This window comes from Kitasatospora saccharophila (genome assembly GCF_039529925.1).
Lineage (GTDB): Bacteria > Actinomycetota > Actinomycetes > Streptomycetales > Streptomycetaceae > Kitasatospora > Kitasatospora saccharophila.
This window is the reverse complement of sequence record NZ_BAAANS010000040.1, coordinates 1-56082: the sequence shown is the minus strand read 5'-3', so window position 1 is coordinate 56082 and position 56082 is coordinate 1. Positions and strand designations below refer to the sequence as shown.

Annotated in this window: 51 protein-coding genes and 3 pseudogenes (1 of these 54 only partly in view); 31 read left to right on the top strand and 23 right to left on the bottom strand. The window is 74.9% G+C overall.

Annotated elements, in window-relative coordinates; all coding sequences use genetic code 11:
• On the top strand, positions 1 to 738 hold the 3' portion of the coding sequence (locus ABD345_RS26460) for a chitosanase (protein ID WP_344555316.1). Its footprint begins 123 nt before the window's first position; 738 of the gene's 861 nt are visible here — the last part of the coding sequence; the start codon falls outside the window, past its left edge; the stop codon is at positions 736 to 738.
• A gap of 184 nt (positions 739 to 922) precedes the next feature.
• Positions 923 to 1318, top strand: coding sequence for a hypothetical protein (locus tag ABD345_RS26455; RefSeq protein ID WP_344555314.1), 396 nt, complete (start codon positions 923 to 925; stop codon positions 1316 to 1318).
• 34 nt (positions 1319 to 1352) lie between these two features.
• On the opposite strand, the gene ABD345_RS26450 is transcribed toward ABD345_RS26455, so the two are convergent.
• Positions 1353 to 2219, bottom strand: coding sequence for a 3-hydroxybutyryl-CoA dehydrogenase (locus ABD345_RS26450; protein WP_344555312.1), 867 nt, complete (start codon positions 2217 to 2219; stop codon positions 1353 to 1355).
• 241 nt (positions 2220 to 2460) lie between these two features.
• On the opposite strand from ABD345_RS26450, the gene ABD345_RS26445 reads away from it, so the two are divergent.
• The gene (locus ABD345_RS26445; protein ID WP_344555310.1) at positions 2461 to 3279 is read left to right on the top strand and encodes an SDR family NAD(P)-dependent oxidoreductase; all 819 of its coding nucleotides are present in this window, start codon (positions 2461 to 2463) and stop codon (positions 3277 to 3279) included.
• Positions 3280 to 3286: 7 nt separating this feature from the next.
• Here the strand turns inward: ABD345_RS26445 and ABD345_RS26440 are convergent, their stop codons facing one another.
• From ABD345_RS26440 to ABD345_RS26430, 3 genes are all read right to left on the bottom strand, one after another.
• Entirely contained in the window at positions 3287 to 4291 is a 1005-nt protein-coding gene (locus ABD345_RS26440) for a ketopantoate reductase family protein (protein ID WP_344555308.1), read from the bottom strand.
• Positions 4292 to 4322: 31 nt separating this feature from the next.
• Complete coding sequence (locus ABD345_RS26435) at positions 4323 to 5180, bottom strand: polysaccharide deacetylase family protein (protein ID WP_344555306.1); 858 nt, start codon at positions 5178 to 5180, stop codon at positions 4323 to 4325.
• 176 nt (positions 5181 to 5356) lie between these two features.
• Positions 5357 to 6250, bottom strand: a complete 894-nt coding sequence (locus tag ABD345_RS26430; RefSeq protein ID WP_344555304.1) for a DMT family transporter — start codon at positions 6248 to 6250, stop codon at positions 5357 to 5359.
• Positions 6251 to 6601: 351 nt separating this feature from the next.
• Here ABD345_RS26430 and pdxR point away from each other — a divergent pair, with 351 nt between their 5' ends.
• Positions 6602 to 7972 carry a MocR-like pyridoxine biosynthesis transcription factor PdxR gene (gene pdxR, locus ABD345_RS26425; RefSeq protein WP_344555303.1) on the top strand — a complete coding sequence of 457 codons (1371 nt, stop codon included), beginning with the start codon at positions 6602 to 6604 and terminating at the stop codon, positions 7970 to 7972.
• Between the two features lie 7 nt (positions 7973 to 7979).
• Here pdxR and ABD345_RS26420 read toward each other — a convergent pair whose 3' ends face one another.
• From ABD345_RS26420 to ABD345_RS26410, 3 genes are all read right to left on the bottom strand, one after another.
• Entirely contained in the window at positions 7980 to 8909 is a 930-nt protein-coding gene (locus tag ABD345_RS26420; RefSeq protein WP_344555301.1) for a rhomboid family intramembrane serine protease, read from the bottom strand.
• 124 nt (positions 8910 to 9033) lie between these two features.
• Positions 9034 to 9216 (bottom strand): hypothetical protein, encoded by a 183-nt coding sequence (locus ABD345_RS26415; protein WP_344555299.1) that lies wholly within the window; start codon positions 9214 to 9216, stop codon positions 9034 to 9036.
• Complete coding sequence (locus ABD345_RS26410) at positions 9213 to 10379, bottom strand: methyltransferase (RefSeq protein WP_344555297.1); 1167 nt, start codon at positions 10377 to 10379, stop codon at positions 9213 to 9215. Before ABD345_RS26410 ends, ABD345_RS26415 begins: the two co-directional genes overlap by 4 nt.
• Positions 10380 to 10431: 52 nt before the next feature.
• Between ABD345_RS26410 and ABD345_RS26405 the strand changes: the two are divergent.
• Positions 10432 to 11232 (top strand): annotated as a pseudogene (locus ABD345_RS26405) (ADP-ribosylglycohydrolase family protein); the annotation flags it as partial.
• Positions 11233 to 11453: 221 nt separating this feature from the next.
• Here ABD345_RS26405 and ABD345_RS26400 read toward each other — a convergent pair.
• Together ABD345_RS26400 and ABD345_RS26395 are read right to left on the bottom strand one after the other, a co-directional pair.
• Positions 11454 to 12668: a beta-ketoacyl-[acyl-carrier-protein] synthase family protein gene (locus tag ABD345_RS26400; RefSeq protein WP_344555295.1), complete on the bottom strand. Its 1215-nt coding sequence runs from the start codon at positions 12666 to 12668 to the stop codon at positions 11454 to 11456.
• A 170-nt stretch (positions 12669 to 12838) separates the two neighbouring features.
• Positions 12839 to 13435: a TetR/AcrR family transcriptional regulator gene (locus ABD345_RS26395; RefSeq protein WP_344555293.1), complete on the bottom strand. Its 597-nt coding sequence runs from the start codon at positions 13433 to 13435 to the stop codon at positions 12839 to 12841.
• A gap of 173 nt (positions 13436 to 13608) precedes the next feature.
• Here ABD345_RS26395 and ABD345_RS26390 point away from each other — a divergent pair, with 173 nt between their 5' ends.
• Both ABD345_RS26390 and ABD345_RS26385 read left to right on the top strand, forming a co-directional pair.
• Complete coding sequence (locus tag ABD345_RS26390) at positions 13609 to 15087, top strand: APC family permease (RefSeq protein ID WP_344555291.1); 1479 nt, start codon at positions 13609 to 13611, stop codon at positions 15085 to 15087.
• A 45-nt stretch (positions 15088 to 15132) separates the two neighbouring features.
• Positions 15133 to 16734 carry an amidohydrolase gene (locus ABD345_RS26385; RefSeq protein WP_344555289.1) on the top strand — a complete coding sequence of 534 codons (1602 nt, stop codon included), beginning with the start codon at positions 15133 to 15135 and terminating at the stop codon, positions 16732 to 16734.
• 6 nt (positions 16735 to 16740) lie between these two features.
• Here the strand turns inward: ABD345_RS26385 and ABD345_RS26380 are convergent, their stop codons facing one another.
• Both ABD345_RS26380 and ABD345_RS26375 read right to left on the bottom strand, forming a co-directional pair.
• Positions 16741 to 17499, bottom strand: coding sequence for a HEAT repeat domain-containing protein (locus tag ABD345_RS26380; RefSeq protein WP_344555287.1), 759 nt, complete (start codon positions 17497 to 17499; stop codon positions 16741 to 16743).
• 80 nt (positions 17500 to 17579) lie between these two features.
• Positions 17580 to 18281 carry a MerR family transcriptional regulator gene (locus ABD345_RS26375; RefSeq protein ID WP_344555285.1) on the bottom strand — a complete coding sequence of 234 codons (702 nt, stop codon included), beginning with the start codon at positions 18279 to 18281 and terminating at the stop codon, positions 17580 to 17582.
• A gap of 80 nt (positions 18282 to 18361) precedes the next feature.
• Between ABD345_RS26375 and ABD345_RS26370 the strand changes: the two genes are divergently transcribed.
• A complete protein-coding gene (locus ABD345_RS26370; RefSeq protein ID WP_344555283.1) occupies positions 18362 to 19594 on the top strand; it encodes an erythromycin esterase family protein in 1233 nt (410 codons plus the stop codon).
• A gap of 6 nt (positions 19595 to 19600) precedes the next feature.
• Here the strand turns inward: ABD345_RS26370 and ABD345_RS26365 are convergent, their stop codons facing one another.
• The gene (locus ABD345_RS26365) at positions 19601 to 19987 is read right to left on the bottom strand and encodes a hypothetical protein (protein WP_344555281.1); all 387 of its coding nucleotides are present in this window, start codon (positions 19985 to 19987) and stop codon (positions 19601 to 19603) included.
• Between the two features lie 143 nt (positions 19988 to 20130).
• On the opposite strand from ABD345_RS26365, the gene ABD345_RS26360 reads away from it, so the two are divergent.
• Positions 20131 to 21636 carry a hypothetical protein gene (locus ABD345_RS26360; protein ID WP_344555276.1) on the top strand — a complete coding sequence of 502 codons (1506 nt, stop codon included), beginning with the start codon at positions 20131 to 20133 and terminating at the stop codon, positions 21634 to 21636.
• A gap of 34 nt (positions 21637 to 21670) precedes the next feature.
• Here the strand turns inward: ABD345_RS26360 and ABD345_RS26355 are convergent, their stop codons facing one another.
• The 7 genes from ABD345_RS26355 to ABD345_RS26325 form a co-directional block, all read right to left on the bottom strand.
• Positions 21671 to 22270 carry a WD40 repeat domain-containing protein gene (locus ABD345_RS26355; RefSeq protein WP_344555274.1) on the bottom strand — a complete coding sequence of 200 codons (600 nt, stop codon included), beginning with the start codon at positions 22268 to 22270 and terminating at the stop codon, positions 21671 to 21673.
• 230 nt (positions 22271 to 22500) lie between these two features.
• The gene (locus ABD345_RS26350; RefSeq protein ID WP_344555272.1) at positions 22501 to 23193 is read right to left on the bottom strand and encodes a nicotinamide mononucleotide transporter family protein; all 693 of its coding nucleotides are present in this window, start codon (positions 23191 to 23193) and stop codon (positions 22501 to 22503) included.
• 224 nt (positions 23194 to 23417) lie between these two features.
• Positions 23418 to 23843 (bottom strand): riboflavin kinase, encoded by a 426-nt coding sequence (locus tag ABD345_RS26345; RefSeq protein ID WP_344555270.1) that lies wholly within the window; start codon positions 23841 to 23843, stop codon positions 23418 to 23420.
• Entirely contained in the window at positions 23836 to 24342 is a 507-nt protein-coding gene (locus tag ABD345_RS26340; protein ID WP_344555268.1) for a flavin reductase family protein, read from the bottom strand. The genes ABD345_RS26345 and ABD345_RS26340 overlap by 8 nt, the downstream gene beginning before the upstream one ends.
• 48 nt (positions 24343 to 24390) lie before the next feature.
• Positions 24391 to 25737, bottom strand: a complete 1347-nt coding sequence (locus ABD345_RS26335; protein ID WP_344555266.1) for an NtaA/DmoA family FMN-dependent monooxygenase — start codon at positions 25735 to 25737, stop codon at positions 24391 to 24393.
• A 49-nt stretch (positions 25738 to 25786) separates the two neighbouring features.
• Positions 25787 to 26689, bottom strand: coding sequence for a ribokinase (locus ABD345_RS26330; protein ID WP_344555263.1), 903 nt, complete (start codon positions 26687 to 26689; stop codon positions 25787 to 25789).
• A 139-nt stretch (positions 26690 to 26828) separates the two neighbouring features.
• Complete coding sequence (locus tag ABD345_RS26325; protein WP_344555261.1) at positions 26829 to 26963, bottom strand: hypothetical protein; 135 nt, start codon at positions 26961 to 26963, stop codon at positions 26829 to 26831.
• On the opposite strand from ABD345_RS26325, the gene ABD345_RS26320 reads away from it, so the two are divergent.
• The gene (locus tag ABD345_RS26320; protein ID WP_344555259.1) at positions 26964 to 27962 is read left to right on the top strand and encodes a LacI family DNA-binding transcriptional regulator; all 999 of its coding nucleotides are present in this window, start codon (positions 26964 to 26966) and stop codon (positions 27960 to 27962) included.
• A 12-nt stretch (positions 27963 to 27974) separates the two neighbouring features.
• Here ABD345_RS26320 and ABD345_RS26315 read toward each other — a convergent pair whose 3' ends face one another.
• Positions 27975 to 28571, bottom strand: coding sequence for a hypothetical protein (locus tag ABD345_RS26315; protein ID WP_344555257.1), 597 nt, complete (start codon positions 28569 to 28571; stop codon positions 27975 to 27977).
• A 405-nt stretch (positions 28572 to 28976) separates the two neighbouring features.
• Here ABD345_RS26315 and argC point away from each other — a divergent pair, with 405 nt between their 5' ends.
• The 17 genes from argC (at position 28977) to ABD345_RS26230 (ending at position 50962) form a co-directional block, all read left to right on the top strand.
• Positions 28977 to 30005: an N-acetyl-gamma-glutamyl-phosphate reductase gene (argC, locus tag ABD345_RS26310; protein WP_344555255.1), complete on the top strand. Its 1029-nt coding sequence runs from the start codon at positions 28977 to 28979 to the stop codon at positions 30003 to 30005.
• Positions 30002 to 31186: a bifunctional glutamate N-acetyltransferase/amino-acid acetyltransferase ArgJ gene (gene argJ / locus ABD345_RS26305; protein WP_344555254.1), complete on the top strand. Its 1185-nt coding sequence runs from the start codon at positions 30002 to 30004 to the stop codon at positions 31184 to 31186. Before argC ends, argJ begins: the two co-directional genes overlap by 4 nt.
• A 23-nt stretch (positions 31187 to 31209) precedes the next feature.
• Positions 31210 to 32142, top strand: coding sequence for an acetylglutamate kinase (gene argB, locus ABD345_RS26300; protein WP_344555252.1), 933 nt, complete (start codon positions 31210 to 31212; stop codon positions 32140 to 32142).
• On the top strand, positions 32139 to 33341 hold the full coding sequence (locus tag ABD345_RS26295; protein ID WP_344555250.1) for an acetylornithine transaminase: 1203 nt from the start codon (positions 32139 to 32141) through the stop codon (positions 33339 to 33341). The genes argB and ABD345_RS26295 overlap by 4 nt, the downstream gene beginning before the upstream one ends.
• Before the next feature lie 25 nt (positions 33342 to 33366).
• Complete coding sequence (locus ABD345_RS26290) at positions 33367 to 33918, top strand: arginine repressor (RefSeq protein WP_033253686.1); 552 nt, start codon at positions 33367 to 33369, stop codon at positions 33916 to 33918.
• 179 nt (positions 33919 to 34097) lie between these two features.
• Positions 34098 to 35291, top strand: a complete 1194-nt coding sequence (locus ABD345_RS26285; RefSeq protein ID WP_344555247.1) for an argininosuccinate synthase — start codon at positions 34098 to 34100, stop codon at positions 35289 to 35291.
• Between the two features lie 82 nt (positions 35292 to 35373).
• On the top strand, positions 35374 to 36795 hold the full coding sequence (argH, locus tag ABD345_RS26280) for an argininosuccinate lyase (protein WP_344555245.1): 1422 nt from the start codon (positions 35374 to 35376) through the stop codon (positions 36793 to 36795).
• Between the two features lie 240 nt (positions 36796 to 37035).
• On the top strand, positions 37036 to 38400 hold the full coding sequence (locus ABD345_RS26275; protein WP_344555241.1) for an FAD-binding oxidoreductase: 1365 nt from the start codon (positions 37036 to 37038) through the stop codon (positions 38398 to 38400).
• Between the two features lie 288 nt (positions 38401 to 38688).
• Positions 38689 to 39180 (top strand): GNAT family N-acetyltransferase, encoded by a 492-nt coding sequence (locus ABD345_RS26270; RefSeq protein ID WP_344555239.1) that lies wholly within the window; start codon positions 38689 to 38691, stop codon positions 39178 to 39180.
• A gap of 441 nt (positions 39181 to 39621) precedes the next feature.
• Complete coding sequence (locus ABD345_RS26265) at positions 39622 to 40647, top strand: methionine ABC transporter ATP-binding protein (protein ID WP_344555237.1); 1026 nt, start codon at positions 39622 to 39624, stop codon at positions 40645 to 40647.
• Entirely contained in the window at positions 40644 to 41384 is a 741-nt protein-coding gene (locus ABD345_RS26260) for a methionine ABC transporter permease (RefSeq protein ID WP_344555235.1), read from the top strand. The genes ABD345_RS26265 and ABD345_RS26260 overlap by 4 nt, the downstream gene beginning before the upstream one ends.
• A gap of 90 nt (positions 41385 to 41474) precedes the next feature.
• Positions 41475 to 42311, top strand: a complete 837-nt coding sequence (locus tag ABD345_RS26255; RefSeq protein WP_344555233.1) for a MetQ/NlpA family ABC transporter substrate-binding protein — start codon at positions 41475 to 41477, stop codon at positions 42309 to 42311.
• 145 nt (positions 42312 to 42456) lie between these two features.
• Complete coding sequence (locus ABD345_RS26250) at positions 42457 to 43083, top strand: GNAT family N-acetyltransferase (protein ID WP_344555231.1); 627 nt, start codon at positions 42457 to 42459, stop codon at positions 43081 to 43083.
• 148 nt (positions 43084 to 43231) lie between these two features.
• A complete protein-coding gene (cbiE, locus tag ABD345_RS26245) occupies positions 43232 to 44470 on the top strand; it encodes a precorrin-6y C5,15-methyltransferase (decarboxylating) subunit CbiE (protein ID WP_344555229.1) in 1239 nt (412 codons plus the stop codon).
• 427 nt (positions 44471 to 44897) lie between these two features.
• A complete protein-coding gene (gene cobT, locus ABD345_RS26240; RefSeq protein WP_344555227.1) occupies positions 44898 to 48554 on the top strand; it encodes a nicotinate-nucleotide--dimethylbenzimidazole phosphoribosyltransferase in 3657 nt (1218 codons plus the stop codon).
• A gap of 151 nt (positions 48555 to 48705) precedes the next feature.
• On the top strand, positions 48706 to 49938 hold the full coding sequence (cobA, locus tag ABD345_RS26235; RefSeq protein WP_344555225.1) for a uroporphyrinogen-III C-methyltransferase: 1233 nt from the start codon (positions 48706 to 48708) through the stop codon (positions 49936 to 49938).
• A 220-nt stretch (positions 49939 to 50158) separates the two neighbouring features.
• Positions 50159 to 50962, top strand: a complete 804-nt coding sequence (locus ABD345_RS26230) for a TrmH family RNA methyltransferase (protein WP_344555223.1) — start codon at positions 50159 to 50161, stop codon at positions 50960 to 50962.
• A gap of 15 nt (positions 50963 to 50977) precedes the next feature.
• Here ABD345_RS26230 and ABD345_RS26225 read toward each other — a convergent pair whose 3' ends face one another.
• Positions 50978 to 51352: a hypothetical protein gene (locus tag ABD345_RS26225; protein WP_344555222.1), complete on the bottom strand. Its 375-nt coding sequence runs from the start codon at positions 51350 to 51352 to the stop codon at positions 50978 to 50980.
• Positions 51353 to 51479: 127 nt separating this feature from the next.
• On the opposite strand from ABD345_RS26225, the gene ABD345_RS26220 reads away from it, so the two are divergent.
• Positions 51480 to 52310 carry a hypothetical protein gene (locus ABD345_RS26220; RefSeq protein ID WP_344555220.1) on the top strand — a complete coding sequence of 277 codons (831 nt, stop codon included), beginning with the start codon at positions 51480 to 51482 and terminating at the stop codon, positions 52308 to 52310.
• Positions 52311 to 52321: 11 nt separating this feature from the next.
• Here the strand turns inward: ABD345_RS26220 and ABD345_RS26215 are convergent, their stop codons facing one another.
• On the bottom strand, positions 52322 to 52879 hold the full coding sequence (locus ABD345_RS26215; RefSeq protein ID WP_344555218.1) for a hypothetical protein: 558 nt from the start codon (positions 52877 to 52879) through the stop codon (positions 52322 to 52324).
• 71 nt (positions 52880 to 52950) lie between these two features.
• On the opposite strand from ABD345_RS26215, the pseudogene ABD345_RS40350 reads away from it, so the two are divergent.
• The 3 genes and pseudogenes from ABD345_RS40350 to ABD345_RS26205 all read left to right on the top strand — a co-directional run.
• Positions 52951 to 53244: pseudogene (locus ABD345_RS40350) on the top strand (GNAT family N-acetyltransferase); the annotation flags it as partial.
• Between the two features lie 23 nt (positions 53245 to 53267).
• Complete coding sequence (locus tag ABD345_RS26210) at positions 53268 to 53708, top strand: GNAT family N-acetyltransferase (protein WP_344555216.1); 441 nt, start codon at positions 53268 to 53270, stop codon at positions 53706 to 53708.
• Positions 53709 to 53723: 15 nt separating this feature from the next.
• Positions 53724 to 55157 (top strand): hypothetical protein, encoded by a 1434-nt coding sequence (locus ABD345_RS26205; RefSeq protein WP_344555214.1) that lies wholly within the window; start codon positions 53724 to 53726, stop codon positions 55155 to 55157.
• Positions 55158 to 55174: 17 nt separating this feature from the next.
• Here the strand turns inward: ABD345_RS26205 and ABD345_RS26200 are convergent.
• Positions 55175 to 56082: pseudogene (locus tag ABD345_RS26200) on the bottom strand (hypothetical protein); the annotation flags it as partial.

The window sequence follows — 56082 nt, the reverse complement described above, 5'->3', positions numbered from 1 at the left end:
GCGGCGAGCACCGTGGCGGTGGCGGCCGTCGGACTGGACGACCCGGCGAAGAAGGAGATCGCCATGGAGCTGGTCTCCTCGGCCGAGAACTCCTCGCTCGACTGGAAGGCCCAGTACAAGTACATCGAGGACATCGGCGACGGCCGCGGCTACACCGCGGGCATCATCGGCTTCTGCTCCGGCACCGGCGACATGCTCGAACTCGTCCAGCACTACACCGACCTCAAGTCCGGCAACGTCCTGGCCAAGTACCTGCCCGCGCTGAAGAAGGTCAACGGCACCGACTCGCACTCCGGCCTCGGCAGCGCCTTCGTCAACGACTGGAAGACCGCCGCCAAGGACACCGTCTTCCAGCAGGCCCAGAACGACGAGCGCGACCGGGTCTACTTCAACCCCTCGGTCAAGCAGGCCAAGGCCGACGGGCTGCGCGCGCTCGGCCAGTTCATCTACTACGACGCCATCGTGATGCACGGCCCCGGCAGCAGCTCCGACAGCTTCGGCGGGATCCGCGCCGCCGCGATGAAGAAGGCCAAGACCCCGGCCCAGGGCGGCGACGAGACCACCTACCTCAAGGCGTTCCTGGACGCCCGGAAGGTGATCATGAAGCAGGAGGAGGCGCACGCCGACACCAGCCGGGTCGACACCGAGCAGCTGGTCTTCCTGAACGCCGGGAACTTCGACCTCACCCCGCCGCTCAAGTGGAAGGTCTACGGCGACCCGTACCAGATCAACGCCTGACACCCCCGACCCGGACGGCCCGGCGCCCGCACGCGCCGGGCCGTCCGCCGTGCCCGGTTCATTCGCTGACGTACCGTCAACACACTTGCTCCGCACGGTTATTACGGATCGGACACATTCCGGACGGGCGGCCCCGGCGGCTCGTAGCGTCGGCCTCGACCCGTGTCCGGCCCGAGGGGAGACCATGCGCACCCGAGCGATCGCCACCGCCCTCCTGGTCGCCGCGCTGGCCCTGGCGGCGGCCGGCTGCGACCAGGACGACGACGGCCGGACGGCGGGCGCGGAGGACGCCGGGCGGGCCGCGTTCGGCGACGTCGAACTGACCTCCTGCCAGGTGGACGACGAACTGAGCTGGCCCTCCGCCACCGTCCGGATCACCAACCACACCGCCACCACCAGCAACTACGTGGTGCAGATCGCCTTCGACGACGGCGCCGGCCGCCAGGTCACCGAGGGCGTCGCCGCCGCCAGCTCCCTCCCGCCCGGCCAGGACGCCCTCGAACACGCCCAGGGCACCGCCGACCCGCACGGCCCGGTCAGCTGCCGGATCGCCGACATCGCCCGCTACGCCAGCCCCTGAGGACCCGCACCCCCCGGCGGGCGGGAGGGGTGGTTCAGGAAGCGGTGTAGTCGTAGAAGCCGCGGCCGGACTTGCGGCCGAGCAGGCCCGCGTCGACCATCCGGGAGAGCAGCGGCGGGGCCGCGTACAGGGGCTCCTTGTACTCGTGGTACATCGACTCGGCGATCGAGACGATGGTGTCCAGGCCGATCAGGTCGCACAGGCGCAGCGGGCCCATCGGGTGGGCGCAGCCGGCCTCCATGCCCTTGTCGATGTCGGCGGCGGTGGCGACGCCGGACTCGAACATCCGGACGGCGGAGAGCAGGTAGGGGACGAGCAGGGCGTTGACCACGAAGCCGGCCCGGTCGCGGGCGCGGATCGGCTCCTTGCCGAGGACCTCGACGGCGAACTGCTCGGCGCGGGTGGTGGTCTCGGCGGAGGTGGTCAGGGTCGGGATGACCTCGACGAGCTTCTGCACCGGGGCCGGGTTGAAGAAGTGCAGGCCGATCACCTGCTCGGGGCGGCCGGTCGCGGCGGCCAGCTTGACGATCGGGATGGAGGAGGTGTTGGAGGCCAGGACGGCGTCTCGGCGGGTCACCACCTGGTCCAGGGTCTGGAAGATCTTGACCTTGACGTCCTCGCGCTCGGCCACCGCCTCGACCACCAGGTCCCGGTCGTGGAAGTCGGCGAGCTCGGTGGTGAACGACAGCCGGGCCAGCGCCGCGTCCCGGTCCTCCTCGGAGAGCTTGCCGCGCCGCACCGCGGTCTCCAGCGAGTTGGTCAGCCGGGTGCGCCCGAGCTCCAGGGCCTCGCCGCTGGCCTCCGAGATCAGCACCTCCAGGCCGGAACGGGCGAAGACCTCGGCGATGCCGGACCCCATGAGGCCGCAGCCGACTACTCCGACGCGCGCGATGTCGCTCACTCAAATGCCCTTCGGGACGGAGCCGGGGGTCACCCGGCCGGGGTGTCGCGGGCGCCGCGGCCCGCCCGGACGACGGTACTACCTGCCTTAACGCCCGTTCACATCGGTGCGTGCCGACGACGGCGGCGCGCCGGGCGCTGGGCCGAACGGGTGGGCGTCGGCGGTGCGCCGCGCGCGCTCCCCCGTGCGCCCCCCGGGGCGGACCACAATGCGGAGGTCCAGCCGGAGGAGGGAGCAGGACATGGGGACGGGATCACTCGCCGGACAGGTCGGACTGGTCACGGGGGCCGGACGCGGCATCGGCCGCGAGATCGCCATCGGGCTGGCCGCCGAGGGCATGGCCGTCGGACTGATCGGCCGCACCCAGGACAAGCTGATCGCCACCCTCAAGGAGTGCGTGCGGCACGGCGCCCGCGGCGTCGCCGTCACCGCCGACGTCACCCGCCCCGGCGCCGTCCGGGAGGCCGTCCGCTCGATCGAGCGCGACCTCGGCCCCGTCGACCTGCTGGTCAACAACGCCGGGCAGGTCGACCGCGCCGAGGTGCCGATCTGGGAGACCGACCCCGCCCAGTGGTGGCAGGTCGTCGAGACCAACCTGCGCGGCCCCTACAACCTGCTGCGCAACGTCCTGCCCGGCATGGTGCAGCGCCGCCGCGGCCGGGTCGTCAACCTCAACAGCGGCTTCGCGCTGCGCCCCGACGGCCACTACACCGCCTACGCCACCTCCAAGGGCGCGCTGCTCCAGCTCTCCGACAACATCGCCGACTCGGTCGGCAGGCACGGCGTCGTGGTGCTCGACATCAGCCCCGGCGCGGTCGCCACCGAGACGACCGCCGGGATGGAGATGTTCCGGGACATGAAGGCATGGGGCTCCATCCCGTACATGGTCGCCGTCACCGTCGACGCCGCCCGCGGCCGCTTCGACGGGCTGCACGGGCGCTTCCTGCACGCCGGGCGCGACAACCTGGAGACCCTGGTGGCCTCCGCCGCCACCATCCGCTCCACCGACGCCCGCACGCTGCGGCTGCGCCCGTACGGACCGGACGACCCGATGGGGTGACGCCCGTTCAGGCGTCGAGCAGGTCGGCCAGGTCGGCCAGGTCGGCCTCCGGGAGGGAGCCGGCCGGCCGGCCCTCGCGGGCGAAGGCGGCGGCCAGGCGCTGCAGGGCCGCGTTGAGCGGCGTCGGCACCCCGTGCAGGCGGCCCAGCAGGACCACCTCGCCGTTCAGGTAGTCGGCCTCGATGTCGCCGGTGCCGCGCACCAGCGACTGCCAGGACGAACCGCCGCTGCGCGCCGCGCCCGCCAGCGGCAGCAGCGTCACCCGGTCGCCGCGCCTGGCCCGCTGCTCCTCCTCGGACGGGTACGTGATCCCGGCGGCCGCCAGCACCGCCCCGCCCTCCGCCAGGGCCCGCCGCCACAGCCGCATCCGCAGCTCGCCGTCGATCGGGCCGGCCACCGCCTCCAGCGCGTTGCCCAGGTTGCTCAGCAGCTTCGCGTACTTCCAGGCCATCACGTCCTCGACCGCGTACCCGTCGAAGTGCGAGTCGTCCAGGTCGGCGGCGATCCGGGCGGCCGTCCCGTCCGTGCCGTGCGGGTAGCGGCCCAGGTGCAGCACGCCCGAGCGGGGCGAGCCCGCCGCCGAGACCGCGCCCGGCTCCAGGTGGGTGGACGGCAGCCACACGCACATCCCGTACACCCGGGCGAAGCGGCGCAGCGCCAGCCGCTCGTTCTCCACGCCGTTCTGCGCGCACACCAGCGGCAGCCGCTCGCCCGCCGTCCCGCCGCCCGCGACCGGGCGGGGCGCCCACTGGTCGAGCAGGGCCGCCGAGTGCTGGGTCTTCACCGCCAGCACCAGCACGTCGTCCGGGGTCAGCTCGACCTCCTCCGGGCCGCCGACCGCCGGGACCGGCAGCAGGTGGGTGCCGTCCGGGACGGTCAGCCGCAGGCCGTCGGCGCGCAGCGCGGCCAGGTGCGGGCCGCGGGCGACCAGCAGGACGTCGCGGCCGCCGCGGTGCAGGCGTCCGCCGATGGTGCCGCCGACCGCGCCGGCGCCCAGGAAGATGTAGCGCATGGGGACGAGCATGCCACGGCGGGGGCCTTGCTCAGGCGCAGAGTTCGGAGGCCGTCACCGCGTGCAGGCCCTGCTCCGCGAGCCCGTCCAGGATCTCCGGCAGGGCCGTCACCGTGCCCGGGTGGCCCATGTGCAGGGCGACCACCGAACCGGCCGCCGCCGCCTTCAGCACCCGGCGGGTCACCGCGTCCGCGCCCGGGTCCGCGTAGTCGCGCGGATCGACGTCGAAGGACAGCACGTGCGCGTAACCAACCTGCTGCGCCTGCTCCTTGAGCATCGTGTTCGCGTACTGCGTGGCGGACGGCCGGAACCAGCGGCCGATCGAACCGGTCAAGCGCTGGAGGCGCTGCGCGCACTGGGCTATCTCCTCGCGCGCCTGCTCCGGGCGCATCGAGGAGATGTCCAGGTGGTTCTGGGTGTGGTTGCCCAACTCGTGGCCGCCGGACAGGATCCGCTGCGCGATCTGCGGCTGCTCGTCCAGCCAGCTGCCCACCGCCAGCACGGTCAGCCGGGCGCCGCGCTGCTCGGCGGCCTCCAGCAGCGCGGTGGCGATCGCCGGATCGCCCTGGCCGTGGAAGGTCAGCGCCAGCTGCGGCCTGCTGTGCGGCCCGGTCACCACCTCCAGCGGGGTGTCCGGGGCCAGCGGGGGCAGCGCGAACGGGGTCGCGGACGGGGACGGGGAGGCGCTCGGGCTCGGAGTCGGAGTCGGGCTCGGGCTCTGGCTCGGCGACTCGGTCAGGTGCGCGGGCTGCGGACGGGCCGCCACCGAGGGGCCGTTCGCACCGGGGCCGTCGGAGGGGCCGCCGCAAGCGGCGACGAGGCCGCCGGCGGCGCTCAACGCGGCCAGGCGGGAGGCGGAACGCAGAACACTGCGGCGGTCGACTGTCATCGCGGCCCAGCCTAAGCGGACGTTTCGGCGGGGTGGCAACGGCTGCGGCCCGGACGAGTGGCCGCCCGGGGGAAGGGTGACGGTGCGTGAGGGCGATGGGCGGGGCGGTGGGTTGCGGGGGCCGGAGAGCTGTGCGGGGGGTGCGAGTTGTGCGGGCCGTACGGGCCGTACGGGGGTCAGGTGGTGGCGGCGGCGGTGGCGGGGGTCGCGGGGTTGGCGGTGGTGGCGCCGAAGAGCAGGGCGGCGGTGACCAGGGCGGCGCCGAGGAACTGCGGCGGGGTGGGGGCGGTGGCGGTCAGCAGCGCGCCGGAGAGGGTCGCGGTGAGCGGGATCAGGCCGCCGAACAGGCCCGCCCGGTCCGCCGGGAGCACGGTCAGCGCCGAGTACCAGAGCAGGAACGCGCCGCAGGTCAGCACCGCACCGAGGTAGAGCAGGGCGAGCAGTTCCCCGCCGGTGGGCGCGCGCAGCGCGGACGGGGAGAGGGCGGCCGTCACGGCGAACAGCGGCACCGCCATCAGCGTGGTGTACGCGGACACCCGGACCGGGCCGAGCCGGGGCAGCAGCGGGACGGCCAGCAGCGAGAAGGCCGCCTCGCACAGCAGGGTGCCGGTCGCCAGCAGCAGGCCGAGCGCGTCGCCGTGGCCGAAGCCCTGGGTGAGCGCCGCGCCGCCCACCACCAGGGCCGCCGCCACCAGCAGCCGGGCCGCCGGACGGCGGCGGGCCAGCAGCGGGCCGGCCACGCCCAGCAGCAGCGGGGTGCAGCCGACCACGCTGCCGACCACCGCCGGGTCGGTGTGCCGCAGCGCGGCGACCAGCAGCAGGTTGAACCCGAACAGGCCGGTGGCGGACAGGGCCAGCAGCAGGGCGAGTTCGCGCCCCGTCAGCCGGTGCGCGAGCCGCGGCCGGCGGCGGGCCAGCGGCAGCAGCACCGCGGCCGCCAGGGTGTAGCGCAGCGCCTGGCCGCCGGCCACCGGGAAGGAGGAGAAGGCGGCGGTCACGCCGGTGGACGCGCCGAGCAGGGACATCGCGGCGGCCGCGCGGCCGGAGCCGGCGGGGGTGGTGGGTGTCATGGGAGCCACGCTAGGAGGAGAGTGGTTCGGTTCCCAGGGCCACTTGGGGGGTCGTGGAGCAGACCAATCGAGTAGGTTGGGGTGCGTAGCGGAACAGGGGTGCGCATTCAGGGGCTCGGGGAACGGCGAGGCCGGGGCTGCTGACGGTTCACTGCCGTTGCGCGCGTGGGCTTCTGGTTCTGTTCACGGCACGCAGCAGCACGGACACTTCGATGGGCTCCGGCCACCAGCAGCATCGACCCGCCGTTCCCCGGGCCCCTGGTGGTGCATGCTCGTCTGCCGACGGTTCCCCGAGTCCCTGAATTCGCTTCCCGCCGTTCTTGCTCCGGGTGGAAGGAAGGGGTGTGCGGCGTGCGGGAGTTGCTGATCACGCTGGGGGAGGGCGGCGGGGAGCTGGCCGGGCGGCTGACCCGGGAGCTGCGGGCGGCGGTGCGGGACGGCCGGCTGGTCGCCGGGGCGCGGCTGCCCGCGAGCCGGGCGCTGGCCGTCCAACTGGGCGTCTCGCGCGGGGTGGTGGTCGAGGCGTACGAGCAACTCGCCGCCGAGGGCTACCTGGTGGGACGGCAGGGGTCGGGGACCAGGGTCGCGGACGGGGTGGCGGCCGAGCCGCCGGGGGCGGACGTCCGGGCGGTGGCGGCCGAGCCGCGGTACGACCTGAAGCCGGGCTCGCCCGACCTGGGGGCGTTCCCGCGGACGGCCTGGGCGGGGGCGGTGCGGCGGGCGCTGCAGGGGGTCGCGAACCGGGACCTGGGGTACGGCGATCCGGCCGGACTGCCGCAGCTGCGCGGGGAGTTGGCGGCCTACCTGGGCCGGGTGCGGGCGGTGGCCGCGCGGCCGGAGCGGGTGGCGGTGGTCAGCGGGGTCGGGCAGGGGCTGGCGCTGCTGACCGGGGTGCTGGCCCGGCACGGGCGGCGGCGGATCGCGCTGGAGGACCCGGCCTCGCCCGGCACCCTGGACCTGCTGCGCGCCCACGGCATCGAGCCGGTCGGCGTACCCGTCGACCAGGAGGGCCTGGTGGTGAGCGAGTTGGCGGCGAGCGGGGCGGACGCGGTGCTGGTCACGCCCGCCCACCAGTACCCCACCGGGGTCGTGCTGTCGGCCCGCCGGCGGGGCGAACTCGCCGCCTGGGCGCGGGCCGGCGGGCTGGTGGTGGAGGACGACTACGACGCCGAGTTCCGCTACGACCGCGAACCACTGGGTGCCGTCCAGGGGTTGGCGCCCGAGCGGACGGTGTACCTGGGCTCGCTCAGCAAGACCCTGGCGCCCGGGCTGCGGCTCGGCTGGGCAGTGCTGCCCTCCTGGCTGGTCGGGGACTTCCGGGAGGCCAAGCGCTACGCCGACCTCGGTACCGGCGCGATCGACCAACTCGCCTTCGCCGCACTGCTGGAGGGCGGCGGCTACGACCGCCACCTGCGCGCCGTCCGCCCCCGCTACCGGGCCCGCCGCGACGCGCTGGTGGCCGGCCTGCGCGAGCACCTGCCGCGGGCCGGGCTGCGCGGGGTCGCCGCCGGTCTGCACCTGTACGCCGAACTGCCGCCCGGCGCCGACGAGTCGGAGCTGGTGGCGGCCGCGCTGCGGCGCGGGGTGCGGATCGCGCCGGTCGCCCCCGGGCGGCTGTTGCCCGGCCCGGGGGCCGTCGCGCTCGGGTACGCGGTGCCGGCCGAGCAGCGGCTGCGCGAGGCGGCGGCGCTGCTCGGTGCGGCGTACCGGGAGATCGGCTGACGGATCGTCAACTGACGTGCGGTGCATGGTCGGTGGCTATCACGATCACTATCGCCACCACCGTGAGCACGGCCGCCAGGTTGATGGACTGGACGAGCCCGCGCTGCTGCTTCGGCGCGTAGCCGAGGGCGGCGCCGGCGGCCAGGCCGGTGAGCAGGCCGCCCAGGTGGCCCTGCCAGGAGGTGAAGCCCGCCGAGAGCACCATCCACAGCACCAGGGTGACCAGCATCTGGTTGCCGCCGAGCGGGTCGTAGCCCTGGCGGCGGCTGAGCACCCAGTACCCGCCGGCCAGGCCGAAGACCGCGCCGGAGGCGCCCATCGCCAGGGTCTCCGGGGCGAGCCAGTAGGTCAGGGCGGAGGAGCCCAGCGCGGACAGCAGGTACAGCGCGAGGAAGCGCAGCACGCCGAGCCGGTTCTCGACCACCTGGCCCAGGTTCCACAGCCAGTACATGTTGAACACGATGTGCAGGACGCCCATCGGCCACGCGGTCGGCTCCAGGTGCAGGAACGCGCCGGTGATCAGCCGCTCCCACTCGCCGTGCGCGATGCCCGAGAAGTGCGGCACGTACGTGTACGGGTCGGCGTCCGGGGGCGGCGGCAGGACGTTCGAGCCCAGCACCGCGAAGCGGTTCACCGTCTCCGGCCGGACCAGTTCGACCAGGTACGCGGCCACGTTCAGCGCGATCAGCACGAGGGTCGCGTACGGGCGGGAGGTGATCCGGCCGCCGAACGCCGTCCGGGCCTGCCGGACGCCCTGGTGGCCGGACTTGACGCACTCCACGCACTGGTAGCCGACGGCCGCCTCGCGCCGGCAGGCCGGGCAGACGTTGCGGTCGCAGCGGGTGCAGCGGACGTACGACTCCCGGTCGGCGTGCCGGAAGCAGGTCGGCGGCGGCTCGGGAGCCGGGGCCCCCGGATCGGGATGCGTGGCGGCCATGTGCGGGTCCTCCCCTGGGCGGTGGTGCTCGGCCGCGGGGGTCTCCACGGCGATCTTCCACGGTGAAACGGCGCTCACCCTAGAGCACGGCCCGGACGGCGCACGCACCAGGGAGGGGAGGGGTTCAGACCACTGCGGGCAGGTCGATCACGGCGACGGCGCCCGGGAGCCCGACGGCGAGGCGGCCGCCGTCCGGGCCGAGCGCGGCGACCGGGGAGGGGACGTGGGTGGCGCCGTAGCAGTCGGGCTTCTCCGGGAACGCGGCCTCGGGCCACTCGGCGAGCAGCCCGCCGGTCGCGGGGCTCACCGGCGGACGGTGCTCAGGATCGTGAACTTCGGACTGCCCGCCACCGTGCGGCAGTTGCCGAACAGGCGGCGCAGGGTGACGTGGTAGCCGAGGTGGCGGTTGCCGACCACCCGCAGTTCGCCGCCCGGGCGCAGGACGCGGCGGGCACCGGTGAACATCCGCCGGGCGATGGCGTCGGTGGTGGCCTGGTGGGAGTGGAACGGGGGGTTGAGCAGGACCAGGTCGGCGGAGGCGGTGGGGAGGTCGGCGAGGGCGTCGCCGACCAGGAACTCGGCGGCCCGGTCGGGGCCGAGGTTGCCGCGGAAGGTCTCCTCGGCGGAGGCCACGGCTTGGAACGACTCGTCCACGAAGCGGAGTTCGGCGTTCGGGTCGGCGAGCGCGGCGGCCGTGCCGAGGACGCCGTTGCCGCAGCCCAGGTCGACGATCCGGCGCGGGCCGCCGGTCGGCTCGGGCAGGTGCTGGAGGAAGAAGCGGGTGCCGATGTCGAGGCGGTCCGCGCAGAACACGCCCGCCTGGTTGGCGACCTGGCGGCCGGACAGGACGCCGATGCCGTCCGGGAGCCGGTAGCGCAGCGGCCACGGGTTGGCCGGACGGGCGAGGCCGGCGTCCGGCGCGGTGTTCGGGGTGGTGTGGATCAGGCGGGCCTTGCGGACCGCCAGCGAGGTGCGGGTCGGGCCGAGGATCCGCTCGAACAGCTCCAGGGTGGAGGTGTGGATCTCGGTGACCATGCCGGTGCCCGCGACCACGGTGCCCTCGTGCACGGCCGGGGCCAGCCGGTGCAGCTGGTCCTCCAGCAGGGCCAGGCTCTTCGGGACCCGCACCAGCAGCACGTCGATCCGCGCGGGCGGGGCGTCCTGGGTGCTGCGGACCGTCACGGCGGCCGGGTCGAGGCCGTTGCGGGCCAGGTTCGCGGCGATCGCCCGGGAGGCCAGGTACGAGTCGGTGACCGCGGTGAGCGGGCCGGCCTTCGCCGCCAGCGCGGTGGAGAGCGCGCCCCAGCGGTCGCCGAGGACGGTGACCGCGCCGTCCAGCGGCACCGCCGCCTCGTCCAGGTGCCGCAGCAGGTAGTCGTCGGCGGCGTCCCAGGCGCGCAGCTGCTCGCGCGGATCCTCCGGGAACCGGGCCAGCTCGAACTCGCCCCAGGCGGTGGTGAAACAGTTCATCGTGCCCACCAGGCTAGCGGAGGGCGAGAGCGCTACGGAGAGTGAGGCGGACGTGCCGGGACGGCGGGAGCGGGTGGTCGGGGCGGTGCTCGGCTCGGCGGTCGGGGACGCGCTCGGCGCGCCCTTCGAGTTCGGGCCGGCCGGGGCGTTCGGGGCGCGCTTCCCCGGCCCCGCCGAGATGTGCGGGGGCGGCGGCTGGGACCCGGGTGAGGCCACCGACGACACCCAGATGGCCGTCCACCTCGGCGAATCGCTGCTCGCGGCCGGCGGGCTCGACCTGCCCGAGATGTTCGAACGGTTCCGCGGCTGGGCGGCGGGCGACCCCAAGGACATCGGCATCCAGACCGAGATCGTGCTCGGCGGCGGACTGCCCTGGGACCTCGCCGCCGCCCTGCACTTCCAGGCCGAGGGCCGGGCCGCCGGGAACGGCGCGCTGATGCGGGCCGTCACCGGAGCGGTCTGGTTCGCGCCGCAGGGACGCGCGGCGACGATGGCCGCGGCGCGCCGGATCACCGCGCTCACCCACGGCGACGGCGCGGCCTGGGAGGGCACCGCGATCCTGCACGAACTGCTGCGCGTCGCCCTGGACGGCGGCGACCCGGTGGCGGCGGTGCCGCGGACGCTCCGCGAGGTGCGGGCCGAGCACCGGGAGCGGTGGGCGCGGGTCCTCGCGCCGGACTGGCGGCCGGAGCTGGCGACGGAGGGCAACGGTGCGGTGTGGGCGTGCCTCGGCTCGGCGCTCTGGGCGCTCCGGGAGACCGGCGGCTTCGCGGGCGCGCTGCGGGCGGTGATCGACCTCGGCGGCGACACCGACACGACGGCGGCCGTCACCGGGGGGTTGGCGGGGGCGCTGGACGAGGGCGGGCGTGCGGGGGCGGTTCGGGGGTACCGCTCACGGCACACAGCAGCACGGACACATCGATGGGCTCCGGCCGTCAGCAGCATCGACCCGCCGTTCCCCGGGCCCCTGTTGTGCGTGCTCGTGTGCCTGACGGTCCCCGGGCCGCTGTTGTGCGTGCTCGTGTGCCTGACGGTCCCCGGGCCGCTGTTGTGCGTGCTCGTGTGCGGAGGGGATCAGGCGGTGGTGAGGACCAGGGCCGCGTTGTGGCCGCCGAAGCCGAAGGAGTTGGTGAGGGCGGCGGTGGCGGGCCGCGGGCCGGAGGTGGTGACGAGGTCGAGGGGGGCGGCGGGGTCGGGGGTGGTGAGGTTGCGGACGGCGGGGGCGTGCTGGTGGTGGAGGGAGTAGGCGGTGGCGAGGGCGGAGAGGGCTCCGGCGGCGCCGAAGAGGTGGCCGGTCATGGACTTGGTGGCGGTGACGGCGGGGCGGTGCGGGCCGAAGACCCGGGCGAGGGTCTCGGCTTCGGTGAGGTCGCCCAGCGGGGTGGAGGTGGCGTGGGCGTGCACCAGGCCGATCGCCTCGGGGGGCAGGCCGGCGTCGGCGAGGGCGCCGCGGACGGCGCGGACCTGGCCGTCGGCGTGGCCGGCGGTGATGTGGTGGGCGTCGGAGGTGACGGCGGCGCCGGCCAGGGTGGCGTAGCGGCGGGCGTGCGGGCGCAGGGTGGCGCGTTCGAGGACGAGCATCGCGGCGCCCTCGGCGATGACGAAGCCGTCGCGTCCGGTGTCGAAGGGGCGGGAGGCGCCGGCCGGGTCGTCGTTGCGCAGCGAGTGGGCGCGGGCCTGGGCGAACCCGGCCAGCGGGAGGGGGTGCAGGCAGGCTTCGGTGCCGCCGGCGAGGACGACGTCGGCGCGGCCGAGGCGGATCAGGTCCACGGCGAGGGCGAGGGCCTCGGCGCCGGAGGCGCACGCGCTGACGGGGGTGTGGGCGCCGGCCTTGGCGCCGAGGTCGATGGAGACCCAGGCGGCGGGCCCGTTGGCCATCAGCATCGGGACGGTGTGCGGGGAGACCTTGCGGACGCCGGAGCGTTCCAGTACGTCGTCCTGGTCGAGCATGGTGACCGCGCCGCCGGTGCCGGTGCCGATGACCACGGCGAGCCGTTCGCCCTCGACGGCGGGGCGTCCGGCGTCGGCCCAGGCTTCGCGGGCGGCGATCAGGGCGAGCTGTTCGCTGCGGTCGAGGCGGCGGGCCTCGATCCGGTCGAGGACGGTGGAGGGTTCGACGGCGAGCTGTCCGGCGATCCGGATCGGCAGTTCGGCGGCCCACGGGCGGTCGAGGGCGCGGATGCCGTTGTGCCCTTCGCACATCGCCCGCCAGGTGGCGGGGGCGGTGCCGCCGAGCGGGGTGGTGGCCCCGAGGCCGGTGATGACGACGGTGTCGTGGGCGGTGCGCATGGCGATACTCCCGTTGTGAAGGCAGCACAATGATCGGGCTCTGCCGGCGTTGGGCCGGTGATCCGATGGGCCCCACTCTGCCAAGGGAAACAGGCGTGGAAGGCTGCCGGGCGGGACTGAGTCGCACCCGGTGGAGTTGTAGGTTTCCTACATTTTCGCCTGAGGGCCGGTCAGGGCAGCAGGGCGTGCGCCCGGGTCAGCAGGGCGGTGAGCGCCAGGTCGAACGCGGCGTCGCTGCGCCCCGGCCCGGCGGCGCGCAGGGCCTCGGCGAGGCGGGGGGTGTCGGCGGTCGGGTCCCAGACCGTCTCGGGGGCGGCGAGGTCGAGCACGGAGCCGAGCACCAGGTTCTCCACGGCGGTCAGCAGCGGCATCGCGGTGGGCGGTGGGAAACCGCTGTCCAGCAGCAGGGCGGCGGCCCGCTCGTACTGGTCGAGCACCTCGGGGGCGGCCACCTGACTGGTGGTCAGCAGCAGGATGGTGCGCGGGTGGGCGGCGAACGCGGCCCGGTAGGAGCGGGCCCACGCCTCCAGGGCGGCGTCCCAGGGGCGCAGGTCGAGGGTGGTGAGGTCGATCGCGGCGGAGACCTGGACGCGGAGCAGTTCGACGATCCCGGCCCGGCCGTCCACGTGGTGGTAGACGGAGGCGGTCTGCACGCCGAGCCGGCGGGCGATCTGCGGGACGCTGAAGTCGCCGCTCTCGTCGACCAGGGCGAGCGCCGTGGCGCCGATCCGCTCGCGGTCGAGCAGGGCCTTGCTGGGCCGTCCCATCGCTGCCGCCCCCGTCGCGTGCCGTGCGGATACCGCCGTGACCTCGGATTTCGGGTCTTCCCAGAGGGTAGTGCGCCGGGCTAGGGTGCCAAAACCATCAACCTTTAGGTTTATGGTCGTCCGACGTCGGGCCACCAGCCGGACCCCCGCCCGGCCGCCAGAAGGGCACCCCCATGACCGAAACCCCGCACTCCGCCGCGGGCGGCGCACCCACGCTGCGCCGCGGCAGCCTCGGCACCGCCGACATCGCCTTCTTCGTGGTCTCCGCCGCCGCCCCGCTCACCGTGATGGCCGGCGTCGCCCCGCTCGCCCTGCTGATCGGCGGCGTCGGCGCCCCCGTCGGCTACCTCGCCGCAGGCGTCACGCTGGCCGTCTTCGCGGTCGGCTTCACCACCATGAGCCGCCACGTCCGCAACGCCGGCGGCTTCTACGCGTACATCACCCAGGGCCTCGGCCGCCCCGCCGGGTTCGGCGCCGCCCTGCTCGCCCTGCTCGGCTACCTCGGCATGAACATCGGCGTCTTCGGCCTGCTCGGCTCGGCCACCAGGGACACCGTCCGGGCGCTCACCGGCCACGACGTCCCCTGGCTGCTGCCCGCGCTGATCGGCCTGCTGGTGATCTGGTACGGCGGCTTCCGCTCGATCGACTTCGGCGCCAAACTGCTCGGCGTCCTGCTGCTCGCCGAGACCGGCATCCTGGTGCTGCTCGCCGCCGCCGTGCTGATCGAGGGCGGCGCGCACGGCCTGAGCGCGCACTCCTTCGCACCCGGCAACGTCCTCACCGGCGGCATGCCCGGCGTGCTGGCGATGGCCTTCGCCGCGTTCACCGGCTTCGAGTCCACCGTCATCTACCGCCGCGAGGCCCGCGACCCCGACCGCACCGTCCCGCGCGCCACCTACCTGGCCGTCGCCTTCCTCGGCGTGTTCTACGCCTTCGTGGTGTGGACGGTCATCCAGGCGTACGGCGACACCGAGGTGGTCGCGGCCGCCGCCCAGGACCCGGGCGGCCTGTTCTTCACCGCCATCGACCGGTACGTCGGCGCCTGGGCCGCCGACCTGATGCACGTGCTGATCGTCACCAGCATCCTGGCCTCGCTGCTCGCCTTCCACAACGCCACCAGCCGCTACGGCCTCGCCCTCGCCGAGGAGGGCCTGCTGCCCCGCGCACTCGGCCGGATCCACCCCCGGCACCGCTCCCCGTACGTCTCCGGGATCGCCCAGAGCGTCCTCGCCCTGGTCGTCGTGGCGGTGTTCGCCGCCGCCGGGGCCGACCCGTACACCCAACTGCTGCTGTGGGTGAACACCCCCGGCATGCTCGCCCTGGTCGCGCTGCAACTGCTCGCCGCCCTCGCCGTGCCCTGCTGGTTCCGGCGCCGCCCCGGCCACGGCGAGGGCGCGCTGCGCACCGTCGTGGCGCCCGCCGCCGCCGCCGTGCTGCTCACCGGCGCGCTCTGGCTGGTGGTCGACCACATCGAGCTGCTGACCGGCGCCTCCGCCACCGTCAACCTGGTCCTGATCCTGATCGTCCCCGCCGTCCTCGCCGCCGGCGTGCTGTACGCGCTGCGCACCCGGACCCGGCGGCCCGAGGTGTACGCCCGCTTCGGCGCCGAGCCGGCCGAGTCCCCGGACGTGCCGGTACCCAGCGCGGTCTGACCGCGGCCGGCCGCCGAACCACCCCCGCACCACCAGGAGTTCACCGTGTCGCCCGACACCATCGTCCTCGCCCGCACCGTCCACACCCTCGACGGCACCGCCGCGCCCGGCGCCACCGCCGTCGCCGTCACGGACGGGCTGATCACCGCCGTCGGCGACGCCGCCGACGCCCGCGACTGGCGCGGCCCCGGCACCGAACTGATCGACCTCGGCGACGCCACCCTGGTGCCCGGACTGGTCGACGGCCACAGCCACCCCGCGTTCGGCCTCGAACTCTCCACCGGCACCGACCTGTCCGCCGTCCGCGACCTGGACGGCCTGCGCGCCGCCCTCGCCACGGCCGAACGGCTCGACGGGTGGGTGCTCGCCTGGAACCTCGACCACAACGCGTTCGGCGACCACCCCGTGCACCGCTCGGCGATCGAGGACGTGCTCGGCCCCGACACCCCCGCCTTCGTCCGGCTCTACGACGGCCACTCCGCGCTCGCCACCGGCGCCGCCCTGCGCGCCGCCGGGGTGACCGGCCCGCGCGCCTTCGCCCAGCGCGCCACCGTGGTCTGCGACCCCGACGGCACCCCCACCGGCCACCTGATCGAACACGCCGCGATGGACCTGGTCACCGCCGTCATGCCCAGCCTCCCGCTGGCCCGCCGCCGGGACGCCCTGCACGAACTGCTGCTGCGGATGGCCGCCGGCGGCCTCGCCGGGGCGCACGTGATGGACGCCGGGGGCGACGTCCTGGAACTCGTCCGCGCCATCGAGGACACCCGCCACCTGCCGATGCGGCTGCGCATCGCCCCCTGGTGCATGCCGGGCATCGGAGCCGACGGGCTGCGCGAACTCGCCGAACTGCAAGGCGAATCCGGACGCAACTGGCTGGTCGGCGGCGTCAAGCTGTTCGTCGACGGCACCGTGGAGGGCGGCTCCGCCTGGCTGGAACGCCCCGACTGCCACGGCGAGGGAACCGCTGCGCTCTGGCTCGATCCCGCCGAATACACCGACGCGGTAAGCCAGTTGGACGCGTACGGGGTGCGCACCGCCACCCACGCGATCGGCGACGCGGGCGTCCGGCACGTGCTCGACACCGTCGCCGCGCTGCCCGGGCGGGGCCGCGGCCGGCACCGGATCGAGCACATCGAGACCCTCGGCGACGAACAGGCCCGCCGCTTCGCCGAGTTGGGCGTCCCCGCGTCCATGCAGCCCACCCACTCCGCCTACACCCGGGCCGACCACACCGACGCCTGGTCCACCCGGCTCGGCACCGAACGCGCCGAACGCGCCTGGATCTGCCGCACCCTGCGCGACACCGGCGCCACCCTCGCGCTCGGCTCCGACTGGCCGATCGCCCACCACGACCCGCGCGGCGTCCTCGCCTACGCCCAACTGCGCCGCCACGCCGGAACCGACACCGCGCCCGTCAACCCCGGCCAGGCCCTCACCGCGCTGATGGCCCTGGAGGGCTACACCACCCACGCGGCCCGCGCCGCAGGCGAGTCCGCGCACACCGGCCGGATCGCCCCCGGCCTGCGCGCCGACCTCACCGCCTTCGCCCTCGACCCGCTCACCGCCGACCCGGACGCCTTCGCCGAGACGGCGGTGCCGCTCACCATGTCCAACGGGGTCGTCACCAACCGGGGTACCGCGTAAGGGACTTCAGAGGTCGGCGGCGTCGATCCAGCAGATCGTCGCCACCAGCTCCGGGCCCTGCTCGACCGCCTCGGCGGCCAGCAGGGCCCAGTCGCGGCAGTGCTCGACGAGCCGTTCCCACGGCCAGGAGCGGTCCACATCCCAGTCGATGCCCGGGCCGGACCCTCCGTACCGGCTCCCGTCCGGCCGGACCTCCCAGGGCATGAAGTACAGCACCGCCTGCCCGTGCGCCGCCAACTCCCCGATCACCTCCGGGAGACGGGCCGCCGGCCAGCACCACCCCTCCCCGTCCACGCTCAACTCCCTCACGCGCGGTGGCACCACCTCGCGGCGCGCCCCCAGCTCGGTCAGCGCCTCGCGCAGCGCCCCGCCCTCGCAGTCGTCCGGCGCCTCGCCGCGCCGGTTGAACTCCGCGTACGTCCGCCGCAGTGCCGGGACGGCCGCCTCGACACGCAGCCTGCCCAGGGCCTCCGCCGACCACTGGCGGACCACCGCGTTTCCGCTCTCCAGCAGGCCGATCAGTACCTCGCCCGGGCGCCGGTCGTCGAAGGCGTTGAACACCTCGATCGCGCACAGCTGACCGAACGGGTTCAGCGTCGGCGTCGCCGCGATCACCGCGTCCAGCACCTGCGGGCCGAGGTGGATCAGACCGTACTGCGCCTCCTCGGCGGTGGCGGTCGACTCCGCGTCGAGGTCGGCGACCAGCGCGGCGATCTCGACGGCGTCGTCGGTGGTGGCGTCGGTGGTGGCGGCATCGGGGTGCATGGCGGGATTCTGGAGGGCGGGTGGCGGCTGAGGCCAGCGGTTTTCGCAGGTGGCGGGCGGTGGCGGGCGGCCTGCGGGGCTCAGTTCGGGTGGTCCAGGTAGGCGTGCAGGGCGGCCGAGCCGGCGAGCAGGGCGCGGCCGCGGGCGGTCAGTCGGTCCTGCCAGGCGGTCAGGGTCGGGCGGAGCGCCGCCGGGGAGCCCGCCGTGCGCAGCCGGTCCAGGATCTCGGCGGTGCGGGCCAAGCCGTGCCCGCCGCGCCGGAGTTGCTCGGCGAGGAGCAGTTCGCGGACCTGTGCGGGGGTGTACATCCGGTACCCGGTGCGGGCGTCCCGGGGCGGGGTGACCAGGCCCGCGCGCTCCCAGGTGCGGAGGGTGGCCGGGCGCAGGCCCAGGCGGTGGGCGAGCGGACCGATGTGGGTTCCGGCGGCGGGCGTCGCGGCGGGCGGCGGGTCGGTGGCGGGCAGGTGGTCGAGCGCGGTGCGGACCGCCTCCAGGGTGCGGCGGTCCTCGGCGAGCAGGGCGTGGCCGTCGTCGATCAGGCGCAGCGCCTCCGGCAGGTCGTCCGCGTGGACGGCGCACATGATCGCGGTGGCGGCCGGGTGGCCGTGCCCCGGCAGCAGCGCGAGGAAGGCCCGCAGCGCGGCCGCGTGGCGCTCGCCGTACTGCCGGTACCCGTGCGCGGAACGGGCGGCGGCCGGGAGGACGCCCGCCTCCTCGTAGTTGCGCACCGCCTGGGCGGACAGGCCGTGCGCGCGGGCCAGGTCGATCGGACGCAGCGGCATGGGTTTGAAGGTTTCCTGGTCGATTCCCGGGCTGGGAGCGGAAAAGCTTACACCGTGACTTCAACGATACGTTGGAAGCCATGACCGCCGCCTCGCTCGGGGACGCCGCCCGTCCCTTCACCGCCGCCGCCCTCGCCGACCTCGTCCCCGCCGGCACCCGGCTGCTCGCCCTCGGCGAGCCCACCCACGGCGCCGAGGAGTTCCTCGACCTCCGCAACGAACTCTTCCGCCACCTGGTCACCGCGCACGGCTACCGCTCGATCGCGGTCGAGAGCGACTGCCTGGCCGCGCGCACCGTCGACGCGTACCTGGACGGTGCGGACGGCGAGTTGGACACCGTGCTGCGGGAGGGCTTCGGCCACGGCTTCGGGGCGTACGCCGGGAACCGCGAACTCGTGCGCTGGGCCCGGGAGTTCAACGCCTCGGCCGGGGCGGACGAACGGATCAGGTTCTACGGGGCGGACGGCCCGCTGGAGTACACCGGCGCCGCCGCACCCGGCCCCGCGCTGCTCCGGCTGCACGACTTCCTGACCACCCGCCTCCCCGGCCAACCCCTCCCCGCCCGCGAGGAGTTGCTCTACCTGCACGGGCCGGACGACCGCTGGACCGAACCCGCCGCCGCCCTCGACCCCGCCCGCTCGATCGGCCGCACCGAGGACGCCGTCCGACTGCGGCTGCTCGCCGACGAGTTGAACCTCCTGCTGGCCGCGCACCGCCCGCAGTTCCAGCACGAGCAGGACGCGCTCTGGCAGGCCGAACTCGACGCCCGCACCGCCACCGGCCTGCTCCGCTACCACGCGGCGACCGCCGGGGACGGGCCCGACCGGCTCAACTCCCTGATGCGGCAACGGGGTCTGATGATCGCCGACAACGTCGAGGCGATCCTCCACCGCGAGGCCCGCCGCGGCCCGACCCTGCTCTTCGCCCACAACCGGCACCTCCAGCGCACGGCCGCCCGCATCCCGCTCGGCGAACAGCTGCTCCAGTGGTGGAGCGCCGGATCCCTGCTCGAATCCCGCCTCGGCGACGGCTACGCCTTCCTCGCCACCGCCTTCGGCCACCGCGCCCCCGACGACCACCCGGCCCCCGACACCCTCGAAGGGCTCCTCGCCACCCTCCCGTTCCCGCGCAGCGTCCTCGACCCGAGGCAACTCGACGCGTTCATCGGCGAGTCGGGCGGGGTCAAGGCGCGAGTCCCGGCCGACCACACCTACTTCGGACTGGACCCGGCGGAACTCGGGCGGCTGGACGGGGTGGTGTTCGTCCGGGAGATCGCCCGGCAGCAGGGGCTGTTCGGCGGCGGGGACGCGTGAGCGGGCTCAGCAGAACGTCTCGATGAAGAGCAGCACCCGGCCGTCCGCCGCGGTGAACTCGTACGCCAAGTAGAAGGGCAGCGAGTCGGCGGCGTACCTCGCCCGGGCTTCGAGCCAGGCGGCCGGGCGCTCGGCCGCCGACCGGAAGCGGGGCACCCACCGGTCGGCGGCCTCGTCGTACCGGTCGCCCATCGACATCACGTCCGCCTCGACGGCCAGCCGCTTGGCCCGGCGCGGATCCAGCGGGCCGCGGACCAGCCGCCAGCAGCAGCCGTCGGCATCGGTGAACCCGCGGGCCGCGACGGGCGGCAGGGCGAACGAGCCGCGGTCGGCCTCCAGCGGCTCAGCGGGCGGCTCGGCGAGCGGTTCGGCGGACTTCCGGCGCTTCGGCATCCGCCCAGCATGGCGGATACCGCATGCCGGGCGCCGGGCTTCGGGCGTCGGGCGGCGGCGGCGGGGGAGTGCCGAACGGCGGGTGGGCGAGGGCCGCCGAAAATTCCGGGCGCGGGGCGGGGCCGACGGGGGAGGATGCCCGGATGCGTCGCGTGTGGGAAGGACTGGCCGGGAACCCCGCGCTGCCCGCGGAGGCGGTGGAGCGGCTGGTCCGACTGACCGAGCCGGACCTCTCGTGGCGGCTGGCCGGGCGGGCGGACCTGACCGGCCGGCAGGTCGAGGTGCTGGCGGAACGCGGGATCGCGGTGGCCGCGGAACTGGTGGAGACCGGCCGGGTGACGGCGGAAGGAGTCGACCCCCGGCGGAGGCCGTTCGCCGCGCTGGCGCTGCTGCGGGCCGGGCGGGCACCCGCCGGATGGGCCGAGCTGCTGGCCGAACGGCGGGAGCTGTGGCCGGAGTTGGCGTCCAGCGAGTGGCTGCCCGACAAGGTGGCGCGGCGGCTGCTCGCCGAGGCGGACGAGGACGTACTGGTCGAACTCGCCGAGGCGCAGCCCGACCCTGGCGTCCTCGCCGCCCTGGCCGCGCACCCCTCGCAGCACGTCCGCCGAGCCGTCGCGTGGAACCCGGCCGCGCCGCCCGCCGTCCTCGCCGGCCTGCTCAACGACCGTCCACCGCTGCCGAGTTGCGAGGTCTGCCGACGGCACCCCGTCCCGTGGACGCACCCGCCGGACTGCCCCGACCCGGACTGCCGACTGCCCGCCGGGGCCGCCTGCGACGGCAGTCACCAGTACGCCCGGCACACCATCGTGGAGGCCGCCCTCGCCCACCCCGCCGCGCCCGCCGCCGACGCCCTGCGCCACCTGTACGACCCGTCCGCGTTCCTGCGCGCCCAGCTCGCCGGGCGCACCGACCTCGGACCGGACGCCTACGAGCAACTCGCCACCGAGACGCTGCCGTTGGTGCTCGAACCGCTCGCCGAGAACCCGGCGATCGGCGAGCGGCTGATCCGCGAACTCGCCACCGTCCCGAGCGAGATGGTGCGCCGGGCGGTCGTCTGCAACCCCGCCGTACCGCTGGACGTCCTCGACCGGGCCTGGGAGGGCGTCGTCCTCAAGCTCGGCACGACACTGCCGTCCCGGACCGCCGCCGCCGATCCCGTCGAGACCGAACGGCTCGCCGCCTCCGCCAACCCAGAACTGCGCCGCCTGCTCGCCCTGCGCCGCGACCTGCCCCCGCACGTCCGCGACCGCCTCGCCGCAGACCCGGACGCCAAGGTCGCCAACGCCATCGCCGCCCACCCCGGCCTGGACGAAGGGCAGTTGACCGCCCTGCACCGGCGCCACGGCCGCCGGGTCGGCCCCGGCCTCGCCGCCAACCCCGACACCCCCACCGCCCTGCTGCGCGCCCTCGTCGCCAGCGAGCACAACGTGGCCACCCTGCGCGCCCTCGCCCGACACCCCGCCGCCGACGGCACCACCCTCACCGCCTGCCTGCGCGACCGGCGGGCCCGCGAGCGGGCCGCCGAGCACCCGGCCCTGCCGCTCGACCCGCTCCGCGAACTGCTCGCCGACCCGGAGACCGCGCACCGGGCCGCCGCGAACCCGTCCCTCCCGGTCGCGGACCTGTTGCGCCTGCTGCCGCCGGAGTAGCGGGCGCAGCAGGTCCGCGACCGGAACGGCCGGCTCAGCGGTCGTGCCGGTGCGCGGGCGGGGTGAGCAGCCGGGCGGTCAGCGCCCGGGCGGCGGCGCTGCCGTCGGGGCGGGGGAACGGGCCGCGCGGGCCGTGCAGGTGGCGCGCGGTGACGGAGCCGGTCAGCAGGTCTGCCCAGTCCGTGCGGTGCAGCAGGACGGTGTGGGCCTCGGTGTGCGCGGCCTCGTCCTCGTCGTCGTCGGGCGGGGCGAGGTGCAGCTGCAGCCGGTGCCGGTCCAGCCACCGGAGGGCGAGCACCTGGCGGTCGGTACGCGCGGCGAACAGCCGGCGCGGGCGCCGGGCGGGGGCGTCGAGGTCGATCAGGAACAGCTGCCCGGAGAAGGCGTAACCGCCGTCGTAGTCGCCGGTGCCGACGGCCAGCAGCGGCAGCTCGGGGTGGAAGGCGAGGGCGTTCACCGACAGGTCGAAGGTGAACCGCCGGATCAGCCGGGGCGTGGCACCGGTCTCGAACAGGCCGAGCCTCAGCGCCTCGCCGTACCTGTCGGCACAGGCCACGGCGAGCAGCCGGCGGTCCGGGTCGGCCACCGCGACGGCGGGGTCGCCGAGCGGGGCGACGAGATCGGAGGCGGTCAAGGACTGCTCCTTCCGAGGAGGCGAGCCGTGAGGTCAGCCGGCCCGGCCGAGGCCGCGGACGATGCGACGTGGGCTGTTCACCCGAGCGATCGTCGCAGACCGCGGGTCCGGCGATCAGCCGATTATCGATCCACGGGCAGGAGTCGGAGCAGCCCGCCCGTCCGGCGCACGAAGACCCGGCACGCTGACACGGGCCGCCCCCGTGTCGGGGGACGGCCCGTGCGAGGGGGTCAGCGGGTGGTCTCCTCGCGGCTCTCGATCAGGACGGCCGGCTCCAGCGGCGAGGCGATCTCCTGCGGCTTGCTGCGCGAGGCCCAGTCGCGGATGCCGATGACCACCATCACGAAGAAGACCGCGTACACGATGCCGGAGAAGTACAGCTCCGAGTGCACCGCCAGCGGCACGCCGACCAGGTCGACCGCCAGCCAGACGAACCAGAACTCGATGTAGCGGCGGGCCTGGCTGTACATCGCGATGATCGAACCGACGAAGATCCAGGCGTCCGCGCTCACCATCCACATCGGCGCGCCGGGGTAGAACGAGGCGTCCTGCCACTTCAGCACCGCGGCGAAGGCGACCGTGCCGAGCACCATCGCGGCCATCAGCACCGCGCGCTCGCTCCAGTTCGCCCAGCGGACGTTGATGGCGCCCTCCTGCTCGCGGCTGCGCTTCCAGGTCGCCCAACCCCAGGACGCCGAGACGATGATCACGACCTGCCGGGCGGCGTTGCCGCCGAGGTCCACGTTCAGGCTGGCGATCAGCAGGAACACCGAGCCGAGGATCTGCACCGGCCAGGCCACCAGCGACCGGCGCAGGGCCAGCCAGACGGTGGCGAGCGCCAGGATGTTGCCCAGGAAGTCGGACCAGTAGACGGGGAGGCCGAAGAAGCTGAACTGCTCGTTCAACCAGTGGAATGCGCTCATGACTCACACCTTTGTTCGTACGGAGCGAGGTGGTGGGGGAGGGACGGCCGACCCGCGCAGGGGAGGGGAGGTCGGCCGGGCACGCGGGCATCGGGCGCGGTGGTGAGGGTGGGGGCGGGGGTGCGTGCCGGCGGGAGAGGGAGGAGGGGGAGGGGAAGGGAACGGTCGGCCCCGCCCGGAAGCGGGGGAGGGGCGGGGTCGACCGGGCTCAGGGGCTCAGGGCCTCAAGCGGTGGGGGCGGCGGGGCGGGCTGCGCCGGCCAGCAGGGCGTCCGAGCGGCGGACGTCCTCGTGCGCGGCGGCGAGCAGTTCGCCCACGGTGGCGAACTTCTCGGTGTCGCGCAGCCGGGCGACGAACCACAGTTCGACGCGTTCGCCGTACAGGTCGTCCGAGGTGTCGTGGCAGTGCACCTCGACGTGCACCTGGGGCGAGTCGCCGAAGGTCGGGTTGGTCCCGATGCTGACGGTGGCCCGGTGCACGCCCCCGGTCGCCGGGCGGGTCAGCCAGCCGCTGTAGATCGCGGGTGGCGGGACGGCCGTGCCGGGTTCGGGGGAGAGGTTGGCGGTGGGGAAGCCGAGGCCCTTCCCCCGGCCGGCGCCGTGAACGACCGTGCCGACCAGGGGAGTCGACGGGAGGGAGGGCTCAGGCATGGGGGCTGAGCTCGCGGAACTGGCTGGTGTGGAAGACCAGCGGCTCCACGCCCGGGAACAGCTCCGCGGAGAGCAGTTCCAGCAGGACGATCTCGTGGTCGCCGCCGTCGTACACCGGGCCGACCCGGGCGGTCAGCCACAGCGCGGCGTCGTGGATCAGCACCGCGCCGTCGCCGGTGGCCTGCCAGGGCGTGCCGTCGAACCGGTCGCCCGCCCGGGAGGCGAGCTTGCGGCACAGCGCGCCCTGGCCGTGGCTGAGCACGCTCAGGCCGAGCACCGGGGCCTCGGCCAGCCGGGGCCAGGTGGTGGAGGTGCGGGCCACGCTGACCGCGACCATCGGCGGCTCCAGCGAGATCGACACGAACGAACTGGCCGCGAAGCCGACCGGTCCGCCGTCGCGCAGCGCGCCGATCGCGACCACGCCGGTGGGGTAGGCCCCGAACGCCTGCCGCAGCGCGCCCGCGTCCAGTGCGGAGGGGTGGTGAACGGGAGTGGCCATGGCCGGTGCCGTCCTCTCGTGGTGCCGGAAGTGGTACGGAGGTGCAGGTCAGTGCCGGTGCCGCGCGGCCGGGTGGCTGGCGGGCAGCGCCCGGTCGCCGGAGCCGGTGAGGCGCTCGCGCAGCGACTCGCCGTCCGCGTACTCGCCGCGGAACACGCCGCGCTCGCGCAGGATCGGCAGCACCGACTCGACGAACTCGACGGTGGAGGCGGGCTGCACGGTCGGCGAGAGCAGGAAGCCGTCCAGGTCGGCGCCCTCCGCCAGGGCGCAGATCTCGTCGGCGATCTCCTCGGCGGTGCCGACCACCGGGCGGGCGCCCACGCCGTGGGTGTGCCAGTCGGCGAGCACGTCGCCGACCGTCCGGCCCGCGAACCGGGCGACCTGGGTCTGCGACATCTCGGTGGACAGCTCGGTCATCGGGGTGTCCGGCGGGTACGAGGACAGGTCCAGGCCGGTGAACATCGCGTACGAGGCGACGGTGACCTCGGGGCGCTGCGCGTCCAGGATCCGCTGCCAGCGGCGCTCGGCGTCCGAGGTGGTGGCGCCGACCACGCAGGAGAACGCCGACATCACCTTGACCTCGTCGGCCCCGCGCCCGGCCCGCACGGCCTCCGCGCGGATCGCCCCGGTGTGGCCGGCCAGCTGCTCGACGCTGCCGCTGCCGACGAACATGCACTCGCCGTGCCGCCCGCCGACCCGGCGGCCGGCCGGGGAGGCGCCGGCCTGGAACAGCACCGGGGTGCCCTGCGGGGAGCGGGCGGTGTTGCCGTAGCCGTGCGAGCGGAAGAACGGGCCCTCGTGCTCGACCGGGTGCACCTTGGCTGGATCGGCGAAGCGCCCGGCCTTGTCCTTCTCCAGCGCGTCCGGCTCCCAGGCGCCCTCCCAGTACTTGTAGACCAGGTCGAGGAAGTCCTCGGCCATCGCGTACCGGTCGTCGTGCGCGACCATGTCCATCCCGAACGCCTTGACGGCGGTGTCGGCGGTACCGGTGGTGACCACGTTCCAGCCGAGGCGGCCGCCGGAGAGCTGGTCCAGGGTCGCCAGCCGGCGGGCGAACGCGTACGGCGGCTCGACCAGCACCGAGCCGGTCACCACCAGGCCCAGGTCGGTGGTGGAGGCCAGCAGGGCCGAAGCGATCACGAACGGGTCCAGCCGGGGCAGGTCGAGGGTCTCCTCGGTGGCGATCGGCGGGCGGACCCCGTTGATCTCCGACCAGCCCCAGGCGTCGGCCAGGAACAGGAAGTCCAGCTTGGCGTCCTCGCACAGCCGGGCCACCTCCTGCCAGTAGCCGAGGGTGTCGAACAGGTGGCGGCGGCTGTCGGGGTGCCGCCAGGTGGCGGTGCCGCTGGCGTTGGTCTGGGCGTTCTCGAACAGGCCGAGCTTGAGGCTGCGCATGGGTGTTCTCCGTTGAACAGGCAGGCGGTGCGGGGGAACTGACGGAGGGTCAGGGAAGGGTGTCGAGCTGCGCCGCGTACGGCATCGAGGACTGGGCGCCGAGCCCGGTGACGGCCAGCGAGGCCGCCCGGACGGCGCGGGCCGCCGCGGCGGGCAGGTCGGCGCCGCGGGCGAGCGCGTCGGCGAGGGCGCCGCAGAAGGTGTCGCCGGCGCCGACGGTGTCGACGGCGTCCACCGCCGGGGCGGGCAGGTGGACGGCCGGGCGGCCCGGCTGCTTGATCAGCGCCCCGTCCGCGCCGAGCGTGACCACCACGGCGCCGCACGGCAGTTCGGCGCCCTCCAGCAGTTCGCGGGCGGCGGCCGGGCCGGTCACCGGCGCGGTGCCGAGCAGCGCGGCCAACTCGCCCAGGTTGGGCACCAGGACGTCGACGGCGGCCAGCACCTCGGCGGCGACCGGACGGGCCGGGGCCGGGTTGAGGACGACCGTGCCGCCCTGCTCCCGGGCCCGCAGCACCGCGGCGGCCACCACCTCGGCGGCGACCTCGTGCTGCACCAGCACCACCTCGCCGGGGGTGCGGGCCAGCCACTGCGGCAGGTCCTCGACCGAGAGGACGGCGTTGGCGCCGGGGTTGACCACGATGGTGTTCTCGCCCGCCCGGTCGACCACCACCGAGGCGATCCCGGTGCCGGCGTCCGGCGCGGTGAGCACCGCGTCGAGGTCGACGCCCTCGGCGGCCAGCACCCGCCGGATCGGCTCGCCGTCCGCCCCGACCCGGGCCACCAGGCGGACCCGCGAGCCGAGCCGGGCGGCCGCGACGGCCTGGTTGGCGCCCTTGCCGCCGACGCCCTCGACGAAGCCCCGCGCGAGCACGGTCTCGCCGGGCCGCGGCAGGTCCTCGACGGTCAGGACGAGGTCGCGGTTGACCGAACCGACGACGGTGATGGACGGCATCTGGGACTCCTCGGGAGCCGTGGGAGATCGATCTCCCACACTCTGGACCAGCACTCACGAAGCGTCAAGTACCCTCGTGCTGCACATCGCGCCAGCTCAGACCCGCCAGGGCGCCGCCGACCGGAACGAGACCCGGCCGTCACCGCTCGGAGACCGGGAACGCGCCGCGCAGCCCGCGCACCGCATCCGGCACCGCCGCCCAGACCGCCCAGACCGCCCAGACCGCCCAGACCGCCCAGACCGCCCAGACCGCTCCGACCGGGGAGGACCCCACGTGACAGCGCCCCGACTCCTCGACGTGGCCGCCGCCGCCGGCGTCTCCCGGGCCACCGCCTCCCGCGTCCTGGCCGGCACCCCGCGCAACGTCGACCCCGACCTGGCCCGCCGGGTCGAGGAGGCCGCCCGGCGCCTCGGCTACCGCACCAACCACTCCGCGCGGGCGCTGCGCACCGGCACCACCGGCACCGTCGGCGTGGTCGTCCCCTCGCTCGCCAACCCGTACTTCGTCCAGCTCGCCGACGCCCTCGCCCAGCGGGTCCGGGCCGCCGGCGGCCAGCTCGTCGTCTCCGACGCGGCCAACTCGACCGCCATCGAGGCCGAGCAGATCGAGACCCTGCTGAGCGGACGGGTCGACGGGCTGCTGGTCGTCCCGGTCTCCGCCGCCGCCTCCGGGGCCGCCGTCCGGGCCGCCGCCGGGCGCGCCCCCGTCGTGCTGTTCGACCGCTGGGCGCACGGCTCCGGCACCGTCGCCGTCACCCTCGACAACGCCGCCGCGGTGCGCCTGCTGCTCGACCACCTGGAGGGCCTCGGCCGCCACCGGATCGCCCTGGTCGCCGCCGACCAGGCGTCCTCCTCCGGCGCCGAGCGCCTCGCCGCGTTCACCGCCGCCCGCGGCGCCGGGGCCGCCACCGTCCTGCTGCCCAGCTTCACCACCGACGCCGGCCGCACCGCCGGCCGCCGGATCGCCGAACGCCGCGCCGAGGTCGACGCCGTCGTCTGCGGCGCGGACGTCCTCGCCGTCGGCCTGGTCAGCACCCTGCAGCGCTCGGCGGTCTCCGTCCCCGGCGAGATCGCCGTCACCGGCTTCGACGACACCGAACTGCTCGAACTCCTCGACCCCCCGATCACCTCCATCCGCCACCCGCTCGCCGACATGGCCGAACGCGCCCTCGCCCTGCTCCAGGGTCCGGCGGCCGACCGCGCCGAGGAGGTCGAGCGCTTCGCCCCGCAGCTCGTCGTCCGCGCCTCCACCGACGCGGACGCGCACGCCTGAGGAACCGTCGGCTCACCAGCGCGGATCGGGGCTCCACTCCTCGCGGCCCGCGTCCTCCCACGGCGCGACCGCCGACCTCGCGGACCGCACGGGCTCGAAGCGGACCGGCGGCCCCCCGGCGTACGCGCCCGGGCGGCGGCCGGTGAACAGCCGGAACAGGTACTGCCCGGCCGGGCCGTCGAAGCGCTCCCACTCCTCGGCCGTGCCGTCGGCGCCGTTGCTCAGGACCGGCCACCGGTCCGGGTCGCCCGCGTCGGTCAGCCAGTACGCCTGCAGCTGGCCGTCCTCGCCGTCCAGCCACTGCAGCAGCCCGCCCGGCGCGGGGAACACCGGGTACGGATCGAGCCGCCCGGGCCACTCGGCCGCCGCCCCGGCCAGCCGTGCCGCGTTGCCCTCCAGGTCCAGCCGCGGATCGGGCGCCCCCGGCACCAGCGGCGACAACCCGTCGAACGCCCCCGCCCCGAAGCGCTCCGCCAGCAGCCGGTAGCCGAGCGGCAGCCGCGTCCCCAACCGGGCCGCCACCCCCGCCCAGTCGATCTCCCGCCGCCGCGCCGTCCGCCACCCGACCAGCTCCGCCAGCCGCTCGTTCCACGCCTCCGCCAGGTCCATGCCCGCAGGGTACGGGCCGCCACCCACCCGCCCGGCGGGCGTTCGTCCGGACGGGGGTCAACTCGCCTGCTGGGCCGGGGAGTCGGCTCGGGCCACCGACGGGCGGTGCGGGTCCAGCGGCTCGATCCCGCGCTCGTCGAAGAGCCGCTCCACCGCCCCGCACCCGGCCGCCAGGTACGACCGGCCCCCGCCGCGCGGCCCCGGGCCCCGCGAGCGCCCGCGGCCCGGAGCCCGGTCCGGGGCGCGGTCCGGGTGCTCGTCAGTCGGTGTGCCGCAGGGAGAGCCGGTTGATGTGGGCCTGGAGTTGCAGCCAGGAGGTGGGCGGGACAGGGTCCGGACCGGCCGCATCCTTGCATGATTTTGCTAGGCTGCGTATATTCATGCTGGGCTTCAGGAGGGAATGCCATGGTATTGCGAGTAGCCGTCGCCGGCGCGAGCGGATACGCGGGCGGTGAGGTGCTGCGACTGCTGCAGGCGCACCCCGAAGTGGAGATCGGCGCGCTGACCGGCGCCTCCAACGCGGGCCAGCGCTTCGGAGCGCTGCAGCCGCACCTGATCGGCCTGGCCGACCGGGTGCTGGAGCCGACCAACCCGCAGACGCTGGCGGGGCACGACGTCGTCTTCCTCGGCCTGCCGCACGGGCAGTCCGCCGAGGTCGCCGCCCAGCTCGGCGAGGACGTCCTGGTGGTCGACCTGGGCGCCGACCACCGCCTGAAGTCGTCCGCCGACTGGGAGCAGTTCTACGGCTCCCCGCACGCCGGGACGTGGCCCTACGGCCTGCCCGAACTGCCCGGCCACCGCGAGGCGCTGCGCGGCAGCAAGCGGATCGCCGTGCCCGGCTGCTACCCGACCTCCGTCACGCTCGCCATGTACCCGATGTACGCCGCGGGCCTGGCCGAGCCGGAGGCGGTGATCACCGCCGCGTCCGGCACCTCCGGCGCGGGCAAGGCCGCCAAGGCGCACCTGCTGGGCAGCGAGGTGATGGGCTCGATGAGCCCGTACGGCGTCGGCGGCGGCCACCGGCACACCCCGGAGATGGCGCAGAACCTGACCCCGCTCGCGGGCGAGCCGGTCACCGTCTCCTTCACGCCCACCCTGGCGCCGATGCCGCGCGGCATCCTCGCCACCTGCTCGGCCAAGGCGAAGCCCGGCACCACCGGCGCCGAGCTGCGGGCCGCGTACGAGAAGGCGTACGGCGACGAGCCGTTCGTCCACCTGCTGCCCGAGGGGCAGTGGCCGCACACCTCGTCCGTGTACGGCTCGAACGCCGCCGTGCTGCAGGTCGTGCTGGACGAGCACGCCGGGCGGATCATCGCGATCAGCGCGATCGACAACCTGGTGAAGGGCACCGCGGGCGGCGCGGTGCAGAGCATGAACATCGCCCTCGGCCTCCCCGAGGAGCTCGGCCTCCCGCTGAACGGAGTCGCACCGTGACCACCCAGGACCAGAGCACCGGCGGCGTCGGCGTCACCGCGGCCAGGGGCTTCCGCGCGGCGGGCGTCACCGCGGGCATCAAGGCGTCCGGCAACCCGGACCTCGCGCTGGTCGTCAACGACGGCCCGCGGCACGCCGCCGCCGGCGTGTTCACCTCCAACCGGGTGCACGCCGCGCCGGTCAAGTGGTCGCGCCAGGTGCTGAACGACGGCGAACTGGCCGCCGTGGTCCTCAACTCCGGCGGCGCCAACGCCTGCACCGGGCCCGAGGGCTTCCAGGACACCCACGCCACCGCCGAGAAGGTCGCCGCCGAACTCGGCATCGGCGCCATCGAGGTCGCGGTCTGCTCCACCGGCCTGATCGGCGTCCGGCTGCCGATGGACAAGCTGCTGCCCGGCGTCGAACTGGCCATCGCGGCCCTGTCGGAGACCGGCGGCGAGAGCGCCGCGATCGCCATCAAGACCACCGACACCGTGCACAAGACCGCCCAGGTCACCGCCCCCGCGGGCTGGACGGTCGGCGGCATGGCCAAGGGCGCGGGCATGCTCGCCCCCGGCCTGGCCACCATGCTGGTCGTGGTCACCACCGACGCCGTGGTCGACTCCGCCGCGCTGGACGCCGCGCTGCGCGACGCCACCCGCACCACCTTCGACCGGGTCGACTCCGACGGCTGCATGTCCACCAACGACACCGTGCTGCTGCTGGCCTCCGGCGCCTCCGGAGTGGCGCCCGGGCAGGCCGAGTTCGCCGAGGCCGTGCGCACCGTCTGCGCCGACCTGGCCCGCCAGCTGATCGGCGACGCCGAGGGCGCCTCCAAGGACATCCGGATCGAGGTGGTCAACGCGGCCACCGAGGACGAGGCCGTCGACGTCGCCCGCACGATCTCCCGCAGCAACCTGCTCAAGTGCGCCATCCACGGCGAGGACCCCAACTGGGGCCGGGTGCTGTCCGCGATCGGCACCACCTCCGCCGCCTTCGACCCGGACCAGCTGGACGTCGCCATCAACGGCGTCTGGGTGTGCCGGGGCGGCGGCGTCGGCGAGGACCGCGACCTGGTCTCGATGAAGGACCGCGAGGTCGTCATCACCGCCGACCTGAAGGCCGGTCAGGCCGCGGCCACCGTCTGGACCAACGACCTGACCGCCGAGTACGTGCACGAGAACAGCGCGTACTCCAGCTGACCCGAGGGGGACGGAACCACGCCATGCAGATCGCACCCAAGGGCGAACAGGCCCGTAGCAACGCGGCCCTGCCCAAGGCCCGCACCCTGATCGAGGCGCTGCCCTGGCTGGAGCGCTTCCACGGCAAGACCGTGGTCATCAAGTTCGGCGGCAACGCCATGGTCGACGAGGACCTCAAGGCCGCGTTCGCCCAGGACGTCGTCTTCCTCCGGTTCGCCGGACTGCACCCCGTCGTCGTGCACGGCGGCGGCCCGCAGATCAGCGCCCAGCTCGACAAGCTGGGCCTGGAGTCCTCGTTCACCGCCGGCCTGCGCGTCACCACCCCCGAGACCATGGACGTGGTCCGGATGGTGCTCGCCGGGCAGGTCCAGCGCGAACTCGTCGGCCTGCTCAACTCGCACGGCCCGTTCGCCGTCGGCATGACCGGCGAGGACGCCCACACCATGACCGCCGTCAAGCGCTACGCCGTGGTCGACGGCGAGCAGGTCGACATCGGCCTGGTCGGCGACATCGTCAACATCGAGGCCGGCGCCGTGAAGGCGCTGATCGCCGACGGCCGGATCCCGGTGATCTCCTCGATCGCCCGCGGCGCCGACGGCCACGTCTACAACATCAACGCCGACACCGCGGCCGCCGCCATCGCGGCCGCGCTCGGCGCCGAGATGCTGGTGGTGCTCACCGACGTCGAGGGCCTGTACAAGGACTGGCCGAACTCCGACGACGTGATCAGCCAGCTGAACGCCAGCGAGCTGGAGGAGATGCTCCCCACCCTGGCCTCCGGCATGCTCCCCAAGATGGAGGGCTGCCTGCGAGCCGTCCGCTCCGGCGTGGGCACCGCCCGCGTCCTGGACGGCCGCGTCCAGCACAGCCTGCTGCTGGAGATCTTCACCGACGAGGGCATCGGCACCATGGTCGTGCCCGACGACGACAGCACCGTACTGGGGGGCCTGGCATGAGCGGCAACGACGCCATCACCGAGCGGTACAAGCAGAGCCTGATGAACAACTACGGCACCCCGCGGATCCCGCTGGTGCGCGGCGAGGGCTCGCTGGTCTGGGACGCCGACGGCAAGCAGTACCTCGACCTGGTCGCCGGCATCGCGGTCAACGCGCTGGGCACCGCCCACCCGGCGATCGTCGAGGCCGTGACGCGGCAGATCACCACCCTGGGCCACGTCTCCAACCTGTTCATGGCCGAGCCGGCCGTCGAACTCGCCGAGAAGCTGATCGAGCTGTCCGGACGCCCGGGCAAGGTCTTCTTCTGCAACTCCGGCACCGAGGCCAACGAGGCCGCCTTCAAGATCTCCCGGCTGACCGGCCGCACCCACCTGGTCTCGCTCCAGGGCGCCTTCCACGGCCGGACGATGGGCGCCCTCGCGCTCACCGCCCAGCCCGGCAAGCAGGAGCCGTTCAAGCCGCTGCCCGGCGACGTCAGCTACGTCCCGTTCGGCGACGTCGAGGCCCTGCGCGCCGCCGTCACCACCGACACCGCCGCCGTCTTCCTGGAGCCGATCCAGGGCGAGAACGGCGCCATCCCGCTCCCGGACGGCTACCTGCGGGCCGCCCGCGAGATCACCCGCGCCACCGGCACCCTGCTGGTCCTGGACGAGATCCAGACCGGCACCGGCCGCACCGGCCACTGGTTCGCCCACCAGGCGTACGAGGGCGTCGAGCCGGACGTCGTCACCCTCGCCAAGGGCCTCGGCGGCGGCCTGCCGATCGGCGCCGTGCTCGCCTTCGGCCCGGCCGCCGACCTGCTCGGCCCCGGCCACCACGGCACCACCTTCGGCGGCAACCCGGTGGTCGCCGCCGCCGGCCTCGCGGTGCTGCGCACCATCGAGGAGCAGGGCCTGCTGGAGCACGCCGCCAAGCTCGGCGAGCGGCTGCGCACCGGCATCGAGGCGATCGGCGACCCGCTGGTCGACCACGTCCGGGGCAAGGGCCTGCTGCTGGGCATCGTGCTCACCGAGCCGGTCGCCGCCCGGGTGCAGGCCGCCGCGCAGGAGGCGGGCTTCCTGGTCAACGCCGCCGTCGCGGACGCCGTCCGGCTGGTCCCGCCGCTGGTGCTCACCGAGGAACAGGCCGACGGCTTCCTCGCCGCCCTGCCCGCGATCCTCCGAACGGTCCGCGAAGCCGCCCCCGACGCGAACAGCTGAGCGTCCTTCAGGAGAATCATCAGTCATGACCGAACGCCCCGAGCCCACGACCCCCGCCGCCGGCCCCACGCCGCAGGTCCCGCAGACCCGCACCGCGCGCCACCGGCGGATCGTGGACCTGCTGACCCGTCAGCCCGTCCGCTCGCAGAGCCAGCTCGCCAAGCTGCTCGCCGACGACGGGCTGGTGGTCACCCAGGCCACCCTCTCCCGGGACCTGGACGAGCTCGGAGCGGTGAAGATCCGCAACCGGGACGGCGCGCTCATCTACGCCGTCCCGGCCGAGGGCGGGGACCGCACCCCCCGCGCCCCGATGGGCGAGTCCGCCAGCGAGGCCCGGATGGCCCGGCTGGCGGGCGAGCTCATGGTCTCCGCGACCGCCTCGGGCAACCTGGTGGTGCTGCGCACCCCGCCCGGCGCGGCCCAGTTCCTCGCCTCCGCGATCGACACCGCCGAGGTGTTCGAGATCCTCGGCACCATCGCCGGGGACGACACCGTGCTGCTGATCAGCCGGGACGCGGCCGGCGGGCAGGCGCTGGCCGACCACCTGATGCAACTCGCCCAGGCCAAGTCGCAGTAGCCTCCCGGGCTTTTCAAACGTGCTGTGCGGTACTGGTTTGTACTGCTCTCATGCGGTGCTGCGCACCGGCGGGTCGGGTCGGGCATCCGGCCGGTGCCGTCAGTTTGTGAACTCATACGCGGTGGTGCATACTTATGCCTAACGCCGCATGGAACCTGTGTTTGTGAATGGAGATAGCCGTGACTGAGCGCGTCGTACTCGCCTACTCGGGCGGTCTGGACACGTCCGTCTGCATCGGCTGGATCGCCGAAGAGACCGGCGCCGAGGTCATCGCCGTCGCCGTCGACGTCGGCCAGGGCGGCGAGGACCTCGACGTCATCCGCCAGCGTGCCCTCGACTGCGGCGCCGTCGAGGCCGAGGTGGCCGACGCCCGCGACGAGTTCGCCGACGAGTACTGCCTGCCGGCCCTCAAGGCCAACGCCCTCTACCAGGGCCAGTACCCGCTGGTCTCCGCGCTCTCCCGCCCGGTGATCGTCAAGCACCTGGTGGCCGCCGCGCAGAAGCACGGCGCCACCACCGTCGCCCACGGCTGCACCGGCAAGGGCAACGACCAGGTCCGCTTCGAGGTCGGCATCCAGTCGCTGGCCCCGAGCCTGAAGTGCATCGCCCCGGTCCGCGACTACGCGATGACCCGCGACAAGGCGATCGCCTTCGCCGAGGCCAAGAACCTCCCGATCGTCACCACCAAGAAGAACCCGTACTCGATCGACCAGAACGTCTTCGGCCGCGCCGTCGAGACCGGCTTCCTGGAAGACATCTGGAACGCCCCGATCGAGGACGTCTACGAGTACACCCAGAACCCGGCCACCGCGCGTGAGGCCGACGACGTCGTCATCACCTTCGAGGCCGGCGTCCCGGTCGCGATCGACGGCCGCAAGGTCTCCGTCCTGCAGGCCATCGAGGAGCTGAACAAGCGGGCCGGCGCCCAGGGCATCGGCCGCCTCGACATGGTCGAGGACCGCCTGGTCGGCATCAAGTCCCGCGAGATCTACGAGGCCCCCGGCGCGATCGCCCTGATCACCGCCCACCAGGCCCTGGAGAACGTCACCGTCGAGCGCGAACTCGCCCGCTACAAGCGGCAGGTCGAGCAGCGCTGGGCCGAGCTGGTCTACGACGGCCTGTGGTTCTCCCCGCTCAAGCGCGCCCTGGACGGCTTCGTCAACGAGGCCAACCAGCACGTCTCCGGCGAGATCCGGATGGTCCTGCACGGCGGCCGCGCCGTCGTCAACGGCCGCAAGTCGGACCGGTCGCTGTACGACTTCAACCTCGCCACCTACGACACCGGCGACACCTTCGACCAGTCCATGTCCAAGGGCTTCATCGAGATCTTCGGCATGTCCTCGAAGATCGCCGCCCGCCGCGACCTGGCCTGACCGACCCGCAGTCCCCGCCCCGGCCGCACCCCGCGGCCGGGGCACCGCCGCACTCAGACCCACCCTCGAAGGAGCCCACGCGATGACCGCCGACCAGCCCGCAGACGTCCGCCTCTGGGGCGCGCGCTTCGCCGACGGCCCCTCCGAGGCCCTGGCCAAGCTCTCCGCCTCCGTCCACTTCGACTGGCGGCTCGCTCCCTACGACATCGCCGGCTCCAAGGCCCACGCCCGCGTGCTGCACAAGGCCGGACTGCTCAGCGACGCCGAACTCGACGGCATGCTGGCCGGGTTGGACCAGCTGCTGGCCGACGTCGAGTCCGGCGCCTTCGTGGGCACCGTCGCCGACGAGGACGTGCACACCGCCCTGGAGCGCGGCCTGCTGGAGCGCCTGGGTGCCGACCTCGGCGGCAAGCTCCGCGCCGGGCGCTCGCGCAACGACCAGATCGCCACCCTGTTCCGGATGTACCTGCGCGACCACGCCAAGACCATCGGCGCGCTGGTCCTCGACCTCCAGCACGCCCTGGTCGGCCTCGCCGAGGCCCACCCGGACACCGCGATGCCCGGCCGCACCCACCTCCAGCACGCCCAGCCGGTGCTGTTCGCCCACCACGTCCTCGCCCACGTCCAGGCCCTCGGCCGGGACGCCGAGCGGCTGCGCCAGTGGGACGCCCGCACCGCCGTCTCCCCGTACGGCTCCGGCGCGCTGGCCGGATCCTCGCTCGGCCTCGACCCGCAGGCCGTCGCCGCCGAACTCGGCTTCGAGCGCGGCTCGGTGGGCAACTCGATCGACGGCACCGCCTCGCGCGACTTCGTCGCCGAGTTCGCCTTCGTCACCGCGATGATCGGCATCAACCTCTCGCGGATCGCGGAGGAGATCATCATCTGGAACACCAAGGAGTTCGGCTTCATCACGCTGCACGACGCCTTCTCCACCGGGTCGTCGATCATGCCGCAGAAGAAGAACCCCGACATCGCGGAGCTCGCCCGCGGCAAGTCCGGCCGCCTGATCGGCAACCTGACCGGCCTGCTCGCCACCCTCAAGGCCCTGCCGCTCGCCTACAACCGCGACCTCCAGGAGGACAAGGAGCCGGTCTTCGACTCCTGCGACACCCTGGAGGTCCTGCTCCCCGCCTTCACCGGCATGATCGCCACCCTGACCGTCCACCGCGAGCGCCTGGAGGAACTGGCCCCGGCCGGCTTCTCGCTCGCCACCGACATCGCCGAGTGGCTGGTCAAGCAGGGCGTCCCGTTCCGGGTCGCGCACGAGGTGGCCGGCGCCTGCGTCAAGGTCTGCGAGGCCGAGGGCATCGAGCTCTCCGACCTCACCGACGCCCAGTTCGCGCGGATCTCCCCCCACCTCACCCCCGAGGTCCGCACCGTCCTCTCCGTCCACGGCGCCATCGCCTCCCGCGACGGCCGCGGCGGCACCGCCCCGTCGGCGGTCGCCGTCCAGCTCGCCGAGATCAAGGACGACCTCGCGGCCCAGCAGTCCTGGCTGAGCTAAGTCCTTCGAACGGAGAGCCTCGACAGAGGGCCCCGACAGGGGCTCGGGGAACGGCGAGGCCCAGTCTGCTGACGGTGCACTGCCGGAGCGCGCATCGGCTTCCGGTTCTGTTCACTACACGCAGCAGCACGGACACATCGATGGGCTCCGGCCACCAGCAGCACGGACCCGCCGTTCCCCGGGCCCCTGATTTCGCCTGCTCGTCCTGCCCGAAAGGTGCCCCCGGCCTACGCTGGATCCATGTCCAAAGCAGCCGTCGCGCTGGCCGAGGGGTTCCGGGGCGAGATCGTGGTGCCCGGTGACGAGGGGTACGACGCGGCGCGGTCGGTGTGGAACGGCGCGGTGGACCGGCGGCCCGAGCTGATCGCCCGGTGCACCGGCGTCGCCGACGTGCTGCAGGCCGTCGCGGTGGCCCGGGAGCACGGCCTGCACGCGGGGGTCCGCGGCGCGGGCCACGGCCTGGCCGGGCTGGGGACGTGCGACGGCGGCCTGCTGATCGACCTGTCGCGGCTGCGCGGCGTCCGGGTGGATCCGGCCCGCCGGCTCGCCCGGGCGCAGCCGGGGGTGACCTGGGGGGCGTTCGACCACGAGACGCAGGCGTTCGACCTGGCGACGACGGGCGCGCCGTACTCGGGGGCGGGCATCGCGGGCGTGACGCTCGGCGGGGGAGTGGGCTGGCTGGCCCGGGCGTACGGGTTGACCTGCGACAACCTGGTGGAGGCGGACGTGGTGACCGCCGAGGGGCGGTTGCTGACGGCGAGCGCGTCCGCGCACCCGGAGCTGTTCGCGGGGCTGCGCGGGGGCGGCGGCAACTTCGGGGTGGTGACCTCGTTCACCTACCGGCTGCACGGGGTGGGCCCGCACGTGCTGTGCGGGGCGCTGTACGTGCCGGTGGAGCTGTTCCCGCCGACCCTCGCCGCGGTGCGGGACTTCATGGCGCACGCGCCGGACGGCCTGACGGTGGGGGTGGAGCTGGGGCGGCCGCGGGGCGTGCCGCAGCTGCCGGACCGGACGGTGCTGCGGATCGGCCTGTGCTGGTCCGGCCGGGCCGACCGGGGCCGGGAGGCGGTGGCGCCGCTGCGCGCCCTGCCGGGGGTGCTGGTGGACACCGTGCAGACCCGGCCGTACGCGCTGTGGCAGCGGGCGCTGGACGCGGACCGGGGGCCGGGCGCGGCCAACTTCGGGCGTTCGGAGTTCCTGTCGGTGCTGGACGGGGCGGCGATCGACCGGCTGGCCGAGCAGGTCGCGGCGATGCCGGGGCCGGGCGCGCAGCTCCAGTTGGCGTTCCTGGGCGGGGCGGTGGCCCGGGTCGGCCCGGAGGACACCGCGTACACGCACCGGACGGCGCCGTACCTGCTGAGCGCGGTGGCGCGCTGGACCCGGGGCCCGGCGGAGCCGCACACGGCCTGGGTGCGGCGCTGCTGGGAGGCGATGCGGCCGTTCTCCTCGGGCGGGGCGTACGTGAACCTGATGGGGGCGGAGGGGCAGGCCCGGGTGGTGGAGGCGTACGGGCTGGCGAAGTACGAGCGGCTGGTCGCGCTGAAGGACCGGTACGACCCGACGAACCTGTTCCGGGTCAACCAGAACATCCGGCCGAGCGGGTGACGGCACCACCCGTGGGGGCGTGACGCTCGCCACGTCGGGCGTCGGGAAGGTTGAGAACGGCTGGCCGCTGGGTAGAGCGGTGGCGAACGTCTCTCTTGACGGTCGCCCGACCACCCGGATACTGAGCGTGAGCGCGCGTCAGTCCCGGCCGTCCGGACCACCGTCCGGCGGGACGCGTCGCGCTTTTCCCGGGCCGGGCCGATCCCCGTCCGGGCACACCTCGGACAGGAACCGGTGCAAGACCCTCACTCGCACGCGCCGGGCACTTAACGATGGAGGCCCCCGCACATGGGCATGAGTGTGATCATCGCAGCGGCACGACCGGAAGAGGCGGAGCAGATCCTCAAGCTCCAGTACCTCGGCTACCAGAGCGAGGCCGAGCTCTACGGGGACTGGGGGCTGGAGCCGCTGACCCAGACCCTGGAGAGCCTCAAGGCGGAGATGGCCGACCACCGGGTGCTGGTCGCCCGGCTCGGCGACGAGGTCGTGGGCAGCGCCCGCGGCTGGGTGGACGGGAACGGCACCGGGCAGATCGGCCGGCTGGTGGTGCACCCGCGGATGCAGCGGCACGGCCTGGGCCGCCGCCTGCTGGAGGCCCTGGAGGCGGGGCTGGCCGAGGACGGCGCGAGCAGCTTCGAACTGTTCACCGGCCACCGCAGCCTGGGCAACCTGCGGCTGTACCGCAGGCTCGGCTACCGCGAGACCGAGGTGCGCGAGGTGTCCCGCCGGCTGTCCATCGTGACGCTGGCCAAGACGGGGGCGACCACCCTCGCCGCCTGAGCGCGAGCCCCCCGGCACACGCACTGCGGCGCCCGACCCGAACGAAGGGTCGGGCGCCGCAGTGCGTGTGCCGCAAGGGTCGTGTCCGCATGCCGGACGGCCGGTCCCGGAAATTGGGACGTGGACCAAATGTCTGATTTACTGGGTTCCATGACCACGACGACGACATGCATCCCCACCGGCGCGACGCCGGCAGGTGAGTCGCGCATGTGCGGCCGTCGAATGTGTCGCAGCTGAGGGCCCCCGCCCGGCACCCGCTGACGCCCCGTCGGCCGCCGACCGGCCGATGACTCGTTAGGGCCACGCCCACGGGCGGCCCGCCCGGCCGACGGCCATGATCGAAACGACGTCGGCACCCCCCTTCCCAGGCACTCGCGTGCCCATCCCGCCATTGGCGCGGGCGCCCCCGCGGCCGTCCGCAGACGAACAACGGAAGCAGCTGTGATCACCACCAAGGGCCTGACCAAGGTCTACCGCTCCCAGGGCCGCGAGGTCCGGGCGCTGGACGACGTCGACCTGCACGTGCGGCAGGGCGAGGTGTTCGGGGTCGTCGGCACCAGCGGCGCCGGCAAGTCCACCCTGATCCGGTGCGTCAACCTGCTGGAGCGGCCCACCTCCGGCACCGTCACCGTGGACGGCGTGGAGCTGACCGCGCTGTCCGGCAGCGAGCAGCGCGCCGGACGCGAGCTGCGCGCCGCCCGGCAGCGGATCGGCATGGTCTTCCAGCACTTCAACCTGCTCTCCTCGCGCACCGTCCAGGACAACGTCGAACTGCCGCTGGAGATCATCGGCCTGGACCGCCGCGAGCGCCGCCGCAAGGCCGCCGAACTGCTCGACCTGGTCGGCCTCGCCGACAAGGCCCGCAGCTACCCCGGCCAGCTCTCCGGCGGCCAGAAGCAGCGCGTCGGCATCGCCCGCGCCCTGGCCGGCGACCCCAAGGTGCTGCTCTCCGACGAGGCCACCAGCGCGCTCGACCCGGAGACCACCCGCTCGATCCTCAAGCTGCTGCGCGAGCTCAACCAGCAGCTGGGCCTGACCGTCCTGCTGATCACCCACGAGATGGACGTCATCAAGTCGGTCTGCGACTCCGCCGCCCTGATGCGCGGCGGCCGGGTGGTGGAGACCGGGCAGCTCACCGACCTGCTCGCCGACGGCCACTCGCGGATCGCCCGGGACCTCTTCCCGCTCGGCGACTTCGGCACCCGGGACCCGGAGCACACCGTCCTGGAGATCACCTTCCAGGGCGACGCGCCCGCCCAGCCGTTCGTCTCCCAGCTGGCCCGCACCTACCAGATCGACATCAACATCCTCGGCGCGGCCGTCGAGACCATCGCCGGCCGCCTGGTCGGCCGGATGCGGGTCGAACTGCCCGGCAGCCACACCGACAACGTGGTGCCGATCGGCTACCTGCGCCAACAGGGCCTCCAGGTGGACGTCCTCGACCTGTCGAACGGAGCGGCGGCATGACCTGGGACCAGATGCAGGAACTGATGTGGCCCGCCACCTGGGAGACCCTCGGCATGGTCGGCATCGCCGGCCTGGTCAGCCTGCTGGTCGGCCTGCCGATCGGCCTGCTGCTGGTGCTCACCGACAAGGACGGCCTGCTGCAGAACCTCGCGGTCAGCCGGGTGCTCGGCGCGATCGTCAACGTCGGCCGCTCCGTCCCGTTCGTCATCCTGATGGTCGCGCTGCTCCCGGTCACTCGGGCGGTCGCGGGCACCACGCTCGGCTGGCAGGCGGCCAGCGTGCCGCTCGCGATCGGCGCGATCCCGTTCTTCGCCCGGCTGGTGGAGACCTCCGTCCGCGAGGTGGACGGCGGCCTGGTCGAGGCGCTCAAGTCGATGGGCGCGGGCACCGGCACCATCGTCCGCAAGACCCTGCTGCCCGAGGCGCTGCCCTCGCTGGTCGCCTCCGCCACCACCACGGTGATCGCGCTGATCGGCTACTCCGCGATGGCCGGCACGGTCGGCGGCGGCGGGCTCGGCGACCTCGCAATCCGGTACGGCTACCAGCGCTTCGAGACCGCCTTCATGTGGGTCATCGTCGCCGAACTCGTGGTCATCGTCACCGTGATCCAGCTGCTCGGCGACTTCGCCGCCCGCCGGCTCTCGCACCGCGGCGACTACCGCAGCCCGCTCAGCTTCTTCCGCTCCGCCACCGAGAAGCCGAAGGACACCGAGGAAGACCTGCTCTCCTCGCGCTGACCCCCTCGCACCGAACTTCCCGTCCCGCACCACGGGACGGGCACCCCGGCCCCACCAGGGCCGTTCGCATCCCGCAGAAAGGCACTTTTCGTGCGTAACGTCCTGAAGACCACCGCCCTGACCGCCACCGCCGCCGGCCTCGCGCTCACCCTGGCCGCCTGCTCCTCGGGCTCGTCCGACTCCGGCGCCTCCGCCGACCCGAACAAGCCCCTGGTGGTCGCCGCCAGCCCCACCCCGCACGCGCAGATCCTCAAGTTCGTGCAGGACAACCTGGCGGCCAAGGCCGGCCTCAAGCTGGACATCAAGGAGGTCAGCGACTACGTGACCCCCAACACCTCGGTCCAGGACGGCTCCGCGGACGCGAACTACTTCCAGCACCAGCCCTACCTCGACGACTTCAACAAGAAGAACGGCACGAACATCGTCTCCGTCGAGGCCGTCCACCTGGAGCCGCTCGGCGTCTACTCCAAGAAGGTCAAGAGCGTCGCCGAGCTCAAGGACGGCGCCCAGGTCGCCGTCCCCAGCGACGCCACCAACGAGGGCCGGGCGCTCAAGCTGCTCGCCGACAACGGCGTCATCACCCTCAAGGACGGGGCCGGCACCACCGCCACCGTCCAGGACGTCACCTCCAACCCGAAGAACCTCAAGTTCAAGGAGCTGGAGGCGGCCCAGCTGCCGCGCGCCCTCGACGACGTCGACGCCGCCGTCATCAACGGCAACTACGCGCTGGGCGCCAACCTCAAGCCCGCCACCGACGCCCTGGTGCTGGAGAAGGCCGAGGGCAACCCCTACGCCAACATCCTCGCCGTCAAGAAGGGCCACGAGAGCGACCCGCGGGTGCAGAAGCTCGCCGAACTGCTGCACTCCGACGAGGTGAAGAAGTACATCGACGACAACTTCCAGGGCGCCGTCATCCCGGCGTTCTGACCGACCCGTCGACCACCGCGGTGCCCCCGGCCTCCCCGCCGGGGGCACCGCGCTGACGAGCCGTGAGGTGCGGAGCGGGTACGCTGGCACGCCCGACGAAGGGCGGGGCGTACGGTGTGTCCACGACCCGGCGAGGAGAGACGGCATGGTTGCGAACTTCCCCGAGACAGCCATCAGCACCGAACGGCTGCTGCTGCGCGCCCTTGAGGAGCAGGACGCCCCCGGACTGGCCGCCATGCTCGGCGACGAACTCGTCCAGACCTGGACCGGCCACCCCCGTCCCTACCGGCAGGACGACGCCCACGAGCTGATCGCCCGTCACGCGCCCGAACGGCGCGCCCGGGGACGCGGAATCGTTTTCGCCGTCACCGAGCACCTCACCCAGCGCCTGGTCGGCCTGCTCGAACTCGACCGCACCGACTGGCACCTGCGCGCCACCGAGGTCCGCTTCGTCACCGCCCCCTGGGCCCGCGGCGAGGGCTACGCGCCCGAGGCCGTCCTCGGCACCGCCCAGTGGCTGTTCGAGGACCGCGGCTTCCAGCGCCTCGAACTGCGCACCGCCGCCGGCAACACCGCAGCCCAGCAGGTCGCCCAGAAGGCCGGCGCGATCAGCGAGGGCGTGCTGCGCAACGCCGCCATAGTCCGCGGCGGTGAGTGGGGCCCCGGCCCCGAGGAGCACACCGACCTGATCGTGTGGAGCCTGCTCCCCGAGGACCTCGATCCGCCCGAACCCGTCCGCCCCGACGACCGCTACCACGCCCTGCGGCACTGACCCCCCACGCCTTGTGCGCCCGTTGTTCACGACCCCGGCGCGCGCCACGGCTCTGCACCACCCCGGCCAAGCGGTAGCCTCTGCCCAGGGAGCGTCCACGGCGCACCCCACCAGGGGCGGAACGACGGCGTAGGGAGAACAGCCGCAGATGGCTGACCGGATCACGGTCATCGGGTGGGACGGCACCCCGCTGACCCAGGCCGCCGCCGGAGCGCTCGCCGGAGCCACCCTGGTCGCCGGGGCGGGCTACCAACTCGCGGCCCTCCCCGTCCCCGAGCGCGCCGAACGCATCGGCCTCGCCGACCTGCGGGCCGCCGCCCGGAAGATCGCCGACCACCGCGGCACCGTCGTCGTCGTCGCCGAGGGCGACCCCGGTTTCTTCGGCGTGGTGCGCACCCTGCGCCGCCCCGAGTACGGCCTCGAACTCGAAGTCCTGCCCGCCGTCTCCTCGGTGGCCACCGCCTTCGCCCGGGCCGGCATGGCCTGGGAGGACGCCCAGGTGGTCTCCGCCCACGGCGGCCGGCTGCGCCGCGCCGCCAACGTCTGCCGCGCCCACCCCAAGGTCGCCGTCCTCACCACCGGCGGCGCCGGACCCAGCGAACTCGCCCTGATGCTCCGCGGCGTCCCCCGCACCTTCGTGGTCTGCGAGGCGCTCGGCACCCCCGAGGAGGACGTCACCGTCCTCACCTCCGAGCGCGTCCCCGACCACGACTGGCGCGACCCCTCGGTCGTCCTGGTCATCGGCAACGTCCCGCCCGCCGAGGCCGCCTCCGGCTGGCTGGCCGGCAAACCCCTCGACCACCCCGGCACCCAGCGCGGCTGGGCGCTCCCCAGCCGGGCGTACGCCGGAGCGGACGCCGACGCCAGGCGCCCCCGCGCACTCCCGCCGCACGTCCGTGCGCTGGCCCTGGCCCGGCTCGCCCCCGCACCCGGCGACCTGCTGTGGACCGTCGGCGCCGGGGACGGCGCGCTCGCCGTCGAGGCCGCCCGGTTCGGCGCCGCCGTGGTCGCCGTCGAGGCCGAACCCGCCGACTGCGCCCGGATCTCCGCCAACGCCCGCAGGTGCGGCGTCGAGGTCGAGACCGCCGCCGGATCCGGTCCCGAGGTGCTCGGCGCGCTCCCCGAACCCGACGCCGTCGCCGTCGAGCACGGCGGCCCCGCCATGGTCCGCGCCGTCACCGCCCGCAAGCCCGGCCGGGTGGTTGCCGTCGCCCGCGGCCTCGCCGAGGCCACCGAGACCCGCCGGATCCTGGACGCCGCGGGCTACCGCACCGACGGCCTGCTGCTCCAGTCCGCCCCCCTGCGGGCCGAGTCGGACGCGGGCGCCGGGCCCTCCTTCGGGCGCGGCGACTACACCCTGCTGATCTGGGGCGAACCGTACGACTGATCTCCGTTTCCGCAGCCCGCGGACCGTCCGACCCGGGCGGTACGGTGATCCCCGTCGCATCCGGACAGGGTTTCGAGATCGGCCCGGCCGCGGCCGGTAGGGTTTCCCCGGGGGACCAACCCGTCGATGCAGCACCGTGTCCGATCCGGCCCGGTTGCCACCCATTTGACGCGTTGCAACCCGAACGGCCCGCTTCGCGGGCATTCGACGCGGTGCGCACCCGCCCGGAAGAATGCCGTGAGGGTCCGGAGCGGCCGCGCCGTCGTGCCGGTTGCCCGGGGCCGTCGTTGTTTCTGATGGCACGCCACCCGTGCGGGTGACGGCCGATGGAGTAAGGGACGGGTCGGTGCGGTTCCGTTCCGGCGAAGTGGGCGGGGCCTCCGGGGACTCGCCGAGGACGCGCAAGCGGCCTGGAAGGAGCATTGACATGACCGACGGCGGACACGCCCCCAGCGCCGGTCCCCTCGCGCCCGAACCCGGGCCCGGCGGACCCGTTCCGGAGCCCCACCTCGGCGCGCCCCTCCAGCCCGCCGCGCCCGCCGGGCCCTGGCACGGCGAACAGCGGCCCGCGTACACCTTCCTCGACCAGCCCGACGGCGAGGAGGAGGACGACGTCCTCCTGATGCCCGGCCCGCAGACCGCCTGGGGCGACGCGGCGCAGGGCGTCGAGGGCGCCGCCGCCGGCGAACAGCCGCCCGGCACCCCCGTCGCGCCGTCCTGGCCGCCGCTCGCGCCCCCCCTCCTCACCGTCGCCACCCCCGCCGAGGCCGCGCCGCTCACGGCCGCCGTCCCGGTCGAGGCCGTCCCGACGGCGCCGATCGCGGAGGGCGCGGAGGGCGTCGCGGCGCCCACCGGCGAAGCGGGCGCCAGCGGCACCCTGCACCTCGGCGCCCCGCAGGCGCAGCCCGCGGCCCCGGCCGCCACCGCCGTCCAGCAGCCCGCGCCGCCCCAGCCGCGCCGCCCGCTGCACGCCGGACCGCCGATCCCGGACCCGTCCCTGATGACCGGTCACGTCCCCGTCCGCTCCCTCGCCGACCGCGGCCCGTCCGCGCCCGGCGGCACGCCCGCGTACGGGGTGCCGGTGCCGGGCGCGGAAACGGTGCAGCAGGCACAGCAGCCGCCGCAGCCTCAGCCGGTTCCGGCCGCGGTCGCCGTGCAGGCCCCGGCCGTCCAGGTGCCCGCGCCGGTGCAGCCGCAGGTGGTCGAGGCGGCCGCGGCCGCAGCCGCGGCCGCAGCCGCGGCCGTCGCCGAGCCGGTGGCGCCCGTCGCGGTGGCCGTGGAGGCCGCTCCGGCCGTCGAGGCCGCGGTGGAGCCCCTCGCGGAGCCGGTCGAGGAGGCCGCGGCCGCCGTGGTCGCCGAGCCCGTCGAGCCGGTGGTCGAGCCCGTCACGGAGCCCGTCGCGGCGCCGGTCGCGGTGGCCGAGACCACCGAGGTGCCGGAGATCGTCGCCGAGGCCGTGGAGGCCGTCGTCGCCCCGGCCGCCGAGCCCGCCGCCGGACCGGCGGAGCCGCAGCCCGCGCCCGTGGACGCGGAGGGCGCGCCCGCCGCGAACCTGGCTCCGGTGTTCGTCGAGCCGGTCGAGCAGCAGGGCGCCGCGCCGGTCGAGCCGCAGCCCGGGACGGCCGCGGCGGTTGACGCGCCGTCGGCCGAGCAGCCCGTGGCCGTCGAGCCCGAGGCCGAGGCCGAGGCCGTCCAGGCCGAGCCGCTGCCGGTCGGGTCGGTGCCGGCCGAGGCCGTGGCCGAGCAGGTCGCGCAGGTCGCGCAGCCCGAGGCCGCGAACGCGCAGACGGTGAGCGGCGAGGCCGCCGCGGAGCCGATCCCCGACCCGGCCGCGAAGCCGTCCGGCCGGGGCGCGCACCGGCGCATCTCCGCGTTCCTCGCCGCCCCCGCCGGCCTGCCGCTGTTGGAGCCCGAGGCCCCGGCCGCCGCCGTCGAACCGCAGCCGGAAGCGGCCGCCGAGGAGTCCGCGGCCCCGGCCGTCGAGGCCCCCGTCGAGCAGCCCGCCGCCGAGCAGGTCGAGCCGGTCGAGCAGCCCGCGGCCGCGCCCGCCGAGCCGGTCGCCGCGTCGGAGCCGGCGCAGCAGCAGGAGTCGGCCGAGCAGCCCGCCGCCACCGCCGTCGAGCCCGTGGCCGTCGAGCCCGAGGCCGCGCCGGTCGTGCCGGAAGCCGTTCCCGGGACCGCGGTCGAGGCCGAGGGTGAAACCGAGGGCGACACCGCCGTCGAGACCACCGAGGCCACCGAGGTCGTCGAGCCGGCGTCCGAGACCGCGGTCGAGCCCGAGACCGCCGTCGAGTCCGAGTCCGCCGAGGCCGTCGCCGAGGAGGAGCGGGCGCCCGCCGCGCCGGGGTACGACGAGGCCGGGCGGGAGGCCGTCCACCAGGTGATCCGGGAGCGGCGCGACGTCCGCAACGGCTTCCGGTCGGACGCGATCCCGCACGAGGTGCTGATCCGGGTGCTGGAGGCGGCGCACACCGCGCCGAGCGTCGGCTACTCGCAGCCGTGGGACTTCGTGGTGATCCGTTCCGCGAAGACCCGCCGCAAGATGCACGAACTGGCGGAGCGCCAGCGCGAGGCGTACGCGGACTCGCTGCCCAAGGGCCGGGCGAAGCAGTTCAAGGAAATCAAGATCGAGGCGATCCTGGAGACGCCGGTCAACATCGTGGTGACCGCCGACCGCACCCGCGGCGGCCGGCACACCCTGGGCCGGCACACCCAGCCGCAGATGGCCCCGTACTCGGCCGCGCTGGCGGTGGAGAACCTGTGGCTGGCGGCCCGCGCCGAGGGCCTGGGCGTCGGCTGGGTGAGCTTCTTCGACGAGGAGGAACTCGTCCGCGAGCTCGGCCTGCCCGAGCACCTGGAGGTCGTCGCCTACCTGTGCGTCGGCTACGTGGACGCGTTCCCGGACGAGCCGGAGCTGCAGCAGCAGGGCTGGGCGAAGAAGCGCCCGCTGTCCTGGGTGGTGCACGAGGAGCAGTACGGCAACCGGGCGCTGCCCGGCGAGGAGCCGCACGACCTGCTGACCGACACGCTGCGCGGCATCCGCCCGCTGGACGCCAAGGCGCTCGGCGAGGCGTGGGACCGGCAGAAGCGGATGACCAAGCCCGCCGGTTCGCTCGGCGTGCTGGAGCTGATCGCGGCCCAGCTCTCCGGCCTGGCCCGGCAGTGCCCGCCGCCGGTCCCGGAGCCCGGCTGCGTGGCGATCTTCGCCGGTGACCACGGCGTGCACGCCCAGGGCGTCACCCCGTGGCCGCAGGAGGTCACCGCGCAGATGGTCGGCAACTTCCTGGCCGGCGGCGCGGTGGTCAACGCCTTCGCCGCGCAGGTCGGCACCGAGGTGTGCGTGGTGGACGTCGGCGTGGCCGCCGAACTGCCGGACGCCATCCAGCAGGGCCGCACCACCGGCCTGCTGCCGCGCAAGGTCAAGCCCGGCACCGACGACATGACCCAGGGCCCGGCGATGAGCCGGGACGAGGCGCTGCGCGCGATCGAGGTCGGCATCGAGACCGCCCGCGACCTGGTCGCGGCGGGCAACAAGGTGCTGATCACCGGTGACATGGGCATCGCCAACACCACCGCCTCCGCCGCGCTGATCTCGGTGTTCACCGAGACCGACCCGGCCGAGGTGACCGGCCGCGGCACCGGCATCGACGACGCGACCCACGCCCGCAAGGTCGAGGTCGTCCGGCAGGCCCTCGACCTGCACAAGCCCGACCCGACCGACCCGATCGGCGTGCTGTCGGCCGTCGGCGGCCTGGAGCACGCCGCGCTCGCCGGGTTCCTGCTCGGCGCGGCCTCGCTGCGCGTCCCGGTGATCCTGGACGGCGTGATCGCCGGCTCGGCGGCCCTGGTCGCCAAGGCCATCGCCCCCGAGGTGCTGGCCGCCTGCATCGCCGGCCACCGCTCCGCCGAGCCCGGCCACCAGACCGCGCTCGCCAAGCTCGGCCTGCGCCCGCTGATCGACCTCGACCTGCGGCTCGGCGAGGGCACCGGTGCCCTGCTGGCCCTCCCGCTGGTGCAGAGCGCGGCCCGGGCGATGCAGGATGTAGCCACCTTCGACTCCGCCGGAGTCACCGAGAAGGCCTGACCCACCGGCACCGGCCGCCCCCGCCGTGCGAGGGGGCGGCCGCCCCGCCGAACCCGTACCGGCTCAAGGGCGCGCCGGCACCGGGCTCCCGCCCGTGGGGCCGTCCCGCCGAACGGCCCCAGCACCGCCGCTCACCCAGGAGCTCCCCCTCATGACCGCGCCCACGCCCCACCCGTCCACCCAGGGCCTCACCCCGTACCCCGTCGGGCTGCTGCTCGCGGGCCGCCGCGTCGTCGTCGTCGGCGGCGGGCAGGTCGCCCAGCGCCGGCTGCCCGCACTGATCGCCGCGGGCGCCGAGATCCACCTGATATCCCCGGCCACCACCCCCGCCGTCTCCGCGATGGCCGACGCCGGCGAGCTCACCTGGCACCAGCGCCCGTACGCGGACGGCGACCTCGCCGACACCTGGTACGCCCTGGTCGCCACCGACGACCCGGCGGTCAACACCGCCGTCTCCGCCGAGGCCGAGCGCCTGCGCGTCTTCTGCTCGCGCAGCGACGACGCCTCCGCCGCCACCGCCTGGACGCCCGCCTCCGGCCACGACTCCGGCGCCACCGTCGCCGTCCTGACCGGCGACCCCCGGCACTCCGCCGCCCTGCGCGACTCCATCGTGGCCGGCCTGCGCGACGGCTCGCTGGCCGCCCGCCAGTACCGGGCCCGGGACGCGGGCGTCGCCCTGGTCGGCGGCGGGCCGGGCGACCCCGACCTGATCACCGTCCGCGGCCGCCGCCTGCTCGCCGACGCCGACGTGGTGGTCGCCGACCGCCTGGCCCCCCGCGAACTGCTCGCCGAACTGCCTCCGCACGTCGAGGTGATCGACGCCTCCAAGATCCCGTACGGCCGCTACATGGCCCAGGAGGCGATCAACAACACGCTCATCGAGCACGCCAAGGCCGGCAAGTTCGTGGTCCGGCTCAAGGGCGGCGACCCGTACGTCTTCGGCCGCGGCGGCGAGGAGCTGCTCGCCTGCGTCGAGGCGGGCGTCCCGGTCACGGTGGTGCCCGGCATCTCCTCCTCGATCAGCGTGCCCGCGGCCGCCGGGATCCCGGTCACCCACCGCGGGCTGACCCACGAGTTCACCGTCATCTCCGGCCACGTCGGCCCCGGCGACCGCTCGCTGACCAACTGGGAGGCCGTCGCGAAGATGACCGGCACCCTGGTCCTGCTGATGGCCGTCGACAAGATCGGCGCGATCGCCGCCGAACTGGTCGCCCACGGCCGGGCCGCGGACACCCCGGTCGCCGTGGTCCAGGAGGGCACCACCGCCACCCAGCGCCGGGTCGACGCGACCCTCGCCACCATCGGCGAGACCGTCGCGGCGGAGGGGATCAAGCCCCCGGCGGTCATCGTGATCGGCGACGTGGTGGGCGTCCTCAACCCGTAAGGCAGAGTGCGCATTCAGGGGCTCGGGGAACGGCGAGTCGATGCTGCCGGTGGCCGGAGCCCATCGAAGTGTCCGTGCTGCTGCGTGTAGTGAACGGAACCCGAAGCCGATGCGCGCTCCGGCAGTGAACCCGCAGCAGCCAGGGGCTCGCCGTTCCCCGAGCCCCTGGAGGTGCTCTCCCGAGCCCCTGGTGCCCCTCCCGACGTGCGAAAATCGTCCGGTGTCCGAGCCTCTCACCGTCACCGACGCCGCCGACCCCCGGCTGAGCGACTACACCGACCTGACCGACGTCGAACTGCGCCGCCGCCGGGAGCCCGCCGAGGGCCTGTTCATCGCCGAGGGGGAGAAGGTGATCCGCCGGGCGCTGGCGGCCGGGTACCGGATGCGCTCGATGCTGCTGACCGCCAAGTGGCTCGGCGTGATGGCGGACGTGATCGAGGGCGCGGACGCCCCCGTCCACCTGGTCGAGCCCGCGCTCGCCGAGCGGGTGACCGGCTACCACGTGCACCGGGGCGCGCTCGCGTCGATGGAGCGCAAGCCGCTGCCCACCGCGCCGGAGGTGCTCGCGGGGGCCCGCCGGGTGGCCGTCCTGGAGGGGCTGGTGGACCACACCAACCTGGGGGCGATCTTCCGTTCCGCCGCCGCGCTCGGGATGGACGCGGTGCTGCTCTCCCCGGACTGCGCCGACCCGCTGTACCGGCGGGCCGTCAAGACCTCGATGGGCGCGGTCTTCTCGGTCCCGTACGCCCGGCTCGACCCGTGGCCGGACGCGCTCGGCGCCGTCCGGGAGGCCGGGTTCGAGCTGCTGGCGCTGACGCCCTCCGGCGCGGAGGACTTCACCGCGGCCCGCCCGCAGCTGCTCCCGAAGGCCGCGCTGATGCTCGGCGCCGAGGGCGACGGCCTGACCCCGAAGGCGCTGGCCGCCGCCGACCAGCGGGTGCGGATCCCGATGGCGCACGGCATCGACTCGCTGAACGTCGGCGCGGCCGCCGCCATCGCCTTCTACGCCGTCAACCACGGCTGACGACGGCCCGCGCACTTAGAGGCCGGTGAACACCGCCGCGTCCGCGTCGTCCAGCACGAAGCCGTTGTCGAACCGGACCCGCACCGAGCTGCGCGGCCCCTGCGCGGCGAACTCCCGCCAGTGCGGCTCCAGTTCGGCCAGCTGGGCCTCCAGCCGGCGCAGGCTCTCCGCGGGCATGGTGTGCCCGTAGTCCTCGAACAGGGCCCGCAGCCGCTCGTACTCGCGGACCTCCTCGGGCGGCGGCAGCTCCCCGGTGACCCGGACCACGGTGCCCTCGATCCCCGCGCCCAGCAGCAGGAAGCCGACCAGCGGGCCGTCCTCCCCGGCGGACGCCCCGCCCAGCGCCAGGTCCTCGACCAGCCTGACGCGTTCTCCCTCCACCAGGGCCACCGCTCCCGCCACCTCTCCCGCCTCGCTCCGCGCCGCCGCCGGACCGGCGCACGGCACCGCCATTATCCGTGGGCCGACGGGCCGTCGGGCTTCCGTCCGCGCCGGGTGCTCCGGTAAACAGTGCGGTGTGATCATCGACCTGCGGCAGCGGTTCGTCGCCCCGCTCCACCGCCTCGTCCGGCGCCGCGGCTACCGGGCCCCGCTCGCCGTGGCCGCCCTGCTCGCCCTGCTGCTGTGCGCGCCGCACGGCACCCTGCACGGCGCCCTGACGGTGGCGTTCGTCCTCGGCGGCTTCCTCTGGACCCTCCTGGACGTGCTGTTCGTCCCGGTCACGGTCCCGCTGCTGCTGATCGTCGGCCTGCCCGCCGCCCTGCTGGCGATCCGCCACCGCAAGCGGTTCAGGCGCCCCGCCCGCCCCGGCAACAGCGTCCTGCTCTGCTGCGCCCTCGGCGTCGCGGCCGTCCTGCTGGGTGCCAGCGTCCCCGGCGAGGACGCCGGACTGCTCGGCCTCGGCGCGCTCACCCTGCTCGGCCTCCCGCTCGGCTGGCTGCTCTGGCAGCAGACCCCGTGGGCGCACCGGGCCCCGCGCCGCACCCCCGGCCCGCTCGGCCGCTGGCGCTGGGCCGCCGCGCCGCTGCTGCTCGCCACCGGCGCCCTGCTGCTCCACTACGACGTCCCGGCCGGCACCCGCTTCGCGGCCACCCGCCCGCTCCTCACCGCCCACGCCGAACACGCCCTCGCCACCGGCGACACCGCCCCCGCCTGGGTGGCCGGCTACCGCCTGGACCGCACCGAACTCGTCGGCGGCGGCGTCACCTTCACCCTCGCGGGCACCGGCGTCTTCGCCCCGCACGGCTACGCCTACTTCCCGCACGGCACCCCGGTCGGCGAGTCCGTCACCTCCTACGAGGAACTCGGCGACGGCTGGTACAGCTGGTCGGGCACCGACCACTTCTGACCCGGCGCCGCTCAGGCCGCCCGGCGGGCCGCCGGAGGACGGATCGGCTGCGGCGCGGGCCGGCGCGGATCGTGGTGCCGGCGGCCCGTCAGGTCGCCGACCCGCAGCACCAGGTCCGCCGCCGGGGGAGCGGGCCACACCGTCAGCAGGTGCTCCTCCACCGGGCGGGCCGCCGTGTCGGCCTCCCGCCCCCGGTCCCGGCCGCGGGTCTGCACCCGCACCCGGTACCAGCCGCGCCCGGCGGACGCCAGGTTCCCCGGCCCGTCGACGTCCACCCCGTCCCAGGCGCGCAGCCGCAGTTCCCCGCTGCTGTACAGCGACAGCTCCACCACGCTCTCCCACCGCGGCCCCGGCTCCGGCGGCCGCCCCGCGCAGCTCTCCACCGTCAGCCGGACCAGCCCGGTGTGCGTGCCGCACAGCACCGTCAGGTGGTCCGGGCAGCCCGCCGCCACCCCGTTCCCGTGGAACAGCCGGTCCAGCGCGTGCGCGTCCCAGCCGTCCGGCAGCTCCGGTCCGTACAGGAAGTACTGGCAGTACGCGACGTGCATCGCGTCGGTCGTCCACATCATGCGGCACATGCTGCCGCCCCGTACTGACAAGCCGTCAACGCCGTCCAGCGCCCTCCGGTAACGTCCCGGCCATGCCGACCGCGCCGACACCCGTCGTCCTGGAGGGCCGCCGGGTGCGGCTCGAACCGCTCCAACCCGCCCACATCCCCGCCCTGTTCGCCTCCGGCGGCCGGGACGAGGAGGTCTGGCGCCACCTCAGCGCCCCCACCCCGCACACCGAGGACGAGCTGCGCGCGATCGTCGCCGCCCGCCTCGCCGACGCCGCCCGCGGCCGCCGCCTCCCGCTCGCCGTCCTCGACCGGGCGAGCACCGCCGCGATCGGCACCACCAACCTGCACGGCTGGGACACCGCCACCGGCCGGATCGAGATCGGCGGTAGCTCAGCGCCGTGCCAGGCAGCCTTCGCCCGTCGCGACTCCCCCAGCCCCAAGGGGGGCTGGGAGGTGCCCCCTCGGCACGCACTCTCGCCGCACCGGCCGAAAACCCAAGTACACCCAGTACGAGGGCTTCCGGCCGGCACGCCGATAGCACGCACCGGACGCCGCTCCTTGACGGCGAAGGCTGCCCGGCACGGCGCTGGCTCGGCCGCCGCTGGTGGCGCACCGGAGCCAACCGCGAGGCCAAGCTCCTGCTGCTGGCGCACGCCTTCGACACCCTCGGCTTCACCGAGGTCCGCTGGCGGGTCGACGCCGCCAACACCCGCTCCCGCGAAGCCGTCACCCGCCTCGGCGCCCGCCCCGCCGACCCCGGCGCCCCGCCGCACGGCCTGCTCCACTACACGATGACCGCCACCGACTGGCCCGCCGCCCGCGCCCGCCTCACCGGCTGAAGGAGACCCGCCCGCATGCCCGACCTCCCGTACGACTTCCTGGACGGTCTGGCCGAGAACCCGGCCCTGCCCGCCGACCTGGTCGACCGCCTGATCGCCGCCCCGCACGGGCCCCTCGCGCTACCCCGCCGCCGCGGCCTCACCGAACCGCAGCTCGACGCCCTGATCGCCCACGACGCGTACGCCGTCGCCCTCAGCCGCCACCTGCCGAAGCCGGTGCGCCGCCGCCTCGCCGCCCACCCCGACCCGGACGTCCGGGCCGCCCTGGTCGTCTCCGCCGCCCCCGACGAGGACCGCGAGCTGTTCGAACGGTTCGCGGCCGACCCGGCCCCCGAGGTGCGAAAGGAGCTCGCCGAGTGCGGCCACACCCCCGCCGACCTGCGCGCCCGCCTCGCCTACGACCCCGCCCCGGAGGTCCGCGCCGCCCTCGGCCAGCACTGGACCGCCGCCCCCGAGCCCGTCCGCCGCGCCCTGCTCACCGACCCCGAGGACAGCGTCCGCGCCGCCGCCTGCGCCACCTCCTTCCTCCGCTGGCCGTACCCCGTTCCGCCCGCCGACCTCGTCCCCGCCCTGCTCGCCGACCCGCTCACCCGGGCCGGCACCGTCGCGCACTGCGACCCGGCCACCACCGACCTCGACCGCCTCGCCGCCGACCCCGACCCGGACGTCCGCCGCGCCCTCGCCGCCCACCCCGGCCTGCCCGCCCACCTCCGCACCCGCCTCGCCGCCGACCCCCGCGCGCTCGTCCGCCTCGCCGTCCTGGCCCGCCCCGACACCCCCGAGGCCGAACGGGCCGCCCTGTACGACTCGGTCACCGGCCCGTTCGAACCGCCCGGCGAGGACGTGGACGAGGAGACCGCCGTCGAGCTGGAGATGGACCACTTCGCGGTCGGCATCGATCTCTGGATGCTCGACCTGCCCTGGGTCACCGCCGACCCGCTGCCGCACCTCGACTCGCCCCACCCCCTCTTCCGCCGAGCCGCCGCCGCCTCGCCCGACCTGCCCGCCGAGGCCCGCGCCCGGCTGCTCGCCGACCCCGACAACGAGGTCGCGCTCGCCGCCGCAAGCAGCAGCCCCGACCCGATCGACCCGGTCACCGCCGAACGCCTCGACCGCGGGCACCGCCCCGTCAAGCGGATGCGCTGGCGCCCCGCCGACATGTTCCCGCTGCCCGTCGAGACCCTCCGCCGCCTCGCTGACGACCCGGTGCCCCGGATGCGGCTGCTCGCCCTGCGCGACCCCGAGCTGCCCGCCCACCTGCTGGAACGCCTCGCCGCCGACCCCGAGGACCACGTCCGCCTCGCCGCCGCCAGCCACCCCGCCCACACCCCGGCCACCCTGCGGGCCCTGCTCGACGACCCGTCCCCGTACGTCAACCGGGCCGCCGCCGCCAACCCGGCCCTCCCGGTCGACGAGATCCGCGCCCGCCTGGACGCCGCCGGGCTGTGAACCCGGGCCGGGGAAGGTCAGTCCGTCGCGCCCGAGACGCCCGAGCCGGGCCAGGACTCCTCCAGGCCGCCGTCCGCCCGGACGGTGTACCGGGTGGAGGAGACCGCGCCCGTCCGGTCGATCCGCTCCTCGCGGATCAGCGCGCCGTTCTCCACCCGCCACACCGCGCCCGCCTCCGGGTTCGCGGCCGAGACCCGGTCCGCGAGCAGCACGGGGGAGCCGCCGGTGAAGCCGTACAGCTGGACCAGGTCGACCGGCACCGCCCCCTCCAGGCGGCGCAGCACCACCAGCGTGGCCTGCGCGTCCCGGTAGCGGGCGGGCAGCACCGCGGCGAGCGAGACCGGCGGCCCGTTCTCGGTGGAGCGCCCGTCGTGCAGCTGGATCGCCGGGCCGCCGGACGGGTCGGGGTAGCTCAGGTTGGGCCAGTCGACCTGCGGCGGGACGCCGAAGGACGGGGCCAGCCCGGTGTCGCCGTGCCCGGCGGCGTTCGCGCCGTCCACCGACAGCGTCGTCCCGGTGGCCGGTTCGGCCGGGGCGGTCGCCACCCCGGCGGGCTGCGGGCCCAGGCCCTGCGCGTCGCGGTTCTCGCAGCCCTGCGCGACGGCGATGGCCAGCGCCACGCCCAGGGTCACCGTCACGAACACCACCAGCCGCTGCCGCAGCAGGCGCTGGCGCGGCGTCGGCCGCCCGCCCGGGGGGTGCGGGGCGCGCCCGGGCGGGGGAGTGCGGTCCCGGCCGGGCACCGGGGTGCGGTGGAGCGCGGCCGCCGGGCGGCGCTCGCGGGCGATGTCCCCGTCCCGGGCCGGACGCCGCGCACCGGGCCCGCGGACGTCGGGCCGCGCGGCGTCCTGCCGGGGCATCGCCGGGCGGTGGCGGGGAAGGCGGAGGGCGCGGCGGAGGCCGCGGCCGTTCGCCCGGGGTGTCT

Coding starts and splice junctions, on each gene's coding strand:
- ABD345_RS26455 (WP_344555314.1), top strand. CDS start 923: ATGCGCACCCGAGCGATCGCCACCGCCCTCCTGGTCGCCGCGCTGGCC.
- ABD345_RS26445 (WP_344555310.1), top strand. CDS start 2,461: ATGGGGACGGGATCACTCGCCGGACAGGTCGGACTGGTCACGGGGGCC.
- ABD345_RS26440 (WP_344555308.1), bottom strand. CDS start 4,291: ATGCGCTACATCTTCCTGGGCGCCGGCGCGGTCGGCGGCACCATCGGC.
- ABD345_RS26435 (WP_344555306.1), bottom strand. CDS start 5,180: ATGACAGTCGACCGCCGCAGTGTTCTGCGTTCCGCCTCCCGCCTGGCC.
- ABD345_RS26430 (WP_344555304.1), bottom strand. CDS start 6,250: ATGACACCCACCACCCCCGCCGGCTCCGGCCGCGCGGCCGCCGCGATG.
- ABD345_RS26420 (WP_344555301.1), bottom strand. CDS start 8,909: ATGGCCGCCACGCATCCCGATCCGGGGGCCCCGGCTCCCGAGCCGCCG.
- ABD345_RS26410 (WP_344555297.1), bottom strand. CDS start 10,379: ATGAACTGTTTCACCACCGCCTGGGGCGAGTTCGAGCTGGCCCGGTTC.
- ABD345_RS26400 (WP_344555295.1), bottom strand. CDS start 12,668: ATGCGCACCGCCCACGACACCGTCGTCATCACCGGCCTCGGGGCCACC.
- ABD345_RS26395 (WP_344555293.1), bottom strand. CDS start 13,435: ATGGGACGGCCCAGCAAGGCCCTGCTCGACCGCGAGCGGATCGGCGCC.
- ABD345_RS26390 (WP_344555291.1), top strand. CDS start 13,609: ATGACCGAAACCCCGCACTCCGCCGCGGGCGGCGCACCCACGCTGCGC.
- ABD345_RS26380 (WP_344555287.1), bottom strand. CDS start 17,499: ATGCACCCCGATGCCGCCACCACCGACGCCACCACCGACGACGCCGTC.
- ABD345_RS26375 (WP_344555285.1), bottom strand. CDS start 18,281: ATGCCGCTGCGTCCGATCGACCTGGCCCGCGCGCACGGCCTGTCCGCC.
- ABD345_RS26370 (WP_344555283.1), top strand. CDS start 18,362: ATGACCGCCGCCTCGCTCGGGGACGCCGCCCGTCCCTTCACCGCCGCC.
- ABD345_RS26365 (WP_344555281.1), bottom strand. CDS start 19,987: ATGCCGAAGCGCCGGAAGTCCGCCGAACCGCTCGCCGAGCCGCCCGCT.
- ABD345_RS26360 (WP_344555276.1), top strand. CDS start 20,131: ATGCGTCGCGTGTGGGAAGGACTGGCCGGGAACCCCGCGCTGCCCGCG.
- ABD345_RS26350 (WP_344555272.1), bottom strand. CDS start 23,193: ATGAGCGCATTCCACTGGTTGAACGAGCAGTTCAGCTTCTTCGGCCTC.
- ABD345_RS26345 (WP_344555270.1), bottom strand. CDS start 23,843: ATGCCTGAGCCCTCCCTCCCGTCGACTCCCCTGGTCGGCACGGTCGTT.
- ABD345_RS26340 (WP_344555268.1), bottom strand. CDS start 24,342: ATGGCCACTCCCGTTCACCACCCCTCCGCACTGGACGCGGGCGCGCTG.
- ABD345_RS26335 (WP_344555266.1), bottom strand. CDS start 25,737: ATGCGCAGCCTCAAGCTCGGCCTGTTCGAGAACGCCCAGACCAACGCC.
- ABD345_RS26330 (WP_344555263.1), bottom strand. CDS start 26,689: ATGCCGTCCATCACCGTCGTCGGTTCGGTCAACCGCGACCTCGTCCTG.
- ABD345_RS26315 (WP_344555257.1), bottom strand. CDS start 28,571: ATGGACCTGGCGGAGGCGTGGAACGAGCGGCTGGCGGAGCTGGTCGGG.
- argC (WP_344555255.1), top strand. CDS start 28,977: ATGGTATTGCGAGTAGCCGTCGCCGGCGCGAGCGGATACGCGGGCGGT.
- argB (WP_344555252.1), top strand. CDS start 31,210: ATGCAGATCGCACCCAAGGGCGAACAGGCCCGTAGCAACGCGGCCCTG.
- ABD345_RS26295 (WP_344555250.1), top strand. CDS start 32,139: ATGAGCGGCAACGACGCCATCACCGAGCGGTACAAGCAGAGCCTGATG.
- ABD345_RS26290 (WP_033253686.1), top strand. CDS start 33,367: ATGACCGAACGCCCCGAGCCCACGACCCCCGCCGCCGGCCCCACGCCG.
- argH (WP_344555245.1), top strand. CDS start 35,374: ATGACCGCCGACCAGCCCGCAGACGTCCGCCTCTGGGGCGCGCGCTTC.
- ABD345_RS26275 (WP_344555241.1), top strand. CDS start 37,036: ATGTCCAAAGCAGCCGTCGCGCTGGCCGAGGGGTTCCGGGGCGAGATC.
- ABD345_RS26270 (WP_344555239.1), top strand. CDS start 38,689: ATGGGCATGAGTGTGATCATCGCAGCGGCACGACCGGAAGAGGCGGAG.
- ABD345_RS26260 (WP_344555235.1), top strand. CDS start 40,644: ATGACCTGGGACCAGATGCAGGAACTGATGTGGCCCGCCACCTGGGAG.
- ABD345_RS26250 (WP_344555231.1), top strand. CDS start 42,457: ATGGTTGCGAACTTCCCCGAGACAGCCATCAGCACCGAACGGCTGCTG.
- cbiE (WP_344555229.1), top strand. CDS start 43,232: ATGGCTGACCGGATCACGGTCATCGGGTGGGACGGCACCCCGCTGACC.
- cobT (WP_344555227.1), top strand. CDS start 44,898: ATGACCGACGGCGGACACGCCCCCAGCGCCGGTCCCCTCGCGCCCGAA.
- cobA (WP_344555225.1), top strand. CDS start 48,706: ATGACCGCGCCCACGCCCCACCCGTCCACCCAGGGCCTCACCCCGTAC.
- ABD345_RS26215 (WP_344555218.1), bottom strand. CDS start 52,879: ATGATGTGGACGACCGACGCGATGCACGTCGCGTACTGCCAGTACTTC.
- ABD345_RS26205 (WP_344555214.1), top strand. CDS start 53,724: ATGCCCGACCTCCCGTACGACTTCCTGGACGGTCTGGCCGAGAACCCG.